At 37.8% G+C, this 57671-nt stretch carries 62 protein-coding genes, 1 tRNA gene and 1 other annotated feature (2 of these 64 cut by a window edge); of the genes, 54 read left to right on the forward strand and 9 right to left on the reverse strand.

Annotated elements, in window-relative coordinates:
• The 15 genes from IGJ32_RS03455 to recN all read left to right on the forward strand — a co-directional run.
• Window positions 1-915, forward strand: the 3' portion of a protein-coding gene (locus IGJ32_RS03455) for a mannose/fructose/sorbose PTS transporter subunit IIA (protein WP_010719802.1). It extends 75 nt beyond the left edge of the window; only the last 915 of its 990 coding nucleotides appear in the window; the start codon falls outside the window, past its left edge; the stop codon is at window positions 913-915.
• 32 nt (window positions 916-947) lie between these two features.
• On the forward strand, window positions 948-1751 hold the full coding sequence (locus IGJ32_RS03460) for a PTS mannose/fructose/sorbose transporter subunit IIC (RefSeq protein WP_010719801.1): 804 nt from the start codon (window positions 948-950) through the stop codon (window positions 1749-1751).
• A gap of 21 nt (window positions 1752-1772) precedes the next feature.
• Window positions 1773-2687: a PTS system mannose/fructose/sorbose family transporter subunit IID gene (locus IGJ32_RS03465; RefSeq protein ID WP_010738207.1), complete on the forward strand. Its 915-nt coding sequence runs from the start codon at window positions 1773-1775 to the stop codon at window positions 2685-2687.
• A 116-nt stretch (window positions 2688-2803) separates the two neighbouring features.
• The gene (locus IGJ32_RS03470) at window positions 2804-3178 is read left to right on the forward strand and encodes a DUF956 family protein (RefSeq protein ID WP_010719799.1); all 375 of its coding nucleotides are present in this window, start codon (window positions 2804-2806) and stop codon (window positions 3176-3178) included.
• A gap of 171 nt (window positions 3179-3349) precedes the next feature.
• On the forward strand, window positions 3350-3595 hold the full coding sequence (locus IGJ32_RS03475) for a GlsB/YeaQ/YmgE family stress response membrane protein (protein ID WP_010719798.1): 246 nt from the start codon (window positions 3350-3352) through the stop codon (window positions 3593-3595).
• 189 nt (window positions 3596-3784) lie between these two features.
• The gene (locus IGJ32_RS03480) at window positions 3785-4849 is read left to right on the forward strand and encodes a M24 family metallopeptidase (protein WP_010719797.1); all 1065 of its coding nucleotides are present in this window, start codon (window positions 3785-3787) and stop codon (window positions 4847-4849) included.
• A 235-nt stretch (window positions 4850-5084) separates the two neighbouring features.
• Window positions 5085-5510, forward strand: a complete 426-nt coding sequence (locus tag IGJ32_RS03485; RefSeq protein WP_010719796.1) for an Asp23/Gls24 family envelope stress response protein — start codon at window positions 5085-5087, stop codon at window positions 5508-5510.
• Entirely contained in the window at window positions 5503-5952 is a 450-nt protein-coding gene (gene nusB, locus IGJ32_RS03490) for a transcription antitermination factor NusB (protein WP_010719795.1), read from the forward strand. The genes IGJ32_RS03485 and nusB overlap by 8 nt, the downstream gene beginning before the upstream one ends.
• A gap of 94 nt (window positions 5953-6046) precedes the next feature.
• A complete protein-coding gene (locus IGJ32_RS03495) occupies window positions 6047-6892 on the forward strand; it encodes a bifunctional methylenetetrahydrofolate dehydrogenase/methenyltetrahydrofolate cyclohydrolase (protein WP_063626747.1) in 846 nt (281 codons plus the stop codon).
• Window positions 6893-8233: an exodeoxyribonuclease VII large subunit gene (gene xseA / locus IGJ32_RS03500; RefSeq protein ID WP_207427062.1), complete on the forward strand. Its 1341-nt coding sequence runs from the start codon at window positions 6893-6895 to the stop codon at window positions 8231-8233.
• A 5-nt stretch (window positions 8234-8238) separates the two neighbouring features.
• Window positions 8239-8463: an exodeoxyribonuclease VII small subunit gene (locus IGJ32_RS03505; protein WP_010719792.1), complete on the forward strand. Its 225-nt coding sequence runs from the start codon at window positions 8239-8241 to the stop codon at window positions 8461-8463.
• The gene (locus IGJ32_RS03510; RefSeq protein ID WP_342081567.1) at window positions 8463-9347 is read left to right on the forward strand and encodes a polyprenyl synthetase family protein; all 885 of its coding nucleotides are present in this window, start codon (window positions 8463-8465) and stop codon (window positions 9345-9347) included. Before IGJ32_RS03505 ends, IGJ32_RS03510 begins: the two co-directional genes overlap by 1 nt.
• 14 nt (window positions 9348-9361) lie before the next feature.
• Window positions 9362-10180, forward strand: a complete 819-nt coding sequence (locus IGJ32_RS03515; protein ID WP_342081566.1) for a TlyA family RNA methyltransferase — start codon at window positions 9362-9364, stop codon at window positions 10178-10180.
• 99 nt (window positions 10181-10279) lie between these two features.
• Window positions 10280-10729: an arginine repressor gene (gene argR / locus IGJ32_RS03520; protein ID WP_010719789.1), complete on the forward strand. Its 450-nt coding sequence runs from the start codon at window positions 10280-10282 to the stop codon at window positions 10727-10729.
• A 17-nt stretch (window positions 10730-10746) separates the two neighbouring features.
• Complete coding sequence (recN, locus tag IGJ32_RS03525) at window positions 10747-12426, forward strand: DNA repair protein RecN (RefSeq protein WP_010719788.1); 1680 nt, start codon at window positions 10747-10749, stop codon at window positions 12424-12426.
• Between the two features lie 222 nt (window positions 12427-12648).
• Here recN and IGJ32_RS03530 read toward each other — a convergent pair whose 3' ends face one another.
• A complete protein-coding gene (locus IGJ32_RS03530) occupies window positions 12649-12765 on the reverse strand; it encodes a DUF4044 domain-containing protein (RefSeq protein WP_010719787.1) in 117 nt (38 codons plus the stop codon).
• Window positions 12766-12834: 69 nt separating this feature from the next.
• On the reverse strand, window positions 12835-13791 hold the full coding sequence (locus IGJ32_RS03535; RefSeq protein WP_010719786.1) for a magnesium transporter CorA family protein: 957 nt from the start codon (window positions 13789-13791) through the stop codon (window positions 12835-12837).
• A gap of 255 nt (window positions 13792-14046) precedes the next feature.
• On the opposite strand from IGJ32_RS03535, the gene IGJ32_RS03540 reads away from it, so the two are divergent.
• The 17 genes from IGJ32_RS03540 (at window position 14047) to ileS (ending at window position 32266) form a co-directional block, all read left to right on the forward strand.
• Window positions 14047-14415, forward strand: a complete 369-nt coding sequence (locus IGJ32_RS03540) for a DUF3397 domain-containing protein (protein ID WP_342081565.1) — start codon at window positions 14047-14049, stop codon at window positions 14413-14415.
• A gap of 171 nt (window positions 14416-14586) precedes the next feature.
• A complete protein-coding gene (gene mraZ, locus IGJ32_RS03545) occupies window positions 14587-15018 on the forward strand; it encodes a division/cell wall cluster transcriptional repressor MraZ (protein ID WP_014834189.1) in 432 nt (143 codons plus the stop codon).
• Window positions 15019-15038: 20 nt separating this feature from the next.
• Window positions 15039-15998, forward strand: coding sequence for a 16S rRNA (cytosine(1402)-N(4))-methyltransferase RsmH (gene rsmH / locus IGJ32_RS03550; RefSeq protein WP_342081564.1), 960 nt, complete (start codon window positions 15039-15041; stop codon window positions 15996-15998).
• A gap of 4 nt (window positions 15999-16002) precedes the next feature.
• Window positions 16003-16398, forward strand: coding sequence for a cell division protein FtsL (gene ftsL / locus IGJ32_RS03555; RefSeq protein ID WP_010719782.1), 396 nt, complete (start codon window positions 16003-16005; stop codon window positions 16396-16398).
• Window positions 16399-18591: a penicillin-binding transpeptidase domain-containing protein gene (locus IGJ32_RS03560; RefSeq protein ID WP_010719781.1), complete on the forward strand. Its 2193-nt coding sequence runs from the start codon at window positions 16399-16401 to the stop codon at window positions 18589-18591.
• Between the two features lie 26 nt (window positions 18592-18617).
• Complete coding sequence (gene mraY, locus IGJ32_RS03565) at window positions 18618-19580, forward strand: phospho-N-acetylmuramoyl-pentapeptide-transferase (RefSeq protein ID WP_096709306.1); 963 nt, start codon at window positions 18618-18620, stop codon at window positions 19578-19580.
• 13 nt (window positions 19581-19593) lie between these two features.
• Entirely contained in the window at window positions 19594-20964 is a 1371-nt protein-coding gene (murD, locus tag IGJ32_RS03570) for a UDP-N-acetylmuramoyl-L-alanine--D-glutamate ligase (protein WP_096709305.1), read from the forward strand.
• 16 nt (window positions 20965-20980) lie between these two features.
• Window positions 20981-22063, forward strand: a complete 1083-nt coding sequence (murG, locus tag IGJ32_RS03575; RefSeq protein ID WP_010719778.1) for an undecaprenyldiphospho-muramoylpentapeptide beta-N-acetylglucosaminyltransferase — start codon at window positions 20981-20983, stop codon at window positions 22061-22063.
• Between the two features lie 16 nt (window positions 22064-22079).
• Entirely contained in the window at window positions 22080-23327 is a 1248-nt protein-coding gene (locus tag IGJ32_RS03580; RefSeq protein ID WP_010719777.1) for a cell division protein FtsQ/DivIB, read from the forward strand.
• 153 nt (window positions 23328-23480) lie between these two features.
• Entirely contained in the window at window positions 23481-24809 is a 1329-nt protein-coding gene (gene ftsA / locus IGJ32_RS03585) for a cell division protein FtsA (protein ID WP_010719776.1), read from the forward strand.
• A 22-nt stretch (window positions 24810-24831) separates the two neighbouring features.
• Window positions 24832-26076 carry a cell division protein FtsZ gene (gene ftsZ, locus IGJ32_RS03590; protein ID WP_010719775.1) on the forward strand — a complete coding sequence of 415 codons (1245 nt, stop codon included), beginning with the start codon at window positions 24832-24834 and terminating at the stop codon, window positions 26074-26076.
• A gap of 14 nt (window positions 26077-26090) precedes the next feature.
• Entirely contained in the window at window positions 26091-26777 is a 687-nt protein-coding gene (locus IGJ32_RS03595) for a YggS family pyridoxal phosphate-dependent enzyme (RefSeq protein WP_010719774.1), read from the forward strand.
• Complete coding sequence (locus tag IGJ32_RS03600) at window positions 26777-27373, forward strand: cell division protein SepF (RefSeq protein WP_010719773.1); 597 nt, start codon at window positions 26777-26779, stop codon at window positions 27371-27373. Before IGJ32_RS03595 ends, IGJ32_RS03600 begins: the two co-directional genes overlap by 1 nt.
• A gap of 29 nt (window positions 27374-27402) precedes the next feature.
• Complete coding sequence (locus tag IGJ32_RS03605) at window positions 27403-27672, forward strand: YggT family protein (RefSeq protein ID WP_034686156.1); 270 nt, start codon at window positions 27403-27405, stop codon at window positions 27670-27672.
• A 35-nt stretch (window positions 27673-27707) separates the two neighbouring features.
• On the forward strand, window positions 27708-28490 hold the full coding sequence (locus IGJ32_RS03610; RefSeq protein ID WP_010738197.1) for an RNA-binding protein: 783 nt from the start codon (window positions 27708-27710) through the stop codon (window positions 28488-28490).
• A gap of 20 nt (window positions 28491-28510) precedes the next feature.
• Complete coding sequence (locus IGJ32_RS03615) at window positions 28511-29215, forward strand: DivIVA domain-containing protein (protein WP_010719771.1); 705 nt, start codon at window positions 28511-28513, stop codon at window positions 29213-29215.
• Window positions 29199-29416 (forward strand) — a binding site (T-box leader). It overlaps the preceding gene by 17 nt.
• 57 nt (window positions 29417-29473) lie before the next feature.
• Window positions 29474-32266 carry an isoleucine--tRNA ligase gene (gene ileS, locus IGJ32_RS03620; RefSeq protein WP_010738196.1) on the forward strand — a complete coding sequence of 931 codons (2793 nt, stop codon included), beginning with the start codon at window positions 29474-29476 and terminating at the stop codon, window positions 32264-32266.
• A 219-nt stretch (window positions 32267-32485) separates the two neighbouring features.
• On the opposite strand, the gene zwf is transcribed toward ileS, so the two are convergent.
• From zwf to IGJ32_RS03635, 3 genes are all read right to left on the reverse strand, one after another.
• Window positions 32486-34015 (reverse strand): glucose-6-phosphate dehydrogenase, encoded by a 1530-nt coding sequence (gene zwf / locus IGJ32_RS03625; RefSeq protein WP_010719769.1) that lies wholly within the window; start codon window positions 34013-34015, stop codon window positions 32486-32488.
• A gap of 14 nt (window positions 34016-34029) precedes the next feature.
• Window positions 34030-34677, reverse strand: coding sequence for a metal-dependent transcriptional regulator (locus IGJ32_RS03630; protein ID WP_010719768.1), 648 nt, complete (start codon window positions 34675-34677; stop codon window positions 34030-34032).
• Window positions 34678-34924: 247 nt separating this feature from the next.
• Window positions 34925-35317, reverse strand: coding sequence for a DUF4828 domain-containing protein (locus IGJ32_RS03635; RefSeq protein WP_096709304.1), 393 nt, complete (start codon window positions 35315-35317; stop codon window positions 34925-34927).
• Window positions 35318-35478: 161 nt separating this feature from the next.
• Between IGJ32_RS03635 and sfsA the strand changes: the two genes are divergently transcribed.
• The 11 genes from sfsA (at window position 35479) to IGJ32_RS03690 (ending at window position 45930) form a co-directional block, all read left to right on the forward strand.
• Window positions 35479-36207 (forward strand): DNA/RNA nuclease SfsA, encoded by a 729-nt coding sequence (sfsA, locus tag IGJ32_RS03640; RefSeq protein WP_096709303.1) that lies wholly within the window; start codon window positions 35479-35481, stop codon window positions 36205-36207.
• A gap of 16 nt (window positions 36208-36223) precedes the next feature.
• The gene (locus IGJ32_RS03645; RefSeq protein WP_010738192.1) at window positions 36224-37237 is read left to right on the forward strand and encodes a Gfo/Idh/MocA family protein; all 1014 of its coding nucleotides are present in this window, start codon (window positions 36224-36226) and stop codon (window positions 37235-37237) included.
• 1 nt (window position 37238) lies between these two features.
• On the forward strand, window positions 37239-38528 hold the full coding sequence (locus tag IGJ32_RS03650; protein ID WP_010719765.1) for a DEAD/DEAH box helicase: 1290 nt from the start codon (window positions 37239-37241) through the stop codon (window positions 38526-38528).
• A gap of 64 nt (window positions 38529-38592) precedes the next feature.
• A complete protein-coding gene (locus tag IGJ32_RS03655) occupies window positions 38593-41295 on the forward strand; it encodes a sigma 54-interacting transcriptional regulator (RefSeq protein WP_034867831.1) in 2703 nt (900 codons plus the stop codon).
• Window positions 41296-41449: 154 nt separating this feature from the next.
• A complete protein-coding gene (locus IGJ32_RS03660; protein ID WP_010719763.1) occupies window positions 41450-41767 on the forward strand; it encodes a PTS sugar transporter subunit IIB in 318 nt (105 codons plus the stop codon).
• Window positions 41768-41792: 25 nt separating this feature from the next.
• Complete coding sequence (locus IGJ32_RS03665) at window positions 41793-42113, forward strand: PTS lactose/cellobiose transporter subunit IIA (RefSeq protein ID WP_010719762.1); 321 nt, start codon at window positions 41793-41795, stop codon at window positions 42111-42113.
• Between the two features lie 124 nt (window positions 42114-42237).
• On the forward strand, window positions 42238-43695 hold the full coding sequence (locus IGJ32_RS03670) for a PTS sugar transporter subunit IIC (protein WP_034698839.1): 1458 nt from the start codon (window positions 42238-42240) through the stop codon (window positions 43693-43695).
• 63 nt (window positions 43696-43758) lie between these two features.
• Entirely contained in the window at window positions 43759-43980 is a 222-nt protein-coding gene (locus IGJ32_RS03675) for a hypothetical protein (protein ID WP_010719760.1), read from the forward strand.
• A gap of 27 nt (window positions 43981-44007) precedes the next feature.
• On the forward strand, window positions 44008-44190 hold the full coding sequence (locus IGJ32_RS03680; protein ID WP_010719759.1) for a DUF3188 domain-containing protein: 183 nt from the start codon (window positions 44008-44010) through the stop codon (window positions 44188-44190).
• Window positions 44190-44603: a DUF3284 domain-containing protein gene (locus tag IGJ32_RS03685; RefSeq protein WP_010719758.1), complete on the forward strand. Its 414-nt coding sequence runs from the start codon at window positions 44190-44192 to the stop codon at window positions 44601-44603. Before IGJ32_RS03680 ends, IGJ32_RS03685 begins: the two co-directional genes overlap by 1 nt.
• A gap of 145 nt (window positions 44604-44748) precedes the next feature.
• A complete protein-coding gene (locus IGJ32_RS03690; RefSeq protein ID WP_342081562.1) occupies window positions 44749-45930 on the forward strand; it encodes a GNAT family N-acetyltransferase in 1182 nt (393 codons plus the stop codon).
• Window positions 45931-46088: 158 nt separating this feature from the next.
• Here the strand turns inward: IGJ32_RS03690 and IGJ32_RS03695 are convergent, their stop codons facing one another.
• Window positions 46089-46253, reverse strand: a complete 165-nt coding sequence (locus IGJ32_RS03695) for a hypothetical protein (RefSeq protein WP_010738186.1) — start codon at window positions 46251-46253, stop codon at window positions 46089-46091.
• Window positions 46254-46405: 152 nt separating this feature from the next.
• Between IGJ32_RS03695 and IGJ32_RS03700 the strand changes: the two genes are divergently transcribed.
• A tRNA-Arg gene (locus IGJ32_RS03700) sits at window positions 46406-46479 on the forward strand.
• A 61-nt stretch (window positions 46480-46540) separates the two neighbouring features.
• Here IGJ32_RS03700 and IGJ32_RS03705 read toward each other — a convergent pair.
• Together IGJ32_RS03705 and IGJ32_RS03710 are read right to left on the reverse strand one after the other, a co-directional pair.
• The gene (locus tag IGJ32_RS03705; RefSeq protein WP_342081561.1) at window positions 46541-46936 is read right to left on the reverse strand and encodes a hypothetical protein; all 396 of its coding nucleotides are present in this window, start codon (window positions 46934-46936) and stop codon (window positions 46541-46543) included.
• Between the two features lie 317 nt (window positions 46937-47253).
• Complete coding sequence (locus tag IGJ32_RS03710) at window positions 47254-48486, reverse strand: aminopeptidase (protein ID WP_010719754.1); 1233 nt, start codon at window positions 48484-48486, stop codon at window positions 47254-47256.
• 258 nt (window positions 48487-48744) lie between these two features.
• Here IGJ32_RS03710 and IGJ32_RS03715 point away from each other — a divergent pair, with 258 nt between their 5' ends.
• Window positions 48745-49314, forward strand: coding sequence for a TetR/AcrR family transcriptional regulator (locus IGJ32_RS03715; RefSeq protein WP_010738183.1), 570 nt, complete (start codon window positions 48745-48747; stop codon window positions 49312-49314).
• Between the two features lie 189 nt (window positions 49315-49503).
• On the opposite strand, the gene IGJ32_RS03720 is transcribed toward IGJ32_RS03715, so the two are convergent.
• On the reverse strand, window positions 49504-49944 hold the full coding sequence (locus tag IGJ32_RS03720; RefSeq protein ID WP_010719752.1) for a flavodoxin: 441 nt from the start codon (window positions 49942-49944) through the stop codon (window positions 49504-49506).
• A 158-nt stretch (window positions 49945-50102) separates the two neighbouring features.
• On the opposite strand from IGJ32_RS03720, the gene map reads away from it, so the two are divergent.
• From map to rfbB, 9 genes are all read left to right on the forward strand, one after another.
• The gene (gene map, locus IGJ32_RS03725) at window positions 50103-50867 is read left to right on the forward strand and encodes a type I methionyl aminopeptidase (RefSeq protein WP_010719751.1); all 765 of its coding nucleotides are present in this window, start codon (window positions 50103-50105) and stop codon (window positions 50865-50867) included.
• 26 nt (window positions 50868-50893) lie between these two features.
• Window positions 50894-51817: a YihY/virulence factor BrkB family protein gene (locus IGJ32_RS03730; RefSeq protein WP_010719750.1), complete on the forward strand. Its 924-nt coding sequence runs from the start codon at window positions 50894-50896 to the stop codon at window positions 51815-51817.
• 68 nt (window positions 51818-51885) lie between these two features.
• Entirely contained in the window at window positions 51886-53016 is a 1131-nt protein-coding gene (locus IGJ32_RS03735; RefSeq protein ID WP_342081560.1) for a glycosyltransferase family 4 protein, read from the forward strand.
• Window positions 53016-53816 carry a glycosyltransferase gene (locus IGJ32_RS03740; RefSeq protein ID WP_010719748.1) on the forward strand — a complete coding sequence of 267 codons (801 nt, stop codon included), beginning with the start codon at window positions 53016-53018 and terminating at the stop codon, window positions 53814-53816. Before IGJ32_RS03735 ends, IGJ32_RS03740 begins: the two co-directional genes overlap by 1 nt.
• The gene (locus IGJ32_RS03745; protein ID WP_178306105.1) at window positions 53813-54637 is read left to right on the forward strand and encodes a glycosyltransferase; all 825 of its coding nucleotides are present in this window, start codon (window positions 53813-53815) and stop codon (window positions 54635-54637) included. Before IGJ32_RS03740 ends, IGJ32_RS03745 begins: the two co-directional genes overlap by 4 nt.
• A 13-nt stretch (window positions 54638-54650) precedes the next feature.
• A complete protein-coding gene (locus IGJ32_RS03750) occupies window positions 54651-55367 on the forward strand; it encodes a glycosyltransferase family 2 protein (RefSeq protein WP_342081559.1) in 717 nt (238 codons plus the stop codon).
• A gap of 88 nt (window positions 55368-55455) precedes the next feature.
• Window positions 55456-56322 (forward strand): glucose-1-phosphate thymidylyltransferase RfbA, encoded by an 867-nt coding sequence (gene rfbA, locus IGJ32_RS03755; protein WP_053766099.1) that lies wholly within the window; start codon window positions 55456-55458, stop codon window positions 56320-56322.
• A gap of 14 nt (window positions 56323-56336) precedes the next feature.
• Entirely contained in the window at window positions 56337-56909 is a 573-nt protein-coding gene (gene rfbC / locus IGJ32_RS03760; RefSeq protein ID WP_010719744.1) for a dTDP-4-dehydrorhamnose 3,5-epimerase, read from the forward strand.
• Window positions 56910-56930: 21 nt separating this feature from the next.
• Window positions 56931-57671 carry the 5' portion of a dTDP-glucose 4,6-dehydratase gene (gene rfbB, locus IGJ32_RS03765; protein ID WP_010719743.1) on the forward strand. It continues 288 nt past the right edge of the window, so the window shows 741 of its 1029 coding nt (coding positions 1-741); its start codon is at window positions 56931-56933; the stop codon falls past the right edge of the window.

The following is a 57671-nucleotide window of genomic DNA, read 5'->3' on the forward strand; positions in this document are numbered from 1 at the left end:
GAACAAGAAAACGTCAAAGCAGTCATTTTAAAACCAAGCGAAGGTCCAGATGACTTGAGAGCCAAATTAGAAGAGGCTGTTGCTTCTTTTGATAATCAAGACGAAGTATTGTTCTTAGTTGATTTATGGGGCGGAACACCGTTCAATCAATCAAACACATTGTTTGAAGAACACAAAGACAAATGGGCAATTGTTAGTGGTTTGAACTTGCCTATGTTGATCGAAGCTTATGCGTCACGTTTTTCAATGGAATCTGCTCAAGAAATTGCAGCACATATCATTGAAACAGCAAAAGATGGTGTGAAAGTGAAGCCAGAAGAGCTTGAACCACAAGAAGCACCAAAAGCAGAAGTTTCTGATGGACAACCTAAAGGTGCATTACCTGAAGGAACAGTAGTTGGCGACGGTAAGATTAAATATGTTTTAGCACGTGTTGACTCACGTTTATTACATGGTCAAGTTGCTACTGCATGGACAAAAGCTGTTCAACCAAATCGGATCATCGTTGTTTCAGATGCTGTATCAAAAGATGATTTACGTAAGAAATTGATCGAACAAGCTGCTCCTCCAGGGGTTAAAGCAAACGTTATCCCAATTTCTAAAATGATCGAAGTTGCTAAAGATCCAAGATTTGGGAATACAAAAGCTTTGCTATTGTTTGAAAATCCTGAAGACGTGTTGACAGCTGTTGAAGGCGGCGTTGACATCCAAGAATTAAACGTAGGTTCAATGGCCCACTCAGTTGGGAAAGTTGTCGTAAGTAAAGTTTTATCAATGGGCCCTGAAGACGTAGAGGCATTTGAAAAACTAGAAAGCAAAGGAGTTAAATTTGATGTACGTAAAGTACCAAATGACTCTCGCGACAATATGGACGAAATTCTTAAAAAAGCTAAGTCTGAATTATCTAAAGCATAATTCAAAAAACTAATATTTATAGGAGGCTTATCATGTCTATTATTTCAATGATTTTAGTCGTATTCGTTGCCTTTCTAGCAGGGATGGAAGGGATTCTGGATGAATTCCAATTTCATCAACCTCTAGTGGCATGTACATTAATAGGTTTAGTAACAGGTAACCTTGAAGCAGGTATCGTATTAGGTGGTACTCTTCAAATGATCGCTCTTGGCTGGGCAAATATCGGAGCTGCTGTAGCACCAGATGCTGCATTGGCATCAGTTGCATCTGCAATTATTTTAGTATTAGGTGGTCAAGGTGTTCGAGGCGTTCCATCAGCTATTGCTATCGCAGTACCACTTGCTGTTGCTGGTTTGTTCTTAACAATGATCGTACGTACAATCGCTGTTCCTATCGTTCACTTGATGGATGCTGCTGCTGAAGAAGGTAACATCCGCAAAGTTGAAATGTGGCACATCATTGCAGTATGTTTACAAGGTATCCGTATTGCAATTCCTGCTGGAGCATTATTATTCATCCCAGCTCAAACTGTTCAATCTTTCTTAGAATCAATGCCTGCATGGTTAACAGACGGTATGGCTATTGGTGGGGGAATGGTTGTTGCTGTAGGTTACGCATTAGTAATCAACATGATGGCAACTAAAGAAGTATGGCCATTCTTCGTTATCGGTTTTGTTGTAGCTGCAATTACTCAATTAACATTGATTGCCCTAGGTGCTTTAGGTGTTGCTTTAGCTCTTATCTACTTGAACCTTTCTAAAATGGGAGGCTCTTCAAATGGTGGCGGAGGAAGCAACTCAGGTGACCCTCTAGGCGACATTTTGAATGACTATTAATCTTGAAGGAGGAAAATAAAAATGGCAGAAGAAAAAATTACTTTATCTAAAAGAGACCGTTTAGCTGTTGCATGGCGTTCTACCTTCATTCAAGGTTCATGGAACTATGAACGTATGCAAAATGGTGGTTGGGCTTTCTCAATGATCCCAGCAATCAAAAAATTATACAAAACGAAAGAAGAGCGCACAGCAGCTCTTAAACGTCACTTAGAATTTTTCAACACACATCCATATATTGCTTCACCTATCTTGGGTGTTACGCTAGCATTAGAAGAAGAACGCGCAAATGGCGCTCCTGTTGACGATGTAGCGATCCAAGGGGTTAAAGTTGGTATGATGGGACCTCTTGCTGGTGTTGGTGACCCAGTATTCTGGTTTACTGTTCGTCCGATGTTAGGAGCTCTTGGTGCTTCTCTAGCAATGGGTGGTAATATTCTTGGACCAATCATCTTCTTCTTAGGTTGGAACATTATTCGTTGGTCATTCATGTGGTATACACAAGAATTTGGTTACAAAGCTGGTTCTAAAATCACAGATGATTTATCTGGTGGATTATTGCAAGACGTAACAAAAGGTGCATCTATCTTAGGGATGTTCGTATTAGCCGCCTTAGTACAGCGGTGGGTATCGATTAAATTCTTGCCAGTTGTATCAACTGTTAAGTTAGATAAAGGTGCTTACATTGAGTGGGATAAATTACCTGCTGGTGGCGAAGGAATCAAGAGTGCTTTTGAACAAGTAAACAGTGGTCTAGCACTTAGTCCTGAAAAAGTAACAACTTTACAAGATAACTTAGATCAATTGATCCCAGGGTTAGCTGCTTTAGCATTGACATTACTATGCATGTGGTTATTGAAGAAAAAAGTTTCTCCAATTGTCATTATCTTAGGTCTATTCGTTGTCGGTGTAGTTGGCCATGTTGTTGGTCTTTTATAATAAGAATCTAGCTCGGGCGTAGCCCCGAGCTTTTTTTATCAAAAAGTGAATGCTGCTTGAGATTTCAACATTGAAACGATAGTATACTAGATAGATAAAATAATAGGAGTGATTAAATGGTTCAATCAATCAATACAAAAGTTGATTTGGTAATTGATGCCACTGCGTTTACTGGTTTGACTGATTATGGGAAAATCATGATTGGAGACCGAGGATTCGAATTTTATCATGCAAGAGACACTCGGAAATTTGTTCAAATCCCTTGGGAAGAGATTGATTACGTCATCGCATCCGTTATGTTCAAAGGAAAATGGATTCCGCGCTATGCCATTCAAACAAAGAAAAATGGTACATATACATTTTCTTCTAAAGAACCCAAAAAAGTACTTCGCGCTATCAGAAAATACGTAGATCCTAGTCGTATGGTTCAATCCTTGAGCTTTTTTGATGTAGTGAAACGTGGTGTCAAAAGTATCTTCAAACGCAAGTAGAAAAACACGAATGGATGCTCTTCGCAGCATGTCATTCGTGTTTTGTTTTGTGTTTCGCTTTTTCTTTTGTGTGCGTGTCATTATCTAGGTCAGCTTCAACGCTGGTTCAATCATTTGCTCCTAATAATTTTCCTATGCTAGAATGAAACTGTAAAGAAGGAGGTTATTAGTATGGGTTGGATATGGACTTTAATCGTTGGTGCAGTCATCGGAGCCATTGCTGGAGCAATTACCAGTAAAGGAAATTCTATGGGTTGTATCACAAATATCATTGCTGGATTGATTGGTTCAAGTATCGGTCAAGCAATTTTTGGTAACTGGGGACCACATGCAGCTGGTATGGCACTTATTCCATCAATTTTAGGCGCAGTTATTTTAGTGGCAGTTGTTTCATTCTTTTTTGGGAAACGATCATAATCAAATAGATTAACGCTTAGCCAATAGTTTTGCAGATAGAAGTAAATAGTTAAGGCAGATCTGAAACTGATTTGTCTTAACTATTTTTGTTTTACTAAGTTTATTAAGAAAATTTGTTTTATCTGCTGTGTCAGAAAGAAAATTTGCTATAATAGAAAAAAGAGAGCAAAGAAAGAAGGAATTTCATTTATGATGCTACGAGTAGAAAAATTGCGTAAAAAAATGCAAGAAGAAAATTTAGATTCATTTTTGATCACTAGTCCATACAATCTTCGTTATTTGACTAATTTTACTGGTACGACAGGCTTAGCGGTCATCACATTGGAAAAAGCCTTTTTTATTACTGACTTTCGTTATACCGAGCAAGCAGCAGCTCAAGCTCAAGGATTTGAGATCATCAAAAATGTAGGACCGATTTTTGAAGAAGTAGCTGACTTAGTTCAAAAAGAAGGACTACGTGAACTTGGTTTTGAAGAAACAACTGTTTCCTTCTTAGAATATTCGGTATTAGAAGAGATCATTGATGCGCAACTGATTCCTATTTCGGGCATGATTGAAGAACTTCGAGAAATCAAAGACGAAGAAGAAATTGCGATTATTGAAAAAGCTTGTAGTATTGCAGATTTGGCATATGACCATATTCTCAAGATGATTCAACCGGGAATGACAGAGATCGAAGTTGCCAACCAATTAGATTTTTATATGCGTTCACTAGGAGCGTCAGGTGTTTCTTTTGAAACAATCGTTGCTAGTGGTTTACGCTCAGCTATGCCGCATGGAGTTGCTAGCAAAAAAATCATTGAACAAGGCGATTTGATCACAATAGATTTTGGATGCTACTATGAAGGTTATGTTTCTGATATGACACGAACATTTGCGATTGGTGACCCAGGAGAACAATTAAAAGAAATTTATCAAATCGTTCTTGAAGCCCAGCTAGCAGTTCTGGAAGTAGCTAAACCAGGAGTTACCGGTAAGCAACTAGATGCTGTAGCTAGAGATTACATTACGAAACATGGTTATGGCGAAGCTTTTGGACACTCAACAGGACATGGAATTGGCTTAGAGATCCATGAAGGACCCAATGTTTCAGTTCGAGCTGAGAAACAATTTGTTCCAGGAAATATTATTACCGACGAACCAGGCATTTACTTACCAGGTATCGGTGGCGTTAGAATCGAAGATGATTTATTGATTACTTCTGATGGAAATCGCGTGTTGACGCATTCACCAAAAGAGTTGATTATTTTATGATGAGCGTAGCCTAAAGCATCATTCACTCAGACTTTGTTATAGAAAATCACTTGATTTAATGATACACTATAGAAGACAGCAAGCTTTGAAAACAAAGCGTAATTTGTTTGAGAAAAAGACTCTCAAATAGGCAAGTGAACAGTTTACCTTTATACGTTTCGAATGAAGAATAAGTGAAAGAACGGTTCATTCGTAGGCAACAATCTGTGTAGAGGCAAAAGGAGGAATAGATAAAATGGCAGAGGACAAAAATTTAGTTTTGAATGCGACTCAAGAGCTTGGTGAAATTGTCATTGCGCCAGAAGTCATTGAAGTGATTATTGGTATCGCTGCTTCAAAAGTAGAAGGCGTTTATGGGATGCGTGGAACATTTGCCAGCAACGTAACGGAATTATTAGGGCGTGCAGCGCATGGTAAAGGTGTCTATTTAGTAAATGATGAAGATGGGTTAAAAGTAGATCTTTATTGCTATTTAGAATATGGGGTTTCTGTTCCCAGAGTAGCGATGGAAATGCAAGAACGCGTGAATCAGCAAGTTCTTTTCATGACAGACATTGCTTTAGCAGAAGTCAATGTTCATGTGGTAGCAGTCGTACCGGAAAAACTAGAACAACCAGCAATTGAAGAACTTTTTGAAGACGAAGAGGAAGAAAATGAATAAAGAATTATCAAGACACGAAATTCGTGAAATGGCTTTACAAGCATTATTTCCATTAGATTTTAATGCTGATTTGACCAAAGAAGACGCAATTTTCCATGCAATTGAGTTGGATCACAAAGAAATGATCAATGAAGAGGAGTCAGAGTTTGTTCCTGTTTATTTAGATACATTGGTTGGCGGTGTGTGTGCGAAAAAAGGCGAATTAGACCAAACCATTGAGAAGCACCTCAAAGGAAACTGGCGCATCAATCGTATCTCTAAGATGGATTTGATCATCTTGCGTATCGCCATCTTTGAAATGAAGTACATTGAAGATGTACCATCCGCAGTCGCATTGAATGAAGCCATTGAATTAGCCAAAACTTTTAGTGATGATCAATCACGTAAGTTTGTCAACGGTGTATTATCTAATGTTTTAAAAGAGATTGAAGCTGGGGCATAGTCCCAGCTTTTTTCTATGAAAACAAGGAAACGGGTTCTAAAAGCTTGTTTATCTATGGTAGAATGAAAGCACAAAAAAATCTGGGAGTGATCGTATGGCAGAATTGATTAATGGAAAAGAACTAGCTGAAAAAATGCAAGCAGAGATTGCGATAAAAGTGAGCGAATTAAAAACAAAATCGATCTCCCCCGGATTGGTCGTTTTATTAGTAGGAGAAAATCCAGCCAGTCAGGTTTATGTACGTAATAAAGAGCGTTCCGCAAAATCAATCGGGATCCATTCAAAAGTTGAACGTTACCCAAGCACGATCTCTGAAGAAACGTTGTTAGCTGAAATCGAAAAATATAATCAAGACCCAAATTTTCACGGGATTCTTGTTCAGTTGCCATTGCCAAAACACATTGATGAAGAAAAAGTCTTATTAGCAATTGATCCTAAAAAAGATGTAGATGGTTTTCATCCAATGAATTTAGGACGATTATTAGCTGGTAACCCGGATAAGATTCCTTGTACGCCATATGGCATCATGAAAATGTTCGCAGCTTATGATATCGATTTGGCAGGGAAGCGGGCGCTGGTGATCGGACGTAGCAATATTGTAGGGAAACCAATGGCACAATTATTATTGATGGCAGATGCTACAGTAACGATTGCTCATTCAAAAACGGCTAACCTTGCTGAACTTGCAAAAGAAGCTGATATTTTAGTCGTAGCGATTGGGCGAGGCCATTTTGTTACTAAGGAATTTATCAAACCAGGCGCAGTGGTGATCGATGTTGGTATGAATCGTGATGAGCATGGGAAATTGATCGGTGATGTAAAATTTGATGAAGTAGAACCTTTAGCAAGCTATATCACTCCAGTGCCTAAAGGAGTAGGACCTATGACGATTACGATGCTGATGTATCAAACCGTGCTGGCTGCTGAAGCAGGTGAGTAGATGACACAAGAATATTTAACAGTAACCACATTAACCAAGTATTTAAAAAGGAAATTTGATGTAGACCCTTATCTTGAAAGGGTCTATTTAACAGGTGAAATCTCGAATTTTCGTTTGAGAGCAAATGCACATCAATATTTTAGTTTAAAAGATGACCATGCGAAAATCTCAGCAATCATGTTCAAAGGTGCATTTCAAAAATTACGTTTTCAACCTAAAGAAGGGATGAAAGTATTAGTTGTCGGACGGATTTCTCTTTATGAAGCTTCTGGTTCTTATCAGATTTACGTTGAACACATGGAACCTGATGGTGTAGGAGCGCTATATCAAGAATTAGAAGAACGAAAAGAAAAATTGCGAAAAGAAGGTCTTTTTAAGCCGGAACATAAGCAAGCTCTTCCACGTTTTCCAAAAAGAATTGCAGTTTTGACCAGTCCAAGCGGTGCAGTTATCCGAGATATCATCACAACTGTCAAAAGACGTTACCCCATCGCCCAACTCGTCCTATTCCCAACGGTGGTGCAAGGAAATCAAGCAGCTGACAATATCGTTGAAAATATCCGTCGTGTTGAAGAACTGGGAGATTTCGACACGATGATCATTGGACGTGGCGGCGGATCGATTGAAGACTTGTGGCCATTTAATGAAGAAAGAGTAGCACGTGCCATTTTTGAGGCACGAACACCTGTGATTTCTTCAGTTGGACATGAGACGGATACTACTATTGCTGATTTAGCAGCAGATGTACGAGCAGCCACACCGACGGCGGCAGCTGAATTAGCTGTTCCTGTTTTATCTGAAGTATTGTTGAAGCTGAAAGAACGGCAAGCAAGGCTTGAACAGGCCTTTTTGCGTCAAATTCAACGCAAACAAGAACGTTTTGAACGAGCAAAACAATCATATGTTTTCCGTCAACCGGAACGTCTGTATGAAGGACAAACAATTAAGCTTGATCAGTTCAAACAGCGCTTGTTCCAAGCGACACAACAAATTTATCATTTGAAAGAAAAACAAACGGTTCGTTTGAACCATCAGTTGGTACAAGTTGCACCGACTTATCGAGTGAAATCTGCCAAGCAAGAAACAGACTACTTAGAGAAGCGGTTAGCTGAAAAAATGGAACAATATATGCAGAGCCAGCAGCAACGTTTCCAACAAGCGATTCAATCATTAGATTTGCTTAGTCCGTTGAAAATCATGGGGCGAGGATACAATTACACAACAATCGAAGGTCGTGTCGTGAAAAGTGTGACAGAGATGAAGCCTGAGGATACGATCACGATCCATTACCAAGACGGACAAGTGAATGCTACGGTACAAGAAGTAGAAGAAGGAGAATGATCAATATGGAAAATCCGACATTTGAGGAATCATTACAAGAATTAGAAAAAATTGTCATGGAATTAGAACAAGGTGATGTACCTTTAGAATCTGCTTTAGATGCTTTTAAACGAGGAATGGAATTAAGTAAGCATTGCCAAGATACTTTAACTAAAGCTGAAAAAACCTTGACGAAAATGATGTCAGAGGCAAATGAAGAAGTTACTTTTGAAGGAAATGAGGAAGCATAATGAAGTTGGCTGATTTTTCAACGATCCATCTATCTTCTGTAGAAGAAGAAATTTTTTCTTTTCTAAATGACTACACTTCTGATGAACAGTTGAAAGAAAGTATGCTTTATTCCGTTCGCGCTGGAGGCAAACGGATTCGTCCTTTGCTTTTACTTAGTACAGTAGCTGCGTTTGGCGAATCGATCAATACAACAACTTATCAAGTAGCAGCTGCTTTGGAAATGATCCACACGTATTCGTTGATTCACGATGATCTTCCGGCAATGGACAATGATGATCTACGCCGCGGGAAACCAACAAACCATAAAGTCTACGGGGAAGCACTGGCTATTTTAGCAGGAGATGGGTTATTGACAGGTGCCTTTCAACTCATCAGTATGGCTCATTTAGCGCACTCACCAAAACTTTTACTGCTGCAACAATTAGCAATCAATGCGGGAACCCAAGGGATGGTTGCTGGTCAAGCAGCGGATATCGAGGGAGAAACAAAACAATTAACATTAGAGGAATTAATGTTTATCCACGAAAGAAAAACTGGTCGCTTGATGCACTACGCTTTATTAGCGGGAGGAGTTTTAGCAAATCAACCGGAGGAAGTTTTAGCTAGCCTACAAAAATTAGCCAGTCATCTAGGCCTTGCTTTTCAAATCCGTGATGATCTGCTCGATGTGGTTAGCACGACTGAAGTATTAGGTAAAACAGCTGGTAAAGATGCTAAAATGGAAAAAACGACTTATCCAGGTTTATTAGGTATCGAAGAAACAAAAAGCGCACTTGAAAATGAGATTGATGCGGCGAATCGAATGATTGATCAGTTAGAACAAACGGTGTGTTCATTTGATGGGCAACTTTTACGTCAATTAGTTCAGCAATTCAGTGTATAGAAATGGAGAAAAAAATGGAAAAAGAACGCGTAGACGTTTTAGCAGTCAAACAAGGCTTGTTTGAAACGAGAGAGCAAGCCAAACGTTCAGTTATGGCTGGTTTGATCTATAACGAAAAAAATGAACGTTTCGATAAGCCAGGGGAAAAAATCCCTGTAAGTAGTGAATTACAGATCAAAGGCAAAAAATTACCTTATGTTTCTCGTGGAGGATTGAAATTAGAAAAGGCACTAAAGGTCTTTGATTTATCTGTAGAAGGTAAAATATTATTGGATATTGGAGCATCAACGGGTGGTTTTACCGATGCGGCTTTACAAAATGGTGCAAAAATGAGTTATGCTCTGGATGTTGGGTATAATCAATTAGCTTGGAAAATCAGACAAGATGAACGAGTTGTAGTAATGGAAAGAGCGAATTTTCGTTATGCCAAACCAGAAGATTTTCAAGAAGGAACCCCAGAGATTGCCGTCATCGATGTATCATTCATTTCTTTACGTTTGATGTTAGTGCCATTACACGAAATTTTAGTTGACGGTGGCGAAGTGATTGCTTTGATCAAACCACAATTTGAAGCGGGGAAAGAAGCAGTTGGCAAGAATGGGATCGTTCGTGACCCTCAAACGCATGTACAAGTGATTGAGGATATTTTACACTTTGCTGCGATGCATGGGTATGAGGTATTAGATTTAAGTTATTCGCCAATAACCGGTGGAGAAGGGAACATTGAATTTTTAGCCCATTTGAAAAAAGTTTCTGATCAAGGAACGTTATCTCCAGATGTGGCGCCCGAAAAGATCGTCCAAGAAGCCCACAACCAGTTTAACCACAAATAATGACGGGCAATCAATAAAGAAGATAGCGGATTCTTCTTTATTAAGCGTTTGAAATAAGCTATCATAGTAAGGAAGAATACGTAAAGGAGCGAAGAACGTATGCGAAAAAAAGATCGGCATCGTTTGATTACCCGGCTACTAAATGAAAATGATATCAGAAAACAAGAAGAATTTGTGGAGATCCTGAAAAACAAAGGGATTTCAGTGACGCAGGCAACGATTTCCAGAGATATCAAAGAACTCAAACTCATCAAAGTTCCTGCAGCTGATGGAGGTTATCGCTATAGTCTTCCTGCAGAAACTACTGAAGACGTTAGTACGAAATTAGAAAAGTTATTGAAAGATGCATTTGTGGCTGTTGATCAAATGGAAAAATTTGTCATTTTAAAAACTTTACCAGGCAACGCTTCTGCTGCGGCTAATTTAATTGATAAACGATATAAAAAAGAATTGTTTTCCATCATTAATGATGACGATAATGTGTTGATGATCACACGAACAGAAGAAGATGCAGTTGCATTGAAAATGGATTTTTTACATTACCTTTGAGTTGAGGAGTGGTTGCCTTGTTACAAGAGATCAGTATTACTAATTTTGCGATTATTCCGGAATTGCATTTGTCTTTCCATAAAGGAATGACAGCTCTAACTGGCGAGACCGGGGCAGGTAAATCGATTATCATTGATGCCCTTGGATTACTGGCTGGTGGTAGAGGCTCCAGTGATTATATTCGACAAGGAGCCGATAAGTGTATCTTAGAAGGGTTGTTTGAATGGCCAAGTCAAGAAGGATTTACTGAATTGATGGAAGAACTTGGCATCGAATCAGATGGTGATAACTTGATTGTTCGTCGTGATATGGCATTAACGGGTAAAAATGTCTGCCGAGTCAATGGACATATTGTTACGCTGGCAAATCTTAGAAGGATCGGAAGTTATCTAGTTGATATTCAAGGACAAAATGAACACCAGGAGCTATTACAACCAGAAGCCCATTTAAATTTATTGGATCGTTTTGGTGATCGTACTTTTCAACAACAAAAGAAAAAATATCAAAAAGAGTATGCTATCTATCGTGAGCTCGAACGAAAAATGCGGAAAGTCCAACAAAATGAAAAATCATTTGTTCAACGGATCGACATGCTTCATTTTCAACAAGAAGAAATCGCAGCAGCGGATTTACAAGTTGGCGAAGAGGAACAGTTAAGCGAGGAAAGAGAAAAATTAAGCAATTATCAAAAGATCGTGGATAGTTTTGCTAGTGGTTATAGTGCATTGAGTGCGGGAGAACCCAGTAGTGTGGATAACGTTGGTTTAGCTGTTTCTGAACTACAAAGCATTGCTCATCTAGATAATGAATATGAAGCAATCGTTGAGAATGTTCAAAGTGCTTATTATTTACTTCAAGATGCCATTGGTGACATGAGTCGCCAAATCGATCTTTTGGAATTGGATGAAAACCGATTAGAAGAAGTCAATCAACGGCTTGAATTGATTCGTCAGTTGAAACGCAAATATGGGGAGTCAGTGGAAGCAATCCTTGATTATTACGAAGAAATCACTAAAGAACTGGATTCTTCTGATTTCTCAGAAGGTCAACTAGAAAAAATGCAACTGGAATTAACTAAAAAAGAAACGTTCTTGCAAGAACAAGCATTAGCACTGCATAAAACAAGAAAAAAAATCGCTAAAGAACTAGAAAAATCAATCTTAACGGAATTAAAAAGTCTATATATGGAAAACACTGAGTTTGAAGTCCGTTTTTCATCTGAAAAAAATGGACAATTAGATGCTAATGGATTGGACCAAGTGGAATTTTACATAACCACAAATCCTGGAGAACCATTGAAGCCATTAGTAAAAGTTGCCTCGGGTGGGGAACTATCACGTATGTTGTTGGCGTTAAAAACTATTTTTTCTTCAGAACAAGGTGTGACTAGTATCATTTTTGATGAAGTGGATACAGGAGTAAGCGGCCGAGTTGCCCAAGCGATTGCAGATAAGATCTCACAGATCTCATGTCACTCACAAGTTTTGTGTATCACCCATCTACCGCAAGTCGCTGCAGTTGCCGATTTTCAATACTATATTCAAAAAGAAGTCATTGATGGACGTACCCAAACATCGGTTACCGAACTACAACCCACACAACGAGAGACCGAAATTGCCCGAATGTTAGCAGGAAGTGAAATTACCCCACTAACAGTCGAGCATGCCAAAGAATTATTACGCTTAGCAAGTAAATAGAAAAATAGGTAGAAGCCTGAGCAGTCTAAGAGAAGAGGATATCTTAGAATGAACAGTTATTTGACTCAGAGATGCTACTTGTATGGCAGCAACTAAAACGACACTTGGCTTTCTTATAAAAAACGAACCACTAGCAAGCGAACATTCTTTCCTAGCAGGGTAAAAAACAAGTCCCGCACTTCTTTTTAGGAAGTGCGGGACTTATTGGTTTTTAAGCCATTCTTACATGACACTCATAACTGCAGTCAAGACAACTGAACCAATCGTTAAGATCAACATGGTCCAAACAACGAATTTAGTGATTTTTGAAAAAGTACTTGTTTGTTTATTCTCGCGCATAATTTTTACCTCGAAATTTTTTAGTTGTCTTTAGTTTAACTCCTTTTACTTTTCTTCACAAGGGGACGGTTACAAAAACTTTCCCTTTTTTAAATAATAAGCAGTAGCGATACTGATAAAAATCATCAGTAGAATAATCCATAAAAACGCATCGTCCCTTCCTGCAATAGGAAGCTTGATATTCATTCCATATAGACTACCAATGATGGTCGGGATCGTTAAGATGATCGTTAGAGAAGTTAAAATTTTCATAATATTGTTTAGATTATTAGAAACAATTGCTGAAAAGGTTTGATTCATTTGTTCAACTAGTTTTAATTGAATTCGAGCGGTAGTGCGTGATTGTTCTGTTTCAATAATCACATCATGGAGATGATTTTTTAAAGCGTGGTTTTCTTGAATCGTTTTGTTTTTTACTAAGGTTTTTAAAGTGGTCAAGTTAGCCGTTGTTGCTTCTTTGAAATAAACCAAGCTTTTTTGGATATCCATGATTTGATACAGTTGACTATTTTCTGTTGAGACACGCAATTGTTTTTCCAAGACATCGCATTGTGATTGTAAGGTGCTGAGATAAGTATTGTAGGAAAAAGTAATTTGCCACAATAATTGCATGAAGATATTTAAGTTGGCTGGTAAATCATTTTCAGTAAAAGCTTGACTAAATACTTTTTTCAAAAAGAGTGGTTCATGATTCGTAATTGTGATAAGCTTTTTTTTAGGTGTCACAATAATAGAAAAAGGGTAAGTATCTACTTGAAAATAGCCGCTTGGGCTTGTTTTTGGAAACGGGTATTGCAATAATAATAACGCTGGTTTTGTTAATTTAGTCTGATTAAATTCTTCTTCTCGTGAATTTTCAGCATCGTCTAAAATAGAAGTAATGTAATCAGACGGAATTTGAAATTGGTGTGTGATTTGTTGGATTTCATCTTCACTTGGACGTTCGACGCAATACCAAATCGTATCTGCTGTTTCTTTTTGAGTATTGACCAATTGTCGATCCTCGATAGAAAAATACTTGATCATTTTTGAACCTCCTAATACGCTCTTTCATCTATTATAACGAATATCAGAATAGAACACAGTGAAAGAGCTTGGAAAATGGGATTGGCTAGGAACAGGAAAAAGGTAGTATTAAAGGAGTGGACTCATACAATTTGGATTAGATTTTTATCTAAGAAGTAAAAATAGTAGAAAACTTTATAAATTTAAAATAAATGAAATAGTTGTGTAAAATACATCAGGTATACTTGAACCAACTATGAAAGGGAGTTTTGTTAGATGGGCACTTTTACGCCACTTGTTTTATTTTGGTATATCTTTCCAGCCATCGTGTTGTTTGGCTGTAATTTTTTAGTGAAATTTTTTTCATTAGATCGTCGTTTTAAAATCAAAGCGCCTGATCTTGCCGTTCCTTTTTTATGGGGAGGGATGCATGCATTGTCACGCAATTCTGCGACAGTTTCCTTCCTGCCTTTCTTTATGATTTCACTTTTGTTGATGGCGATTTGTATCGCTGTATTCCAGGCGTATTACTATGATGAAATTATCTATTCACGTTATCTTAAAATGACTTGGCGTTTAGCTTTCTTGTTAACAAGTGGTTTTTATGTCGTTTTAATCGTCTTAAATCTTCTCTCGTATCTTTGATAAAAAGCCAATCAAGCTGTAAAAAGACTTTTTAAAGACTTTTTACAGCTTGATTCTTAAAATTTTTTTTACTAATAAAAAAGTTATTCTCTGATTTCCCATAAAAGGTGGTAGAAAGTGGGGGATTGTGGTAGACTAATTTTAGTTAGTGGAGAGATGGGGGTAGTTTCAATGTTCATGGGCGAATTTCGGCATAATATTGATACAAAAGGTCGTATGATCGTACCTTCAAAACTTCGTGAAGAGTTAGGTGAACAATTCGTTCTCACGCGTGGATTAGATGGCTGTCTTTTTGGCTATCCAATGAAAGAGTGGGCGAATTTAGAAACAAAACTGAACGACATGCCTTTAGCGAAAAAAGATGCTCGAACTTTTGTGCGTTTTTTTTACTCGGCGGCCACTGAATGTGAATTAGATAAACAAGGACGGATCAACATTCCCAGTACATTAAGAAACTACGCTGCTTTAACGAAAGAATGTGTTGTCATTGGTGTATCCAATCGAATCGAGATTTGGGATGAGGCACGATGGCAAGAATTTTCTGAAGTGGCAGCAGAAAACTTTGATGAAATTGCTGAAAATATGATTGATTTTGGACTATAAGAATAGGAAGAGGCTGACTAATGACTGAGACATTTCAACACTATACAGTCATGTTGAAAGAAACGGTAGATGGCTTGAACATCAAACCAGATGGCATTTATGTAGACTGTACACTAGGCGGTGCCGGACATAGTGAATATCTTTTGAGCCAATTAAATACAAACGGGCACCTTTATGCATTCGATCAGGATCAAAAAGCCATTGATCATGCAAAAGTACGGTTAGCCCCATACATTGAAAAAGGTATGGTTACTTTTATCAAAGCGAATTTTCGTGAATTAGAAGCAAAGATAAAAGAGCATGTTCCTCTAGTCGATGGTATTTTGTATGATTTAGGCGTATCTTCTCCACAATTAGATGAAGCTGAAAGAGGTTTTAGTTATCATCAGGATGCTCCTTTGGATATGCGTATGGATCAATCAGCACCTCTGTCAGCGTATGACGTTGTTAATGAGTATTCCTATAATGAATTAGTAAAAATCTTCTTTCGTTATGGCGAAGAAAAATTTTCTAAACAAATTGCTCGAGAAATTGAGCGAGTAAGAAAAATCCATCCGATCCAAACAACTGGTGAATTAGTAGAAATCATTAAAGATGTGATTCCTGCACCAGCAAGAAGAAAAGGTGGACACCCAGCTAAACGAATTTTCCAAGCAATAAGAATTGCAGTAAATGATGAATTAGGTGCAGAAGAAGCTTCATTAGAACAGGCGATTCGGCTATTAAAAATCAATGGAAGAATCAGTGTGATCACCTTCCATTCATTAGAAGATCGAATTGTCAAAAGTATGTTCAAAGAATACAGTACCGTTCAAGATTTACCACCCGGATTACCGGTTGTTCCTGAAGAATTTCAGCCAGAGCTGAAGTTGATTAATCGAAAACCGATTCTTCCATCAGAAGAAGAACTAAGTGAAAATAATCGATCACGTAGTGCAAAATTACGGATTGCTGAAAAAATACGAGTGAAAGAGGAGTAGCGTAATGGCAGAATTAAAAAAAGTCCAAGAATATCCATATGATTTACCAGAAGTGGTTGATCAACCAGAACAACAATTGCCAGATTCAAATCAAGAAATCGTACGCCCTCAATCACCGGCTAAACGCCTAAAACATATTTCTGTTTTAGAAAAATTAGCAGTAGTAAGTATTATTTTTTCAGTGATCGCACTATGTGTCTTAACAGTCATGTTACGAACAAATATTAGTGGTGTCGAAAAAGCAATCACAACGATTCAAACAGAGATCACTCAAAAAAACCAAGAAAAAACTAGTTTAGTACAGGAAAAAAATGAATTATCACGTACTGAACGAATCAAAAAAATCGCAGAAGAAAAAGGGTTGTCAATCAATGACGACAATTTAAGGAAAGTGAAGTAAATGAGTCTTAAAAATAAATTCCGGCGGTTTATGGAAAAGAAAAATCTAAATCCGACGAACAATCGCAAAAAAGTAGGTATCATTTTATTTGCTACGAGTATTGGATTGTTCTTTTTATTTGCCGTTCGTTTTTCTTATATCGTGATCGGTGGTCACGTGGCAGGAACCTCTTTGGCAGAAAAGACCGAACAACTTTACAAAGGGAGCGAGGTCGTAAAAGCAAAACGTGGAACGATCTATGATCGGAATGGGGTCGCTTTGGCAGAAGATGCCACTTCTTACTCAATCAAAGCAATCCTTTCAAAAACTTATACTTCTGGTGACAAAAAATTGTATGCCGAAGAAAAGAACTTTGACAAAATCGCCGAGATACTAAATAAAAATCTCTCTATAGAAAAGAACGATGCCTTACAAATCTTAAAAGATGGCGCCAAAAATAATCTATATCAAGTTGAATTTGGTTCTTATGGAAAAAATATCAGTCAAGAGACCAAACAGAATATAGAAGACGATATGAAGAAAGCAGGAGTAGTCGGTCTGTATTTTGAAGATCATCCCGCACGGATGTATCCTAACGGCGAATTTGCTTCCCACTTTATCGGCTATGCTGTTCCAGATAAAAATGAAAATGGCTTAGTTGGAAAGCTCGGACTAGAAGCTGCTTATAATGATATTTTAAGTGGTAAAAATGGGAAGATCGTTTACCAAAAAGACAACTACCAAAATCCTCTACCAGGAACAGTGGCAGAAGAAGTGAAAGCAGTTGACGGACAAGATATCTATACGACGTTGGATAGTCGTTTACAAAGTTACCTTGAAACGCTTATGGATCAAGTGAATGAAGAATACCAACCAGAAGAATTAACAGCCATGTTGATGAAAGCGAAAACTGGAGAAATTCTAGCAATGGGTCAACGACCTACTTTTAATCCTGAAACGATGGAAGGCTTAACCGGCAAGGATGCTGTTTGGCGTAATTTCTTAGTGCAAGATAGCTATGAGCCTGGTTCAACTATGAAAGTCTTCACGACTGCAGCAGCGATCCAAGAAGGAAAATTCAATGAGAATGAAACGTACCAATCTGGGAAAATAAAAGTTGCTGACGCGACAATCAACGACCACGATTTTGGAGCAAAAGGAGTTCTTACGATGCGACAAGCGTTATCTTGGTCAAGTAATGTTGGGATGGTAATGCTGGAGCAACGAATGGGCGGTACTTGGTACAACTACCTACAAAAATTAGGTTTTGGTCAAAGTACTCATTCAGGTCTAGATGATGAAGTAAATGGTGCTTTGCCAACAGAAAATATCGTTGACCGCGCAATGAGTTCTTATGGGCAAGCGATTGGTGTTACAAATTTCCAAATGATGAAAGCTTTCACTTCCGTCGCAAATAATGGAACGATGATCCAACCACGCTACATCAGTAAAGTTGTAGATCCTGCAACGAATGAAGAGCGTACAACGCAAACGGAAGTATTGGGGCAACCATTTTCAAAAGAAACGACCGAAAAAGTACGAGAATATATGCGTGACGTAGTTGAAAGCGAAAATTATGGTAGTGCATATGGGGTATATAGTGTGCCGGGTTATAATGTTTCAGCTAAAACTGGTACGGCACAGATTGCTTCTGATAAAGGTGGGTACCAAACTGGCGATACAGCATACTTATATTCCATCGTCGAAATGGTTCCATCTGAAGATCCAGAGTATGTTTTATACATTACGATGAAACATCCTAAGACTTACGATCGAATGGCTTTAGCTAAAATCGCTAATCCATTGATGAAACGTGCGATGGACTTCCAAGAAAGTGAAGAAGAAAATTCACCAGAAGCAAAAACAGAAAAAATCACTGTAGCAGATTACCGTAATCTAAGTGCTGACGTTGCCGCAGCAGATGCACAGAAAAGTGGATTGCAACCTATCGTTGTAGGTGATGGGAAAAAAGTGAAGAAACAATCTACTGCAAATGGTGATCAATTGATTTCTGGCGAAAAACTGATCTTGTATACAGGCGGAGAAAAACTAATGCCTGATGTCACCGATTGGTCCAAAGCAGATATTATGAAGTTAGGGAAAATCTTAGGGGTTGAAGTCACCTTCCATGGCGATGGTTACTGTAAGGAGCAAAGTTTAGCACCCTATGAAAAAATCACTGATAAAAAATTAAGTTTTACATTAGAAGAATAAGAATAGAATTGGGAGAGAAAAAGAGTATGGAGTGGACACAAGCATTGATTCCTATCGTTAGTAGTTGTGCAATGACTATTGCAGCAATGCCACTATTTATTGGGTATTTTCAAATGAAAAAACAAGGGCAGGCGATTCGTGAAGAAGGACCAAAATGGCATAATGTAAAAGCCGGAACTCCAACGATGGGTGGATTGGTGTTTTTAGTTGCAGCAATATTAACCGGAATTTGGGTTGGCGCTTGGCAAAATCAATTGACGCCTACTCTTTTCATCCTACTATTTGTTTTAGCTTTATATGGTGTGATCGGATTTTTAGATGATTTCATTAAAATCTTTAAAAAACGAAACATGGGGCTAAACTCTAAACAAAAACTGCTAGGGCAGATCATTGGCGGGATCATTTTTTATCTTGTCTATCGTTCGGAAGGCTATCCTGGTACGTTAAATTTCTTTGGAGTAGAGTTGCCACTTGGACTATTCTATGGGGTATTTGCTATTTTCTGGCTTGTTGGTTTTTCAAACGCGGTTAATCTGACAGATGGGATTGACGGATTAGTTGCTGGACTAGGAACGATCTCTTTTGCAACCTACGGGATCATTGCTTGGCATCAGCAACAATATGATGTCTTAGTTATTTGTTTAAGTGTGCTTGGTGGGTTACTTGGCTTTTTTGCTTATAATCGTAAACCAGCCAAAATATTCATGGGCGATGTTGGTTCTCTGGCATTAGGTGGATTATTGGCAGCAATTTCTATTATGCTAAACCAAGAGTGGACATTGTTATTAGTTGGTTTGATTTATGTTATGGAGACAGCAAGTGTGATGCTTCAAGTTACTTCTTTCAAATTAACAGGAAAACGTATCTTCAAAATGTCTCCTATCCATCATCATTTTGAAATGTGTGGTTGGTCGGAATGGAAGATCGACATCATTTTTTGGTTAGTAAGTATTGTAACTTCTTTAATAACACTATGGTTCATTTGGTAGGAGATGACAGGAAATGAAAAAAATTTCAACATATGAAAACAAAAAAGTCCTTGTTCTTGGATTAGCGAAAAGTGGATTTAGTGCGGCCAAACTGTTACATGAGTTGGGCGCACTTGTCACTGTTAATGACGGAAAGCCGTTTGATGAAAATCCAGAAGCACAAGAGTTGCTATCACTGGGAGTCAAAGTGATTGCTGGAAGCCATCCGATTGAATTATTGGATGAAGAATTTTCTTTGATGGTGAAAAATCCGGGGATTCCGTATAGTCATCCATTTGTTCAAAAAGCACAAGAACTGGGTATTCCGGTAATTACGGAAGTGGAATTAGCTTACGAGGTAGCGGAATGTCCGATTATTGGGATTACAGGAACAAATGGTAAAACAACAACAACAACTATGACAGGCTTGTTATTGAACGCTGGTGATTTGCCAGGAACAGCTCGCCTAGCCGGGAATATCGGTTATCCAGCTAGTAGTGTGGCGCAAGAAGCAACAGCTGACGATAAAATCGTTATGGAACTATCTAGTTTCCAATTGATGGGAATCACTGATTTTCGTCCCCATGTAGCAGTAGTAACCAATATTTATGAGGCTCATATCGATTACCACAAAACGAGAAAAGAATATGTAAAAGCAAAATGGCATTTACAACAGAATATGACAGAGAAAGATTATTTGATCTTGAATTGGAATCAAGAAGAGCTAAGAGAACTCAGTAAAAAGACTAAAGCAACGGTGTTACCTTTTGCCACAGAACAAAAACTACCTAAAGGTGCCTATTCTTTAGATGGCAGTATCTACTATAACCAAGAAAAAATCATGGATATTACAGAATTGGGTGTTCCTGGTTCACACAATGTTGAGAATGCACTAGCTGCCATCTCAGTTGCTAAATTATATGGTATCTCAAATGAAGCGATCAAAAATGCTTTACACCATTTCCATGGAGTACCGCATCGTACACAGTATGTGGGGGAATTTCAAGGAAGGAAGTTTTATAACGATTCAAAAGCCACTAATATTTTAGCTACTAAAATGGCATTAAGTGGTTTTCAGTTAGATCAATTAGTATTAATCGCTGGAGGTCTGGATCGGGGAAATTCATTTGATGAGTTGATACCAGCTTTAAAAGGCATCAAAGCGTTGATCACTTTTGGGGAAACTCAAAATAGATTAGCAGAGGCGGGTAAGAAAGCAGGTATCCCTGTGATCAAGGCAGCTGAAAATGCAGAAGCCGCTGTACCGATCGCCCTTGAATTGAGTGAAGAGGGTGATTCGATCTTATTGTCACCAGCAAATGCAAGTTGGGATCAATACCCTAATTTTGAAATTAGAGGCGAACGGTTTATGGAAGCTGTCAATAAACTAACTATACAAAAGTAGAAACGAGCGAGAATGAATGAAAATTTTGGTTACTGGTGGCGGAACTGGCGGGCATATTTATCCAGCACTAGCCTTCGTCAATTATGTAAAAACAAAAGAGCCGAATACTGAGTTTATGTACGTTGGAGCGCAAAGAGGCTTAGAAAATAAGATTGTTCCTGAGACCGGAATGCCTTTTCGTACGCTAGAAATACAAGGATTTCAGCGAAAACTTTCGCTATATAATCTGAAGACTATCCAACTTTTTTTAAAAAGTATTCGAGAAGCAAAAAAAATTTTAAAAGAATTTAAACCAGATGTGGTGATTGGGACTGGAGGCTACGTGTCGGGTGCAGTAGTCTATGCGGCATCTAAGTTAGCGATTCCTACGATCATCCATGAACAAAATAGTGTGCCTGGCATCACCAATAAATTTTTAAGTCGCTATGTGGATCGAATCGCACTTTCTTTTGAAGATGCTGCTCCATTTTTTCCTGCAGAAAAATCGTCTTTGATCGGTAATCCTCGGGCGCAAGAAGTTGCGGATATGGATAAATCGAAAATTATAGCCACTTATGGTCTTGATCCAGAGAAAAAAACAGTCTTGATTTTTGGTGGTAGTCAAGGGGCTTTAAAAATCAATCAGGCAGTGACAGAATTTTTAATGTCGTTCGATCAGGAATACCAGGTTCTCTATGCCTCAGGCGAACGCTATTATAAAGATATCCAAACGAAAGTTCCTGCTTGTGCCAATGTCAGCATACAGCCTTATATCAATAAAATGGCAGAAGTAATGGCATCAAGCGATCTATTGGTTGGTAGAGCAGGTGCGACTTCGATTGCTGAATTAACAGCTTTAGGTTTGCCAGCTATTCTAATTCCAAGTCCTTATGTGACGAATGACCATCAGACAAAAAATGCAATGAGCTTAGTCAAAAACAATGCAGCGAAGATGATCAAAGATGACGAATTAGATGGACGTTCCCTAAAACAAGCGATTGAAGAGATCATGACTAATGATCAATTACAAAAACAAATGTCTTTAGCTTCTAAACAGCAAGGAATCCCAGACGCATCAGAAAGAATGTACGAGCTAGTAAAATCATTAATTCAAAAATAAAGGTGGTGTGGTCTTAGTGAGTAAGAAAAAAAAGCCAGACAAGCTGCCAAATGAATCTGAGGGTGAACAAAATCTAACTCCTTGGCAAAAGGCCAACCGGAAATATTTGGCAGAACACGAAAAAAAGGAAGAACAAAAAGAAGAGCAAAAAGAAGAAAAAAATGAAAATACAAATGAGCCGGCAGCATCCACTTCCGCTACTAAAGAAGCAGACTCAGCGGAAGGTGAGAAGCAAGAAGCAACCGCTTCTGATCCAATGAAAAAAGGAGACTCTGAGCCATTTGAAAAAATTGAACAACCAAAAATTGGTAGTCCTTATAATGGCTCTTTTTTAAATCGGCTACCGAATCTGAAAAATCAACGAAATAAAGTTCTTTATCGAAGACTGACTTTTATTATTTCAATCCTAACGATCCCACTGATTTTTTTGATTTATTATGTTTCCCCTTATAGTCGACTGCAAGGGATAACAGTTTCAGGGAACCAAATGATTACGAGTCAAACAGCCATTGCCGACTCTCATTTGGCAATTGATGGAAATGTTTGGAGTCAGTATTTCCATAAAAACCAATATCTTGATACATTGAAAAAAGAACAACCAAGAGTAGAGAGCGCACAATTACATTTTAAGTCAATCAATACTTTTGAGTTGGCTATCAAAGAATACAAAGAGATTGCTTTAGTGATGAAGGACGGCGAATATTTTCCTGTAATCGAAAATGGGAAAGTCTTAAAGGAAAAAGTAGCAAATCCGACTAAGAATTTACCAATTCTAGAGAATTTCACAGATAACGCCAAAATTAGTCAATTGGTTAAAGAATATAATCAATTAACTTCAGAATTACAAAAAGCAATTTCAGAAATCAAATATACACCAAAAGAGAGCAATAAAAATTTGATCCAACTAAATATGAATGATGGGAACCAAGTGATCGTCAATATTCAAAATCTAGCCAGTCAAATGAAATATTATCCACAAGTCGCTAAAGAGATGAAAGAAAAGGGCGTCATTGATATGGAGGTAGGGATTTTCTCTTATCCTTACAGTGAAAGCAAGAAGGAGAATGGCGGAGCAACAGATCCATCTGTGCAGACAAGTTCTACCGAAAATCTCACAGGACAATCGGGAGCATCAAGTGATCAGTCAGACCAATCTTCGGAATCAGTTGAGTCAAATCAAGCAGGTCAGTCAGAGAATACAAGTGAATCTAGCCAAATCGATGACAATTCAAGTTCATCGTCTTCAGATTTAACCGAAAATTAATAAAACAGCTTTAAAAAGTGATAATCTACTTTCTAAAAACCGGTAATTTATGGTAGAATTGAAGGCAGTGAATATATCTATTAAAGTATATTTAAAAACGGACGTTAGTTGTTCGCTTGTATATGGAATAGTAAGTAGGAGGGAATCCCGTTCATGGCAAAAACAGGAATGTATGTAGGCCTTGATATTGGAACGACATCTGTCAAAGTTGTCGTGGCTGAATATATCGACAGCCAAATGAATATTATTGGAGTAGGAAACGCAAAATCAGAAGGGATTAACCGCGGCATTATCGTTGATATCGATAAAACGGTCCAAGCGATACAACGAGCAGTAAGACAAGCAGAAGAAAAAGCAGGAATACAGATCAAAGGGGTTAGTGTTGGTCTACCAGCAAACTTGCTTGAAGTGGAAAATTGCCAAGGAATGATTGCAGTAAACGGGGATTCGAAAGAAATCACCGATGAAGATGTCAGAAACGTGGCTTCAGCTGCCCTTGTTCGTTCAATTCCTCCTGAACGTCAAATCGTATCAATTTTGCCACAAGACTTTACCGTTGATGGATTCGAAGGAATCAAAGATCCTCGTGGAATGATCGGTGTCAGATTAGAAATGTATGGCTTGTTATTTACTGGGCCAAAGACGATTGTTCATAATATCCGTAAATGTGTAGAAAATGCAGGATTGGTTGTCAATGAATTAGTCATTACACCATTAGCTTTAACAGAAACAATCCTTTCAGATGGAGAAAAAGATTTTGGAACGATCGTGATTGATATGGGCGGTGGACAAACAACAACAGCTGTTATGCATGACAAACAATTGAAGTTCACTAGTCTAGATCAAGAAGGTGGCGAGTTCGTCACAAAAGATATCTCGATTGTGTTGAATACGTCATTCAATAATGCTGAAGCGTTAAAAATCAATTATGGGGATGCTTATCCAGAACGTACTTCTGCAAATGAAGAGTTTCCAGTAGATGTGATCGGTCAATCTGAACCTGTCAAAGTGGATGAACGCTATTTATCAGAAGTGATTTCAGCCCGTATGGAACAGATTTTCAATAAAGCCAAAGAAGCGTTAGACCAAATCGAAGCACTAGAGTTACCTGGTGGTATCGTACTAACTGGTGGTGCTGCAAGCCTTCCAGGTGTTGTTGATCTGGCACAAGAGATTTTTGGTGTGAATGTTAAGCTATATGTACCTAACCAAATGGGACTTCGTAATCCAGTCTTTACTAATGTAATCAGCATCGTGGATTACTCAGCTAACTTGAGTGAAGTCTATCAATTGGCTAAAATTGCTGTGACAGGTGAAACAGTGGTCGCGCATCACACAACTGTAGAACAAGAAGTGACATCATATGATAATGATAGCTATGATGTTCCAGAAGAAACGGTCTACGACGAACCTGAACAAAAGAAATCAGACGAAGATGTAACAACTAAAATTAAAGGTTTCTTTTCAAAAATTTTTGATTAATTCATCCTGGGAGGAATAAAATATGGAATTCTCAATTGATAATAATATCAATGACGGCGCAGTAATCAAAGTCATCGGTGTCGGTGGCGGCGGTGGAAATGCTGTTAACCGTATGATTGAAGAAAATGTAAAAGGTGTTGAGTTCATCACTGCCAACACAGATGTCCAAGCATTGAAAAATTCAAAAGCTGAAACAGTTATCCAATTAGGACCTAAATATACACGCGGACTAGGTGCAGGCTCTCAACCAGAAGTTGGTCAAAAAGCTGCCGAAGAAAGTGAACAAGCTTTACGCGAAGCCTTAGATGGCGCTGACATGATTTTCATTACTGCAGGTATGGGAGGCGGAACTGGTACAGGTGCTGCTCCAATCGTAGCAGGAATTGCTAAAGAACTTGGTGCTTTAACTGTCGGTGTCGTAACTCGACCATTCACTTTTGAAGGACCAAAACGTGGCAGATTTGCTGCTGAAGGTATCGCACGTTTGAAAGAAAACGTCGATACATTATTGATTATCTCAAACAACCGTCTTCTTGAAGTAGTTGACAAGAAAACACCAATGTTAGAAGCTTTCCGTGAAGCTGATAATGTATTACGTCAAGGGGTTCAAGGGATCTCAGATTTGATTACAGCCCCAGGTTACGTTAACCTTGACTTTGCTGATGTGAAAACTGTTATGGAAAACCAAGGAACAGCGTTAATGGGTATCGGTGTAGCAAGCGGTGAAGAACGTGTGATCGAAGCAACGAAGAAAGCTATTTCTTCTCCACTTCTTGAAACATCAATCGATGGAGCTGAGCAAGTCTTGCTTAACATCACTGGTGGATTAGACATGACTTTATTTGAAGCTCAAGATGCTTCAGATATCGTAGCAAATGCTGCTACAGGCGATGTTAACATCATTCTAGGTACATCAATCAATGAAGAAATGGGCGATGAAATCCGTGTAACGGTTATTGCAACGGGTATCGACGAATCAAAAAAGGAACGCAAGTCTAGTCGTCCGGCTAGACAAACACAAATGCAATCATCTACTCAAAAAACAGTTTTAGATATGGATCAAGCAAAACCAATCTCTGCTGAAGAAGAAAATAGCAGTTTTGGTGATTGGGACATCAGACGTGAACAAAATGTCCGTCCTAGAGTTGAAGAAACGAATTTTGAACCTATCGAAAAAAAAGAATTTGATACATTCAATCGTGAAGAAACAAAAGCAAAAGGTGACGATGAATTAAGTACACCACCATTTTTCCGTCGTAAAAAATAAAGGAGGAAGAGCACATGATTGCTGACAACTTGCTAAAAATCGAGCAAGAGATTCAGGACTCGTGTGCTCTTGTTCATCGTGATCCGAAAGAAGTCACACTAGTCGCTGTCACCAAATCAGTGGATTCTGCTACGGCAGAAAAATTGATTGAACAGGGTGTAAAAAACTGCGCAGAAAACCGCGTAGATAAATTGTTACAAAAAAAACAAGATTTAGTTAATTATCCTGATGTAAAGTGGCATTTAATTGGTAATTTGCAGCGTAGAAAGGTAAAATTGATTATAAATGAAATTGATTGCTTTCACGCATTAGACAGTTTGAAATTAGCAGAAGAAATACAAAAAAGGGCAACAAAACCCCTCGATTGTTTTGTGGAAGTGAATGTATCTGGTGAAGCATCCAAACATGGTTTTTCGCCAGAAGAGCTGGTTCCTTTTATCGAATCTTTAGTTGCTTTGTCTAAAATAAAAGTCGTTGGTTTAATGACGATGGCACCTAAAGAGGCTTCTGCTAAACAAATTCGCAAAGTATTTGGAACGCTGAAAGAATTGCGTGATCTTGTTCATTCGAAAGGTTTTTCGCATGCACCATGTACGGAATTAAGCATGGGAATGAGTCAGGACTTTCAACTGGCAATCGAAGAAGGTGCCACATTCATCCGTGTAGGAACAGCGCTATTCAAAGACGAGGAGGAACAATAATGCCACTTTTAAATAGAGGTGCGATTGCTAATTTTTTCGGATTAGCTGATGAGGAAGAGTACGAGGAGTATCCTGAAACATCTAAGCCGGCTGTAGCACAGCCTACAACAAAAAAGAAACCAATACAGCCAACACAATCTCAAATGAGCCAGCCAAGAGCTGTCTCAAAGCCACGTGCGCAACAAACAACACGTCCTGTTGCTCGTGAAAGTGTAGCGGCAAATGAAACAAAAAAAGTGATTGAATTACATCAAACACCAGCTAAAAAAACACGTAAAGAAGAAACAGCAAAAACTTCTTTTACACCTAAAACAAATTTAGCTGGAAAAATTACGGTCATGGAACCACGAGCTTATTCTGAAGCAATGGCTATTGCCAAACGAATCATTGCTGGTGAAGCAACATTAGTAAATTTCCATTTAGTAGAAGAAAAACAAGCGAGAAGAATCGTTGATTTTTTAACTGGCACTGTCTATGCATTAGATGGTGACATTAAGCGAGTAGGTGACGAGATTTTTCTATGCACGCCAACTGGAATGGAAATCGATAGTTCAACAGCACAATCTTTTGCAGACGTGAACCTATTTGACCTATAAGAGGAGGAACGACAATTTATATTATCTTTATATTACTTAATCTGCTGGGACGAGCAGCCTACTTTTACAGTCTTTTGTTAATGGTTTATGCACTTTTATCCTGGTTTCCAGGAGGATATCAATCAGGGATTGGTCGCTTTTTAGCAAAAATCTGTGAACCGTATATCCAGTTATTTGATCGGCTTCCACTTCGATTTGGTGGAATTGATTTTACGATTCTAGCTGCGATCTTGATTTTAAACTTAGCAGTACAAGGTCTTCAACATATCGTTTTATGGATAGTCATGGCAATTTATTAAAACAATCAAAGGAGTAGCTGATAGGAGGGGAAAATATGGATGCTAATGTTTATCAGCATTTCCGTGCAGATGAACGTTCTTTCATCGATTCAGTAGGTGATTGGATCGAACAGGTACAAGGGCAATATGCACCTTATCTTACTGACTTTCTTGATCCAAGACAATCCTATATACTAGAGACGCTGATCCGTCAAGATAGTGAATTACACTTTTCATTTTATGGCGGTTATGAGCAAGCAGAACGGAAGCGATGTTTGATTTTTCCTGACTATTATGAGCCTACTGACGAAGATTTTGAGGTGTCACTTTATGAAATCCATTATCCGAGTAAGTTTGCTAGTTTGACTCATGGAAAAGTATTAGGTACATTGGTTGGTACAGGTATCAAACGAGCTTACTTTGGTGATATCATTTCTGATGGTGATCGCTGGCAAGTGTTCATTGCAAGAGAAGTTGAACAGTTTGTAGCAACGCAAGTAACAAAAATCGGCAAAGTCTCTGTTCGAATGGAGCCAATCAAGTATACGGAATTACTTGTGCCAAAAGATGGTTGGACACAAGAAAGAGGTACAGTGACTTCATTGAGACTAGACAGCGTGATCTCGGAGATTTATAATATTTCCAGACAGCGTTCGAAGCAGCTGATTGAGTCTGGAAAAGTAAAAGTAAATTGGACAGAAAATACACGCCCTGATTTTTTACTTGAGTTATTAGATATCGTTTCGATCAGAGGATTTGGTCGAATCCAAATTCAAGAACTTGAAGGAAAAACTAAAAAAGAAAAATACAGGGTATTATTTGGTGTATTACGTAAATAAAACAAAAAGGTGGTTTACACATGGCTTTAACTCCATTAGATATCCAAAACAAAACATTCCCCACAAAAATGCGGGGATACAATCAAGACGAAGTAGATGATTTCTTAGATTTAGTTGTTCGTGACTATGAAGAAATCACGCAACGAAACCGTGAACTTGAAAAAGCAGTGAAACATTCAGAAGAAAAATTAGAATATTTCAATGAACTAAAAGATGCATTGAATCAGTCAATCATCGTGGCACAAGACACAGCGGATAAAGTTAAAACAAGTGCAAGTAAAGAGTCCGAAGTAATCGTGACATCTGCTCAAAACAAAGCGGATGAATTAGTGGCTACGGCTGAAAAACGTGCGCACCAATTAACGACAGATGCGGAAGAAAAAGCAAGACAAATCCTAACAGATGCAACTGAAAAAGCAAAACAGCTAGCAGTTGAAACAGAAGACTTAAAGAAAAAAACACGAGTTTTCCACCAACGAATCAGCTTGATGTTAGAATCTCAATTAGAACAAGTAAAAAGTCCAGAATGGGATGAAATTTTACAACCTTTCTCAAGCTATGTGTCAGATAGTCATGAAGTGATCAAAGAAGTTTTAGCAAAACAACTTGACAATGAAAATCAAACTGATGTAAACTCAGACACAGGAATCATGGAAGCACCAATGACTGCATTTGATACACAGGCGATCGATATTTCGATCATTCCTGGTGATGACGAAGAGTAGAACAGAAAAGCATTTTGTCATTCTTTTCAGCGAGCCGATGATAGTGGAAGTTCGGCAAGACCCTGCAAAGTGAAAGATCCTCTACGAAAATTGTTTCTGAAATAGGAGTAAGAAACAACGGTTGACCTCGTTATTGGTTTTTAAGAGTTACATGATCATGTAACTGAATTTGGGTGGTACCACGGCATGTTCGTCCCTTTGGATGAACATGCTTTTTTGTGTTCTTTAAAATGATGAAAGAAGGAGCGTAACTGGTTTATGAAAATGAAAGAAACCTTACAACTAGGTAAAACAAAATTCCCAATGCGTGGTAATTTGCCTAATCGTGAAGCGGATTGGCAAAAAGAATGGGAAGAAAATAAAATTTATCAAAAAAGACAAGAATTAAATGAAGGAAAGCCAAGTTTCATCTTACATGATGGACCTCCTTATGCAAATGGAAATATCCATTTAGGACATTCATTAAATAAAATCAGTAAAGATATCATTATCCGTTCAAAATCAATGTCAGGATTTCGTGCACCTTATGTTCCAGGTTGGGATACTCACGGTTTACCGATTGAACAAGTATTAGCCAATAAAGGGATCAAACGAAAAGAAATGACAATGTCAGAGTACTTAGAAAAATGTCGTGAATATGCCCTTTCACAAGTCGACAAACAACGAGAAGATTTCAAACGACTAGGAGTGGCAGGCGATTGGGAGCATCCATATGTCACGTTGGATCCTTCTTACGAAGCGGCACAAATCCGTGTTTTCGGTAAAATGGCTGAAAAAGGCTATATCTATAAAGGATTGAAACCAATCTATTGGTCTCCGTCAAGTGAATCTTCACTTGCTGAAGCAGAAATCGAATATAAAGATGTGAAGTCTCCTTCTATCTTTGTGGCTTTCAATGTGAAAGATGGCAAAGGGTTGTTAGATGAAGATACAGCTTTCGTTATTTGGACAACTACGCCATGGACATTACCAGCAAACCAAGGGATTGCAGTAAATCCAACTTATACGTACGTTTTAATCGAAGCAGATGGACGTAAATTTGTCGTTGCAAAAGATTTATTAGAAAAAGTTCAAACTGAAATCGGTTGGTCTGATGTTCAGGTGTTGAAAGAGATTGCTGGTCAGGAAATGGAATACATGACTGCTTGGCATCCGTTTTATGAGCGGGAATCATTAGTTATCTTAGGTGACCATGTAACTTTAGACGCTGGTACTGGATTAGTCCATACAGCACCAGGTCACGGGGAAGATGACTATATTGCAGGAAACAGATATAAATTGCCAGTAGTTTCTCCAGTAGATTCAAAAGGGGTTTATACAGAAGAAGCACCAGGATTTGAAGGGGTCTTTTACGACAAAGCGAATCCAATGATTACTGATTTGTTACAAGAAAAAGGTGCTTTATTAAAACTTGACTTCTTTACGCATAGTTATCCTCATGACTGGCGTACGAAAAAACCTGTGATTTATCGTGCTACACCACAATGGTTTGCATCAATCGACGATTTCCGACAAAATATTTTAGAGGAAGTAGAGAAAGTAGATTGGATCATTCCTTGGGGGAAAACACGTCTTTATAATATGATCCGTGATCGTGGCGACTGGGTTATTTCACGTCAACGTGCATGGGGTGTGCCATTGCCAATCTTTTACGCTGAAAATGGGGAAGCAATCATTACGCCGGAAACGATTGAACACGTAGCGCAATTATTTGCTGAACATGGTTCAATCATTTGGTTTGAAAAAGAAGCGAAAGATCTTCTTCCAGAAGGCTTTACGCATCCAGGATCACCGAATGGACAGTTTACGAAAGAGACAGATATCATGGATGTTTGGTTTGATTCAGGTTCTTCTCACGAAGCAGTCTTGCGTCAACGTCCAGAACTATCATTCCCAGCTGATATGTATCTAGAAGGTTCTGATCAATACCGCGGCTGGTTCAATTCAAGTATTACTACAAGTGTGGCAATCAATGGGGTTGCACCGTATAAATCTGTCCTTTCTCAAGGGTTCACTCTGGATGGCGAAGGGCGTAAGATGAGTAAGTCGTTAGGTAACACGATCTTGCCAGATAAAGTGATCAAACAATTTGGTGCGGATATCTTACGTTTGTGGGTAGCTAGTGTGGATTATGAAGCAGATGTACGTGTATCCATGGATATTTTAAGTCAAGTAGCAGAAGTTTACCGCAAAATCAGAAATACGATGCGCTTCTTGATTGCAAATACTGAAGACTTCGATCCACAAAAAGATACGATTTCATTTGAAGAATTACGCTCTGTAGATAAATATATGACTATCCGATTGAACGAAGTGATTAAAGAAATTCGTGAAGAAGGATATGAGAAATATAACTTCATGCACATCTATCGTACCGTAATGAACTTTTTAACAGTAGATCTATCTGCGTTTTATCTGGATTTTGCTAAAGATGTTGTTTATATCGAATCAGAAAATGATTACCAACGCCGTTGCATGCAAACTGTGTTTTATCAAACAGCAGTAGCTTTAACAAAATTATTAACACCGATTATTCCACATACTGCAGAAGAAATTTGGTCTTTCTTAAAAGAAGAAGAAGAGTTTGTTCAATTAAGTGAACTTCCAGGTTACCAAGAGTATCCAAATCAAGAAGAATTGATGGATACTTGGGCAGCATTTATGGACTTCCGTGATAAAGTGTTAAAAGCTTTAGAAGAAGCACGAAACAATAAATTGATCGGTAAATCTTTGGAAGCGAAGTTGACGATCTATCCAAATGAACAAGTTCGTGGATTGCTGACAGCTGTGGATGCGGATATTCCACAATTGTTGATCGTGTCACCAGATTACTATGAAGTGATGTCAGCTAACGCAGAAGTACCAGAAGCTGCGGTGAAATTTGATGACGTAGCCATTTTAGTAGAAAAAGCTGACGGACAAACATGCGATCGTTGTCGTCAAATCCGCAAAGACGTAGGCGTTGATGAAAAATTACCACACTTATGTGGACGCTGTGCGCACATCGTTGAAGAAAACTATCCAGAAGCAGTGGCAGAAGGATTTGAATAAAAATTTGGTCATGTTTGGTGACTAAAGGAAAGTTATCTAAAAAACATCAAAGTTAGTAAGAATTACTAGCTTTGATGTTTTTCGTTTTAATAGAGTGATTTCATTATCCATATAGAGCCGAGAGGAGCCAAAAAGTCTGGGATATTAATCAGAACATAACTGATTAATATCCCAGACTCTTAATGTTAGTAAATTTTTACTTTTAAACGTTACACACAGCTAGTCTTCTAGCTTTCCACGATCACGGTACCAGCCATCTGGTTGCCAGATCCATTCAAACCCATCTTTTTCCAGCAATTCAAATGCAGCTTCTGGTCCCATTGTTCCAGCTTTATAATTAGGGAAGTCAGGTTCCACTTGATCCCAAGCTTTACGAATGACATCGACGATATGCCAAGATTGAGCAACTTCTTCCCAATGTGAAAAGTTTGTACCATCACCTTTTAAAGCATCTAAAAGCAGCTTCTCATAAGCTTCAGGACTGTTTTCAACCATTTCAGCGCTATTGCGGTACTCTAATCTTCTAAATTCAGTGTTAAACCCTTGTCCAACCTCTTTTCCATTTAATGTTAAAGAGAAACCTTCCGTTGGTTGGATATAAATCGTTAAAACATTTGGTGGTAATGTCCTATCTTCACAAGGTTCATCTTCGACCGAAGTTTTAAAAACATTGACTGGGACTTGTTTAAAGACGATATTGATCCGAGTTCCTTTTTCTGTCAAACGTTTCCCAGTGCGCACATAAAAGGGAACACCTGACCAGCGGAAATTGTCAATGACAAACTTCCCAGCTACAAAAGTTTCGGTAGTAGATTCAGGATCTACTTTATCTTCTTCACGATAGCCTTTAAATGTATTACCATCTAACTCACCAGGTGCATATTGCCCACGGATAAAGTTTTTTAATGCTTCAGATTTTTCATAGATTCGCACAGCTTTCAGTGCCTTGATTTTTTCTGCACGAATTTCTTTTTCAGAAAAGGCGACAGGAGGTTCCATCGCTAAAAGTGCTAGTACTTGTAGAATGTGGTTTTGGACCATATCTTTTAAAGCACCACTGTGATCATAGTAGCCACCACGATCTTCAACACCTAAAGCTTCACCGAATGTAATCTGAATATTATCGATATAGCGATTGTTCCATTGTGATTCAAAAATGTTATTAGCAAAACGAATTGCTGAGATATTTTGGATCATTTCTTTACCTAAATAATGATCAATCCTAAAAATATCTTGTTCAGGGAAGACTTGACGGATCTTTTCATTCAGCTCGAATGCAGATTGATAATCTGAACCAAATGGTTTTTCGATGATCAAGCGATTATAACCATTTTCAGTAACGATATGTTGCGATTTAAGATGAGAAACGATCGTACCGAAAAATTCTGGAGACATGGCTAAATAATAGATGCGATTGCCAGCTAATTGGTAGGTTTCATCTAAGCGGTCAGCTAGGTCTTTTAAAGTATTGTAGTGGGTAGAATCATTTACATCATGTGATTGATAGTAGAAATGACTAGCAAATTCTTTTGCTTCTTCTTCAGTCGGATTCAAGGACTGGATCGTCGAAGCGACCACTTCACGATAATGTTCATCGCTCCAAGGTCTACGAGCAGTACCGATTACTGCAAAATGTTTTCCTAGATTTCCTTTTTTATAAAGGCGGAACAAGGAAGGATACAATTTGCGTTGTGCTAAATCACCTGTACCACCAAAGATTGTAAATAAGACATTTTTTTCATTAGCCATATGGGTGTACTCCTTTATAATTTGTCGACAAAAATCGTACTGGCTGCTTTAAAGCTGACAGGGATTTTCTTTTGTTGATTTTGGATTGTGATCGGTCCTTCATAAGCGGCAACATCTACAATCTCATATTCTTCATCAATGTTTAAGTCAATCGTCACAAGATAGTCCAATAGTTCTTTTTCATCCAACACTCGAGCGATGCGAACTTTAGAACCAACTGGATAAGACTCTAATGTTTGTCTACGTTCTTCATGAACCACTTGTTCTTTTTTAGGAATAATTCCACCATGTGGACAGTGCATAGGATGATTCAAATAGTCTTCTAAATGGTCAGCAAGTTGTTCTGAAGTCACATGTTCCAACACCTCAGCATCATCATGGACTTCGTTCCAGCTATAATCTAAATGTTCGACTAAAAAAACTTCCCATAAACGATGTTTGCGAATCAAACTACTTGCCTTTTGTAAGCCAGTCTCCGTAAGTTGAACTCCTTGATAAGGAGAATGCTCAACGAGTTGTTCTTTCACAAGTTTGGAAATCATTTCGCTAACAGAAGCTGGGGACACAGCAAGACTGGAAACGATTTGTTTATTATTTACTTTTGTCGTGTCTCCGCCTAATTCCAAAATGATTTTCAAGTAATCTTCTCGATTTGGTGTCATGTTTAATCATCCTTTCATGGTATGAAACCATCATTAGTAAGTTTATCAAAAAAAACATCAAATGACTATTTTTCTAGACAAAAAACGTAAAATAAACGAAGAAATACAGAAAGGTAAATCAATGATGAAGGGAATGAAAAGAGTTTGGGATATAGGACTTGCTCTAAAAGTCGTTCAAGAAGTGGCTCTATCAAAAATAAGCCGAAGAATTCCAAAAACAGGAGGAGATTTTTGGAAATTCTTCGACTTATTTCTCAGAGTTAGCCGCTCTTGTCACACCCTCTTTTGAGGAACTATTTTGTTTTGTCAACGTATAAGAAGTATCGGATGATTCATCATAAAAGGTCGTATCACTGTATGATAGGATCAAATAAAAACCATATTGATCTCGCAAGACGAGTTGCTGTGGAGTTAGTTCGACCAATTCAGTTACTAAGGAGTGACCGTTGATAGATAAATCAAACGTTTCTGTGACCAGTAGTTGTTGTTTTTGTTGATTTTTATCTATAAAGATCCAGGTTCCATGATATTGCGTTGGATCAAAGTCTTTGGTGGTTGGCTGTTTCTTTTTCAGAAAGAATTTTCCAAATAAAATAGCAAAAAATGCAAGGATTCCATAAAGTGTTTTTTTACGTATCATACGATTGTCACTCCTAACCTCTTTTAATTCCAACGATCATTTTCTGTCAGTTTCATTGTACCTAAAAAAAATAAAGATTTCTCTAGGACTTTCGACTGGTTTTTCAAGAGTTTTTTGTGAAATTATGGTAGGATACATAGTAGGAAGAAAGGTGACCGTTTTTGAAGTACCAGCAAGTAGAAATCGCTTTTTTTATTGAACGACCGAATCGTTTCATCGCTCATTGCTTGAACCAACAAGGAGAAGTGATCGTAGTCCATGTGAAAAACACTGGAAGAGGTAAAGAAGTCCTGCTCCCAGGAGCGAAAGTAGCGGTTGCATATACACCTAGTTTAAAACGGAAAACAGATTATGATTTAATTGCTGTGAAAAAAGGGGATAACTGGTTCAATATCGATAGTCAACTTCCCAACCGTTTGGCATTAGAAGGAATTTTATCTGGAACAATCCAGTTGCCATCGTTGATCGGAAAAATCGTTAAGTTCAAGCGTGAAGTCCGCTATCGACAGTCCATATTTGATATTTATTTAGAAACAGATTCAGGACAAAAAGTGTTCGTCGAAGTAAAGGGAATGACTTTAGAAAATAAAGGAATTGGGGCGTTTCCTGATGCGCCAACGTTACGAGGTTTAAAACATGTGAAAGAATTAGTGGAAGCGCGACAGGAAGGCTATGAAACTTACGTGTTGTTTATCGCACAGTTTGAACACCTTCATCTGGCAACAATCAACGAAGCAATGCAACCGGAGTTAGCCAATATCATACGCTACGGACAGTTAAACGGCGTGAATGTTTTAGCCTATAATTGTCAGGTAACAGCGGATTGTGTCAATTTGAAACAAGCCATACCATTTGATGTAGAGGCATCGTTTGAAGACCCGAATAAATAGAAAGAAGGTAAATGAAATGATCAATTTAGGAATTATTGGTACCAACTGGATCACCCATCAATTTGTGCAAGCAGCATTAAGCACGAAACAATATGAATTAACAGCAGTTTATTCGAGACATTTAGAAAAAGCACAAGAATTTGGCGCCAAGTATGAGGGAGATATTGCCTATGCGACAGATTTAGAAACTTTTTTTGGTCTGGAACATCTTGATACGGTATACATTGCTTCACCTAACAGCCTGCATTTTCAACAAGCAAAACAAGGCATTTTAGCAGGGAAAAATGTCATTGTTGAAAAACCGGCATTTAGTACGCCTAAAGAAATGGATGAGATCATTCATCTAGCGAATGAGAAAAATGTTTATTTTTTTGAAGCTGCACGAAACATCCATGAAGCAGGATTCAAAAAAATTGCTGACTATCTTCCATTGAAAGATGAGATCCTCGGTGCCAACTTTAGTTATATGAAATATTCTTCTCGTTACGATCAAGTACTAGCAGGAGAAGTACCAAATATTTTCTCTACCCGTTTTTCTGGTGGTGCGCTGATGGATCTGGGCGTTTATCTCGTTTATGCTACGATAGGATGGTTTGGGATGCCTTCAGAAGTTCACTATTTCCCACGGAAAATCTCAACTGGTGTTGATGGATTAGGTTGGGGGATCTTGCGTTATGAGACCTTTGATGTCACGATTCAACCTGGTAAAATCGGGGATTCTTACTTACCTTCAGAAATCTACTTTAATTCAGGAACATTAGTCATGAATGGGGTCAATGCGATTGAAAAAGCAGAGTTCCATGATCGAGAACATCAGGAAATTGATGCATTAGCAATTACCGCAGCTGAAAATCCCATGGCAGAAGAGGCAGCTGATTTTGCCAATGTGATCAATCATCCAAACGATCCAGCTTGGGGATTACGATATGAAGAATGGATCGAACTTGCTCGCAATGTGAACCAAGTAGTTTACGATCTTAGAATAAATGGTGGCATCAAATTTGATGCCGATAATGAGGACGATTTTTAAAATGAATGAATTTGTAAAAAACTTTCCACAAGCTTGGCAAGAAAAATGGCAGGAAAAGGGATTTCAAACACCCTCTCTGATCCAACAGGCTGCTTTTCAACCGCTTAAAGAAAAAGAATCAATTATTGGTATTTCACCAACCGGCTCAGGCAAAACATTAGCTTATCTTTTACCTTTGCTGCTGAATGTCCCTAAAGAGGGGGGAAGTACTTTACTAATCCTTGTTTCTTCGCAAGAATTAGCAATTCAAGTCGCAGAAGTGGCTCGTGAGTGGTCAAAAGGATTGGCATTAAAAGTCCAATCACTTGTGGGCGGAGCTAACGTCAAAAGGCAGATCGAAGGTTTGAAAAAACGACCAGAAGTCTTAGTAGGGACTCCTGGACGGGTGCTGGAATTGATGAAGACCAAAAAATTAAAAGCTCATCAGTTGCAAACGATTGTTTTTGATGAAGCAGATCAATTGTTTGATGAGGGGAATCGTTCATTAGTGGAACAAATTTTGCGACAAGCCCCTGTGGACTATCAATTAGTATTCTTCTCAGCAACAGCTGATCGCTCAATCAGTAAAATTGAAGAAATCACAAAGGCTTCCATCCCAGTTGTTGATGTCACAAAAGACGATGATTCTAGAAAAGGTCAGCAACATTACTATTTAAGGATACCACCTCGTAAAAAAGAAGAGTATTTGAGACGGCTTGCTTATGTCACAGATTTTCATGGACTAGTCTTTTTCAACCAACTCAATGAATTAGGGACAATGGAAGAAAAATTACAATTTCGTGGTGTTTCAGTTGGCAGCTTAGCTTCCGATCAAAATAAATTGTTACGTAAAGCAGCACTTGATCAATTCAAGAATAAAAAAATCACGATGTTGTTCACGACTGACGTAGCAGCCAGAGGATTAGATATCGAACAATTACCTTATGTTGTGAATGCCGAAATTCCCTTAACGGAAGAAGCTTACTTGCATCGTTCAGGGCGAACCGGACGGATGGGGAAAGACGGAACCGTGATCACGTTCGTGCAAGATCATACAGTTAAAGAGTTGAAAAAATTAACACGTCATATGGCGATTGATATGGAAGAGATTTTTCTTCATGGTGGACAATTAGTCAAAGAATTGCCACAAAAAGAACTCTCACAAAAAGAAGAAGTCAATGACAAAAACACAAAAAAAACTGCTCCATTTGGTCCTTCGAAAAAAGAACAAGTTGAAAAAAATAGTACGCCAAAGAAAAAGCTTAAAAACAAACAAAAAAAGCAGAAAAATAAAGGAGCAAGGCGCAAATAAGCGCCTTTTTGTGTTATTATATTGAAAACGCAATCAGCGTTATTTGAGGATAGTGGGGGATTGTATGAACGAAAGACAAGAAGAAATATTGGATCTATTGCATGAGAAACAGCAAGGATTGACGGCAAGTGATGTGGCAAAACATCTAAAAATCGATCGAAGTAATGCAAGTCGATATCTCAGCGATCTCTATAAAGACCGCTATATTATCAAAAGTTCCGGCAGACCAGTCGTCTATTCATTGCCTCCGCAAAAAACAGCCTCTGACAAAGTTCACGTTGATGCATCGACCCAAGTGACGTTTGATACACTAGTTGGTGAAAATGATTCTTTGAAAGTAAGCATCCAGCAAGCTAAGGCAGCCATATTATATCCTCCTCGAGGATTGCATACAATCATTTTTGGTGAGACAGGAACGGGTAAATCGATGTTTGCAGAATGTATGTATCATTTTGCGATTGATTCTGAAATGCTCTCAGAAGATGCACCTTTTGTTTCATTTAACTGTGCGGATTATGCGCAGAATCCACAGTTACTGTTTGGACATATTTTTGGAATCAAAAAAGGAGCTTATACTGGGGCATCGCAAGATAGTCAAGGGTTGATTGCGAAAGCGAATGGTGGGATCTTGTTTCTTGATGAAATTCATCGTTTACCACCAGAAGGACAAGAAATGTTGTTTACTTTTATTGATAAAGGGGTCTATCGTCCGTTGGGAGAAAGCGCCCACGTCCATGAAGCATCTGTTCAGATCATTGGAGCAACCACCGAGTCATCCGAAAGTTTTTTGACAACCTTTAATCGCCGAATTCCTATGGCAATCACATTACCAAATCTGGCTTCTCGTTCATTAGATGAACGTTATGAAATCATTTCTTTATTTATCAAACAAGAGGCCAATCGTTTGAATCAACGTATTGATATCGAAAAAGAAGCCATTTTGGCATTTATGCTTTATGATGCAGAAGGAAATATCGGACAAGTCAAGCGTGATTTGAAATTAGTGTGTGCGAAGTCATTTTTACATTATCGGACACATAATGAAGAAAAACTGATTATTCGTAAAGAAGAACTGTCTCTCCAAGTACAAAAAGGGTTATTGAAAATCAAAGAAGTACCTGAACGTTTGGATCGCTTTATGGATAGTAAGAGTCAATACCTGACTTTTGAGCCTGGTTTTGCTGATGTTGTTTGGTCACAAGATCCAGAACGAAACATGCAGGTCTATAATGATATCGAAGAAAAAATGCTTTCTTTATCAGAAACGGGTGTCGAAAGTATTGATTTAGAAACTTTGATCTCGAAAGATGTGGATGCTTATTTCCAAACTTATGTCAAAGAGTTGACAAAGAGTACGATTCCAAAAGATCTGTTGCCAGATGACATTTGGCGGTTAACCAACGAGTTATACGATGTTGCAGAAGCTAGGTTGGATCGAATCTACAATGAAAAAGCTCGATTTGCCTTTGCCCTTCATTTGCAAAGTACATTGGATCGGGTCAAAGAAGGACACATGATTGTTCATCCTGATCTCAACAACGTACGCAAAAATTTTAAAAAGGAATTTCAAGTAGCCATTGATTTATCTACGATCATTGAAGAAGAACAACAAATTGAAATTCCGTTTGACGAAATTGGTTTTATCAGTATGTTTCTTTCCATTAATCTTGGCGAAAGTGAACCAGTAAAAGAAAATAAAGTTGAGGTCTTAGTTTTGATGCACGGCAGACAAACCGCCTCAAGTATGTTGGAAATGGCGCAAGAATTATTAGGAACGAAATTAGGTACAGCATTTAATATGCCGTTAGCCATGGAAGTCCAAACGATGTATGAAGAAGTGCTGGCTTATGTTCAAAATCGTCAGGCAAGTCTGACGAATGGATTGATCTTACTGACGGATATGGGTTCTTTAAATACCTTTGGTGACTTGATTTTTGAAGAGACTGGAATCAAAACGAAAGCAATTACAATGAGTAGTACGATGATCGTGATTGAGGCATTACGGATGGCGAATGTTGGTCGGAGCTTGGAAGATATCTATCAAAGTATCCAGATATCCTTTGAAACGATCGTCAAGGACCAATTCAAAGAAGAACAAACTGAGACCTATGAACGTAAAAAAGCGGTGATCGTTACTTGTTTTACTGGGGAAGGTGTAGCAGCTAAATTATACCAGCGGATTGTTCCTGTAATCGACCAGAAAAAGGTCGAAGTGATCCAAATGCAGTTTTTAGAACGAGAATCATTTAAGCGACACATTGATGCATTATTAGAAGAATATGAGATCAAAGCCATTGCGGGCACGGTAGATGTGGATTACCAAAATATTCCGTTTTTCTCAGCGTATGATGTCTTCAACGATGAGAAATTGAATATGCTCAAGCGGATCGCTGATGATGAAGTTCCAACTGCCAAAATCGTTGATTCATTAAAAGATTCTTTAAATTCGATTTCTTCGGTAGAGCTTTTGATCCATTCTTTACAAAAAAACATCCAGCAAATCCAAACGGATCTCTCAATTATAGTAGAGCCAGGAGTAGATATTGGGATCGTGATTCATTTAGCCTTTTTACTAGATGGACTGATCAAGCATGAGAAGACCCGAGAATTTGAGAATCTGTCTACTTTCTCAAAAATTTATCGTTTAGAAATGGACATCGTTCGAACGAATCTTATTGGATTGGAACGGAAATATCAGGTGAATATCCCAGAAAATGAGATTGCCTTCTTAACGCAAATGTTTATTGAAAATAAAATTAAAAAATAAAACACACTAATCTATTTTTTTACACAGATATCACCAGTGTGCGCACAGAAAAGAAGGACCAAAGGCTATGAAAACGCTATTTTGGTTCTTTTTTTGTTTGGCATGCTTCTTGCATTATAAAAATGTGTAAAACAAATTAAAAGGAGTGGAGAAAATGGCGAAAAAAACGATTATGTTAGTATGCTCTGCGGGGATGAGTACAAGTTTGCTAGTTACGAAAATGCAAAAAGCTGCAGAAGAAAAAGGAATGGAGGCAGATATTTTTGCTGTTTCAGCTTCAGATGCTGATAATAATCTTGAAGCAAAAAATGTCGATGTCTTACTTTTAGGACCTCAAGTCCGGTTTATGAAAGCTCAATTTGAGCAAAAATTAGCACCGAAAGGGATTCCGCTAGATGTAATCAATATGCAAGATTACGGCATGATGAATGGTGCAAAAGTACTAGAACAAGCCGAAAATTTGATGCAATAAATCTATAGGAAATGGAGGAAAAAATGTGGAAGATCAACAAAATCTCGAAGCCATCATGGGACTCATCATGTTTGGTGGTAATGCCAAGAGCGATGCAATGGAAGCGATTTCTGCGGCTAAAAAAGGTAATTTCGAGTTAGCGGATCAAAAAATAATGGATGCAAAGGAATCATTAGTCCAAGCCCATCATTCACAGACGCAAATGTTGACACAAGAAGCACAAGGAAACCATGTTCAGGTCACGTTATTGACCGTACACAGTCAAGACCATTTAATGACGTCGATTGCTTTTACTGATTTAGCAGAAGAACTTATTGAACTTTACCGAAGAATCAATGTCGAATAAAGACAGATGAACGAAAATAGAACCTTCTTTTTTGAACGGAAGAAGAAAAAATTTTGAACGGATTTTTTTAATTTGGTATGAGGAAGCAATTCTTTATATAAACAACTTATAGGAGGATATAAAAATGAACGGATTAACAAGTTGGATGGAGAAATACATCCTTCCGGTTGCCGCAAAAATTGGCGCGCAGAAACATTTAGTTGCTTTGCGTGACGCTTTTATCGGTACTTTACCTGCAACAATGGCGGGATCAGTCGCTGTAATGATCAATGCAATTATTCGAGATTTACCACAGCAATTTAATAGTACGTATGCAGATAGTTTAGCAGCGGACAAAGGAATTTTTGCAGTATTAAATGTTATTATTGGAATTAATGGATTTGTATGGAATGGAACTTTAGCAATTGCCGGCTTGATTTTTGCCTTTTCTTGGGGATACAATCTTGCGAGAGCTTATGGGGTCAATGACCTAGCCGGAGGGATCGTTGGTCTGGCAACTTTGATCCAAGGAATTTCTTTTGGTCCTTCATTGTCAGCCGCTTTGAACGTGAATGTTCCTCAAAATATCGTTGATGCCATCAATGGAACAGAATTAGGGGCAACGATCGCGGATGGAAATTTATCTGTTGGTCTTTGGGGTTGGCTAAAACTTGATCATTTAAATGGAAACTCTTATTTCACAGTCATGATCATGGGTGCTATTTCTGTCATTATTTTCTGTAAATTAATGTTAGCCAACATTACGATCAAAATGCCAGATTCTGTACCACCAGCAGTATCGAAGGCTTTTGCCGCAATTCTGCCAGCAACGATCGCTTTATATGTCATTGCTATTATTAATTATATCGTTGGCCGTATCGCTGACGGACAATTGATCATTGATTTAGTTCAAAAATATATCGCTGAACCTTTCTTGGGATTATCTCAAGGGATCGGTGCTGTTTTGATCGTTACGGTCTTTGTTCAGATCTTCTGGTTCTTTGGTATTCATGGACCAAACGTGTTAGCTCCAGTTTTAGAAGGAATTTGGGGTCAAGCACAATTGATCAATATCGATATTTTCCAAAAAGGTTACAATGGCAAAACAGGAACACCTGCAGTCTTAGATGCAATTGAAGATGGTAAGGCTTATATGTGGGTTCGTGGATCCTTTGATGCCTTCGCTTGGTTCGGGGGTTCTGGTGGTACGATCGTTCTATTGATTGCTATTTTACTCCTTTCTAAACGTGCCGATTATTTGACAGTTGCTAAATTGTCGATCGGACCTGGTATTTTCAATATCAATGAACCAGTTATGTTTGGTTTACCGATTGTATTGAACGCTATCATGTTCATCCCATTCTTATTAGCACCTGTTGTTGCAACAGCTATAGGTTGGGGAGCAACTTACTTTGGTTTGGTCGCCCCAGTATCGCAGTCAGTCGTGTGGGTTGTTCCACCATTCTTACTCTCGTTCCTAGCTACCGGAGCAGACTGGCGTGCGCCAATCGTGACATTAGTATGTATGATCGTTACTTTCTTGATCTGGGCACCGTTCGTTATCTCAGCGAATAAGATGGATCCAGCAGCAGGCGAACAATAAAAATCAATGAGCAGAAGCATTTTTTGCTTCTGCTCTCTAAACAATAATCTAGGAGGAACTAAAATGATTTCAATCGCAAGTGCCATGCAACAAGATGCTATCAAAGAGTTATTAGAAGGTTACAATGAAGATGGCTTTTCATATACATTTAAAGAAAAACAAGGGATCAAATTGTTTTTTGAGACGAGCGCACAAGATAAAGAAGCAGCAGCACAAAAAGCAAAAGCATTAATCAAAGCACAACCATGGGGCACTGTTTTATATTTTCAAGCAACAGCAGTTTAACTGGTTGTAAGATAGGAAGGGTTCAAAATGATGAAAAACGGCTTATTTTTATGTAGTATTGGTTCACTGATCGTATTGTATTGTTTAAATCCTAGTTCGCAAAACTATGATTTGTATAGTATGGCTACAGGACTATTTCTGGCAGGTTTAGGTATACATTTCTTTTTAAAAGGGAAAAAAAGAGAAGAAGCAAAGGGGAAAAATAGCTAATGGAAATCGTTAAAACTTTAAATATTCCAGCATCCTTTTTCTATGATAAAGTGATGGACTCTGTCCTTTTTGATGTACGTAAAGCGACTGGAAAATCGGTTACTCGTAAACAACTTAAAAACCTTGAATACGTCAAACAATTCTCACAAAATAGCCGCGCTCGCATCAAGATCGAGGAAGTTATTGAAAATCAGTCGTATAAATTTCGAACATCTACCACAAAAAATGATTATGTCGTCCATTATCAAATCAAAGCGTTAGATGATAAAACCTGCGAAGTACGTTATACGGAACAAATGCAATCATATGGGATGCTACAAAAATTGAATGATATGATTTTAGGAACGATGTTGATGTATTTTAAAAAACGTCGCTTCAAAAAAATGTTAGTAATGATCGAAGAAACATACTAGTAAAAAACTAATTGTGGCAAGAAGCAGTTGATTCAGCTAAATAGTGATTTATTGAAATAACATTTTTATTTTGATAAAGTGACTATGGTTGGATCACTGAACTTGACACAATTTTTTATTGTTTTTGATGGAAGGGGTAACAAAAATGGCAAATGAAGTAAAAGAACTTGGTGTTGCTTATCAAGAAGCGATGTTTGAACTAGCAACCTATGCATTTAATGCGCAGGATACACCTGCAAGACGTGAACGATTCAAACTGATCGTTGAAAATTCATGGAATTATGGTTTTTTTGACGAGGAAGAGCAACTCACTAGCCAAGTAATGGCGACGCCTTTTTCTGTTGAATTTTATGGGCAACAGTATTTAATGGCAGGAATCGGTTATGTAGCATCTTATCCTGAAGCTAGGGGACAAGGCGGGATCAATCAAATCATGGAAAAAATCTTAAAAGATTGCCGTGAAAGAAAAGTAAGTCTTTCTTATCTTGCTCCATTTTCTTACCCATTTTATCGTCGCTACGGTTATGAGCAATTGTTTGATAAAATCAATTATCAATTGGATAGTCGAGATGTACCGAATGTGAAAAAGACGGCTGGCAAAATGAAACGAGTGACTTTTGAACAAGCAAGAGAAGTCATAGAAATGATTTATAAACAAATGCCAGCAAATCAACGTGGTGGATTAAGTAGAGAAGACTGGTGGTATACTTATAAGTTTAAGCAAAAGACAGATAATCATTATGCGCTGTATTACGATGAATCTGGTCAAGCAGTGGGATATGTGGTTTACAAGTTAACGGCACCAACATTTGTAGTAGTGGAATGGGGCTATTTGAGTCATGAAGCCTTTCAAGGATTAGTGAGGTTTGTTAGTTCCCATAGTGGGGCGTTTGCTTCTTTTGACTATGCTTGTGGTTATTCAGGTAGTGATCAAAATTATTTGCTTAAAAATCCTTTTGCACAAATGACGATCACGCCATATATGATGGGCAGAATTGTTGATCTTGAGTTGTTTTTGAAAGACTATCCTTTCAAAAAACAAGCGCTCACTTTTGCTTTAGAGGTAACAGAAGATCCTTACGCACAGTGGAATGAAGGGATCTTTGAGATCACTGTATCAAATGCAGGGGTGAAAATTGAAAAAGTAACAGAAACAAAATTACCAACCATCAGTGGAACCATTCAACGCATGACTCAATTATTAATGGGGTATCGTCAGATGGAAGAACTTGTTTTTTACAATCACATCCAATTGTCAACTGAAGCTCTATTAGAAATGGCGCCATGCTTTCCAAGTCAGCAACCTATTCTAAATGATTATTTTTAAAATGGACGTAAAATGTTTGTTGCTCAACGCATATAACGCCCTCCAAGGTTTTCGACGAATTCTTGGAGGGCGTTATCGTATAAAAAGCTATTTTGAAATTTTTTCGATATCATTCTGAAAATCAGATTGCTTTTTTGCCACTGATTTATCTCATTTCTCTACAGCAAATCTTCTTTTTTAGTAAACTTGAATTTGCGACTTTCTTTTTTCTGAGGTTTTTCATCTTCATGCTGTTTTATGGCTTCTTTTGACAGTTGTTCTCGTTCTTTTTTAGAAGCATCAAAGCGTTCAGCGTATATTTCTTCTTTTGGTTTGTCATTCATAAATAAAACCTCCCTCATCACTTGTTGGATAATTCTATTTTATCACTCGTCAAAAGCTAGTGGAAACGTTTTGCTTAGGAAGAAAAATGATTTTTCTAAGAGAAGCTTGCATGTGCTTCTTAAACAAGCTAAAATAATACTATTGAGAACTTGTTCCTGTAGCTCAGTAGGATAGAGCAATCGCCTCCTAAGCGATAGGTCGCTGGTTCAATTCCAGTCAGGAACGTTAAAAACCTGTAACCGTTGTGGTTCAGGTTTTTTTGTTTATGTGGGACCAAGATAGTTTTCTACGCTACATTCGATTTTTCTGGTGAGTGAAAGACAGCTTTTCTAAATTTTTTTGATAAAGGAAAGTTAAACATACAAATAAGCAATAATAACTGGCTCAAAGTGATGATAGTTAAGCAAACTGTTTGGTATTTGACCAGTAAATAAAAATGGATGCCTAATTCGATAATATTAATCAAGATAAGGTACAAGTAGTATTGTTTCTTTATTTTACATTGATAAATACAGTAGAAACTGAACCGATAATCTAAACAAACCAAAAATAGCAAAATGAATTTGTGGATTGTTGTGAGCAGGTCATGTTGATTAGCTAAACGATGAAAAAACAATAACGCAGTTGGCAGAGGGATATAAAGCGTTAATAGTAAGACAAAAAAATAAACAATAAAAGGCATACTATCTCTCCATCATTTTTTCTAATTTTTAATAATAAATGTTGTTTTTGTCAATCTTATCAAAAAACAGAAAATGTATTAATAGAATTTCGTGATAAATAGTATAAATAATTTTTATAAAAAACTTGAACAACAGGATCAAAAAATCGCTTATTCGACCATCTTTCAGTGAGTAGCAGGGAAAAGTGTTGTCTGTAATAGAAATAATCATCACAAAAAAGAGAAGAAGTCTGTAGTACCCCCAAAAGTTAGACCAAAAATCTAACTTTTGGAGGTCGTTTAAGATTTCTCCTCTTTTTTTATATCGTTTTATCAGACTAAGCCCAGTCACCATTTCTAAATACTGGAACAGTAGATCCGTCTTCACGGATACCGTCAATATTCATTTGGTCAGAACCAACCATAAAATCAACATGGGTTTGGCTGCGGTTAAGACCAGCTTGCGCAAGTTCTTCATCGGTCATTTCAGTACCACCTTCGACACTAAAGGCATACGCAGATCCTAGAGCTAAGTGATTCGACGCGTTTTCGTCAAATAGAGTATTGTAAAAGATAATACCCGATTGAGAAATTGGCGAAGGATCGGGAACGAGTGCTACTTCTCCTAATGAGCGTGCGCCTTCATCAGTGTTGAGCAAGGTTTCCAATACTTCTTGACCTTGTTCAGCAGAAAAATCAATGACTTTTCCAGCTTCAAAAGTAAACTTCATCCCTGAGATGATCGTACCTGCATAGCTCAATGGTTTTGTACTAGAGATATAACCATCGATCCGTCGGTAATCAGGTGCAGTAAACACTTCTTCAGTAGGCATATTTGCCATGAATTTTTCTCCACGGGAGTTGTAACTTCCTGCGCCTTCCCAAAGATGATTTTTTGGTAGGCCAATGACGATATCTGTGCCAGGGGCAGTATAGTGCAGGGCAGTAAACTGTTCTTGATTTAATTCATCGGCTTTTTTTGCTAATTTTTCATCATGTTCTTTCCAAGCCTGTACAGGATCTTCTTCGTAAATACGAGTTGTTTTAAAAATTTGATCCCATAACGCATCCAGTTGTTCTTCTTCTGGTAAATCTGGGAAAACTTTAGCTGCCCATTGTTTACCAGCCGCAGCGACTACAGTCCAGCTTACTTTATTTGCTTGAGTCGCTTTTCTTAGATTCATCATTGCTTTGCCAGCGGCAGTTTGATACGTAGCGATTCGTTTTCCATCTACGCCACCAAAAGCATCTGGATCGGCAGATACAACACTGATTCGGCTAGCACCTTTAGCGATCCAATCATCAGTCTGATCAATTTTATATTGTGGAACAGTTTCAAGACGGTCTTGTGCAGCGTAAGAAAGAAATTCTTTTTGGATCACGTCGTCCGTCCATTGTACGATCACTTCAGCTGCACCTAAACGATAGGCTTCTTTGGTGATCAAGCGAGCTAATGGGGCTTGATCGACGTTGATTTGTAAAACAACTGTATGGTCTTTTTCGACGTTTACGCCGGTTTCAACAATTAATCGTGCATATTTTTCGAGGTTCTCATTAAAATTTTCTAACATAATCCATTTCCTCCTAATGTTTCATCCAATAGCTATTTGTATGATAACATTTAATTCTTTTAGAGACAATCTGCCAGAATCGTAAAATAAAAAAATGGATGTTCTTCTAAATGATGTCTTGAATTTATAAAATTGATTGTTTTTAAAGTAATTTTTTAAAAATAAAAAAACAAGTTGTGCATAACAAAATAATCATATTACAATTAAATTAATCAATGGTGGAAGCGTTATAAATAATTTCAAGGAGATTAAAAAATTATGGCAAGAAAAAAGACGATCACAAAAGATCAGATTTTGGCAGCCGCTTTTGAAGTGGCTACCACAGAAGGATTTTCAAAATTTACGGCAAGGAATATTGCAAATAAAATGAATTGTTCGACTCAACCGATTTATCTTGAGTTCAAAAACATGGATGATCTGAAGCAAGCCTTATTTGCTCAGATTTACGAGTACTTGAAGCATGAAGTGTTCCCAGTTGTACATACAGGAAATACCATTATCGATTTAGCTGTAAACTATATTGATTTTGCCAATCGAGAGAAAAAATTATACAGTTCTCTGTACTTAGAAGAATATGGTGGGGGAAGGGAGATGCAAAACTTCTCTTATAATTATTTTGTCGAGACGGTCAAGAAAGATCCAGAGTATGCTGATCTATCTGCGGAACAAATTGAGTCTTTGCATAACACAATTTGGATCATCGCTACAGGATTAGCAGCACTGATGTCTTCAAGTATCATTCATCCGACCAAGGAACAAATTGAAAAAATGATCCAAGATAGCATCAATGCGACGCTAAATACGAAAGAAACGATCCAAGTGAATTAAACAAACTACTTGAAGTATTTCTCGAAAGTCTTTCTCAAACATACACATTGATTTTTTGAAATTAAAAAAGCTTCTAAAAACATGATAAAAAGAACGTGTGACGCTAACTCTCTCCAGCATCACACGTTCTTTTTATCAAATAATTGAAGTTTTGCCAAAAGTTCTCAGCTGTGAGCTGACTGCTTTGGCCTATAATTTTGAAACAAGCGCCTTAGCAAATGCTTCGAGTTTTTCGATGTCTTCTTCTTCAGCGTTTAAATCAACTTTAACATTTTCTGTTCCTTTGACTGCTCCTGTTTTCGCAAAGGCAGCATCGAAGTCATCTACGGACTTACAAAATTCATCATAAAAAGTGTCTCCAGAACCACAAACGCCATAGATTTTTCCAGACAAGTCAAGTTCTTGTAAATCTTCATATAAGTCTACGATCTCATCTGGTAAGTCACCATCATCGTATGTATAAGTTGCGACGACACAAATATCTGCATCCTCAAATTCATCTGCATCCACTTGAGTACACTCATTGATTTCAACATCAATATCTAAATTTTCAAAAGCTTCTGCTACGATATCAGCAATTTCTTCTGTATTGCCAGTCATACTTGCGTAAACGATTTTTGCTAAAGCCATGGGTTGCCTCCTACTTATTGATATATGATCCTCTAACATTTACAGATTATACCAAAACCTTTACTAAAAGAAAACAAGTCATGTGAAGAGAATCTGATTTGGCGAACGACCGGACACTATGGTAAAATGAGGAAGATTTGTAAAAAGGAGACGAAAATATGATTACATTGAAATCAGCACGAGAAATTGAAACAATGGCTGAGTCTGGCGCGTTGTTAGCGGATGTACATAAAAATCTGCGAGATTTTATCAAACCAGGCGTGACGAGTTGGGATATTGAAGTTTTTGTTCGTAACTATATTGAAAGCCATGGTGGGATTGCGGCTCAAATTGGATTTGAAGGCTATGAGTATGCGACTTGTATTAGCATCAATGACGAAATTTGTCATGGATTTCCACGTAAAAAACCGCTGAAAAATGGCGATTTAGTGAAAGTGGATATGTGTATCGATTTAAAAGGCGGCATTTCTGATTCTTGTTGGGCTTATGTAGTGGGAGAGTCAACGCCGGAAATTGACCGCTTGATGGAAGTGACAAAAAAAGCTTTGTATCTAGGAATCGAACAAGCGCAAGTTGGGAACCGAATTGGCGACATTGGTCATGCTATCCAAACTTATGTTGAAAGTGAAAACTTAGCGGTTGTCCGTGACTTTATTGGTCATGGTGTGGGTCCAACGATCCATGAAGAACCTGCTGTCCCTCATTATGGTGAAGCAGGAAAAGGTCTACGGTTAAAAGAAGGGATGGTTATTACCATTGAGCCAATGGTTAATACTGGAACTTGGAAAATGAAAATGGATCCAAATGGCTGGACTGCTTATACAAGAGATGGTGGCTTGTCTTGCCAATATGAACATACACTGGCAATTACGAAAGATGGACCAAGAATCTTAACTTCTCAAGGTGAAGAAGGTACGTATTGAGAAGCTAGATCAATAAGGAGAATTTGATGAAATTATTAGGGAAAATAAAGCAAAACGAAAATTTAATGCGTTTTATTGCAACAACAAAAAAACGGATCACTGATTCAGAAATGGGTACCACGTCAGTTGTTGTGGCGTATTATTTATTATTGTCTTTATTTCCCCTAATTATTGCGTTTGGTAATATTTTGCCATTTCTAAAAATCGATCAAGAGACAGTATTGACTTATGTGCGGCAAATCATCCCTGAGACGGTCTATCAGTTTATCGGTCCTGCAATTCGAAATTTGTTAACGCAAAGTTCCGGTGGCTTGTTGTCGTTATCTGCTTTAGCTGCTTTGTGGTCTGCCAGTCAAAGTATCAACGCTTTACAAATTGCCATGAATAAGGCTTATGGTGTAGAAAATAGAAAGAATTTTTTGATCGTCCGTTTCTTTTCATTAGTAGTGATTTTGCTTTTTATGATTGCGATTAGTGGAGTAACGATTTTTTTAGGACTGGGTCAAATGATACTTGAAGCGCTCCAACCGATTTTTAATTTTTCTGGCAATGTGATCATCCAGTTCCAAACTTTGAAATGGCCGATTACCTTAGTTGTCTTATTTATCATTATGTTTTTGATTTATGTGATAGTACCGAATGCGCAATTAAAACTAAAAGCAGTGATTCCGGGAACGATTTTTGCTACTGTCGGCTGGATGTTGCTATCTCAGGTGTTTGGAATCTACGCAAAATACTTTGCAACAAGAGTCAGTGGATACCAAATCATCGGGAGTTTCATCGTCTTGATGCTATGGCTCAATTTTGCTGCTACAATCATTATATTTGGCGGAATCATCAATGCTGTTGTGCAAGAATACATAACAGGTAACGAAATCAAGAAAAGACGAGTTTCTACAAATAAATGGTGGATTCGTTTCAAAAATAAATTTTCTCATAAAAAAAAATAGAACTGCGAGTTTTTATTGCTTGAGTGTTTTATAATAATTCTAGACTCTTAATTAAAGTAGGTGCCAATATGCTTGTTTCATTTAGTATGGTTGTCAAATTTTTTTTAACAATCTTGTTATCTTTAGTACTAACGCCCATATTTAAAATTATTTCTGTCCAAACCGGAATGGTGGATAAACCGAATGCGCGACGTATTAATGAAATACCTATGCCTTCAGCTGGGGGACTACCCATTTTTGTTTCATTTGTCGTATCCACCTTATTGTTTTTTCGTGACATCATTCCCAAATTTTATATCATTCCTATTTTACTAGCTTCCTTAGTGATCATTCTAACGGGAGTACTGGATGATAAATACGAGTTGACGCCTAAACAAAAGTCCGTCGGGATCTTATTAGCAGCGTTGATCGTCTATTTTGTGGCAGATATTCACATTGATTCAGTAACATTGCCCTTTTTTGGTTATATCGAATTGGGTTGGCTGAGTTTTCCTGTGACCATTTTTTGGATTTTCGGTATCACTAATGCAATTAATTTGATTGATGGATTAGACGGCTTGGCAACCGGAATCTCGTTGATCGGGTTGATTACAATAGGTATTATCGGATATTTTTTCCTACATGCTTCTACAGTATACATACCAATCGTCATATTCTGTTTAGTGGCAAGCATTATTGGCTTTTTTCCTTATAATTTTTATCCTGCCAAAATTTACTTAGGAGACACTGGGGCATTGTTCTTAGGATTTATGATGGCTGTTCTTTCTCTACAAGGTCTGAAGAATGTAACATTTGTTTCTTCTATCTCATTATTGATTGTGATGGGCGTTCCAGTAACAGATACATTTTTTGCGATTATTCGCAGAAAAGCGAACCGTGTCTCTTTTTCTACAGCAGATAAAAAACACCTACATCATCGATTATTGAGTCTAGGTTTTACGCATAAAGGAGCAGTTTTGACCATTTATGCTATGGCATTGATGTTTTCATTTACTGCCATGATCATGAACTATACTGGGCGTCTCGGTTCGATTGTTTTGATCGTTTCGATGCTATTTGCGGCTATTTTATTGTTTGAGTTGATTGGATTGATCAACGAGAAGCATCAGTACATTCTTAAAACTTTACGTTTTTTAGGCAATAAAGAATATCGAACACAAGTCATACAGAAATATAAAAGGAAATGGACTAGACACTAATGAAAATAAATCAAAAACAACCGATTTTAATTAGCATCGTAACGGCTAATAGTCAAAAGATTTTTCAAACGTTAGATACGCTTCTAGCCAGCATAAATGACCAAGCCATGGTTGAGATCTTGATTTTCGATAATGCTTCGTCGATTGACTACCAAGAACGATTGAAAGAATATCTAAAGTATCCGTTTGTCAAAATCTATTTTAATCAGGAAAATAAAGGATTTGGTTATGGACATAACCATAATTTATTAACGAGTGACTTTTCTTATGCTGTGATCTTTAACCCAGATATTCTGGTGGATCAGCAGACAGTCGTTGATTTGGTCAAACTTTTGCAGGAACATCCAGAATGTGCCATGTTAGCACCTAAAATATTGAATGAAGATGGTACGACACAACATTTGATTCGCCAAAAATTAGATGTATTCGATTATGTATTGCGGTTTATTCCGGCTCGTTTTGTCAAGCAGTTGTTTGCTCAACGTTTAGCAAAATTCGAATGCCATGATTTGTCAGAAACAACCAATAGCTACGTGCGTATGATCTCTGGTAGTTTTATGGTCGTTGATGTCAATAAATTTAAAAAAGTCAACGGGTTTGATAATCGCTATTTTATGTATTTTGAAGATAATGATCTTTGCTTAACTTTTGAAAAAGCAGGAGAAAAACTCCTTTATACGCCGTTATATACGATTGTTCATTTATATGGAAAAGGCGCTCATCGCAATTTTAAACTTTTTCGTATCTTTTTACAGTCAATGGTGAAATTTTTCAATAAGTGGGGGTGGACTTTCTTTTGACCATACCCAAAATAGTAGTCGTTATCGTATTATACCAGCAGCGTTTTAGTCAATCGCCTTCTTTTGATCTGCTCATGAAAGCTGTCAAAGAGAAGAAGATTCAACTGGTTGTTTACGATAATAGTCCCGTTATGCAATTGGAGCCATTATTAGAACAAAACGAAGATATAAGCTACTATCATGATCCATCAAATCCTGGTCTGGCTACGGCTTATAATTATGCGTTGAATCATGCACAGCAGAATATTCGCTATTTCGTTACACTCGATCATGATAGTCAATTGACTGCAACGTATTTTGATACGCTATTAACGATTGATTGGACAGATGAATTGGTTGCAGCAGTTCCGTTGGTTTATGCTGGAAGCAACCAAATATCGCCTGTTTTTGCGGATCGCTATATCAATCGTCAAGTTGAAAAGGTTGAGCGATCACAGCTCAGTCAAAGACGAATCATGGCGATTAATTCGGGCGCTGTTTTTTCTATCAAATTTTTAAAGGAAATTGGCGGTTTTAATTTAGATTTTCCCCTTGATTTCTTGGATCATTGGCTTTTTTGGACGATCTATCAGTTCAAAAAGACGGTTTTTATCTTACCTGAAAAAATGGAACATGATCTTTCAGTTCTTGATTATCAGAAAGTTTCTGTTACAAGGTATCAGTCGATACTGAAAGCTGAAAAAACTTTTTATCAAAATTATGATAAAGAAATGTTACCGCGTCATCGAAAACAATTATTGTTACGTACAGTAAAACAATTTTTAACAGTCAGAAATCGTAAAATATGGCGTTTGACATTACAATCATTTACTGAAAACTGAAGGGTGTGAATTTGTGCGATCAGTTTGTATGGCTACCTTTAATGGTGGCAGATATTTAAGAGAACAATTGGATAGTATTTTAAACCAACTGACACTTGAGGATGAATTGATTATTTCAGATGATGGATCGACAGATGAAACTTGTCAAATTATAAAGGAATACACGCAACTAGACAATCGAATCAAATTTGTTGAAGGACCAAGGAAAGGTGTCATTGCCAACTTCAACCATACCATTCAACAATCTAAAGGTGACATCATTTTTTTAGCAGACCAAGATGATGTTTGGCTACCTAATAAGGTGGCTAAGATCACCGCATATTTTGAAGAAAATCCGCAACAATTAGTAGTAGTGAGTGATCTAGTGATTGTGGATGGTCAACTCAATGAGATACACGCGTCGTATTTTTCCTATCGGCATTCCCGAACAGGCTGGCTCAATAATTTGATTCGGAGTAATTATATCGGTGCCGGCATGGCTTTTCGATCTTCATTAAAGAAAAAAATAGTACCGATTCCTTCTGAAGTACCAATGCATGATATGTGGATTGGAATGTTAGGTGGAACTCGTGTTGGGTTTATTAGAGAAACATTGACACTTTATCGTAGACATGATTTTAATGTGAGTGAAATCAAAACAAACACTAAACTAACCCAAAAAATTACCTGGCGGTTGAATCTGATCAAGGCGCTTGTGAAGAGAAAATGGTTTGGAATTAATAAAAGATAGTTAAATCGTTAATAATTCCATGACAAATAACAAGTTTGATGAGATAATAACAAGGTGAATTTTAAATTGAAAAGGAGAATTTATACTCATGAAGGGAATCATTCTTGCTGGGGGAAGTGGTACACGCTTATACCCTCTAACTAAGGCAACTTCAAAACAGTTGATGCCAGTCTACGATAAACCAATGATCTACTATCCAATGTCTACACTAATGCTAGCGGGTATCAAAGAAATCCTGATTATCTCTACTCCTCAAGATACACCAAGATTTAAAGAACTGTTTGGTAATGGGGCAGAGTTAGGATTACAAATTGAGTATGCAGTGCAAGAAAGTCCAGATGGGCTAGCACAGGCTTTTATTATCGGTGAAGAATTTATCGGTGATGATAGTGTGTGCTTAGTTTTAGGAGATAACATCTATTACGGTGGTGGCTTATCTAAAATGCTTCAACGCGCTGCTTCTAAAGATACTGGAGCAACAGTGTTTGGTTACCACGTTAATGATCCAGAACGTTTTGGTGTTGTAGAATTTGATGAAAAGATGCGGGCTCTGTCAATCGAAGAAAAACCTGCGCTACCAAAATCAAATTATGCAGTAACAGGGTTATATTTTTATGATAATGATGTTATTTCGATTGCGAAAAACATCAAACCTTCTGAACGTGGTGAATTAGAGATCACTGATGTAAACAAAGTCTATCTAGAAAAAGGAAAACTATCTGTTGAATTGATGGGTAGAGGTTTTGCTTGGTTAGACACTGGCACGCATGAATCTCTTCTAGAGGCATCCACATTTATTGAAACGATTGAAAAACGTCAAAATCTCAAGGTAGCTTGCTTAGAAGAAATCGCCTACCGAATGGGATATATCACTAAAGAGCAATTACTTGCATTAGCTCAACCGTTGAAAAAAAATCAATATGGTCAATATCTCTTACAGTTGGCCAACAATTAAGGGAGTCTGAAGTAATGAAAGTAACTGATACTAATTTAACAGATGTGAAGATCATTGAAATGGATGTTTTTGGTGATCATCGTGGCTTTTTTACCGAAAGTTATTCCAAAGCAAAATTTGTTGAACATGGTTTAGATTTTGATTTTGTTCAAGATAATCATTCATTATCGGCAGAAGCTGGTGTTATCCGCGGACTGCATTTCCAAAAAGGAGAAGCAGCACAAACGAAATTGATTCGGGTAACTTCTGGTGCTGTTTTAGATGTAATTGTCGATATTCGTAAAGGAAGTCCAACCTATGGTAAATGGGAAGGCTTTATCTTATCTGAACACAACCATCGACAACTTTTGGTGCCTAAAGGTTATGCTCATGGATTTGTGACATTGACACCAAATGTCAATTTTCTTTACAAATGTGATAATTACTACAATGCACAAGCTGATGGTGGGATTGCCTTTGATGATCCAGACTTAGCGATTGATTGGCCTATCGATCTTTCCAAAGCGATTATGTCTGAAAAGGATCAGCATCATCCAACTTTAAAAGAGTTTGAAGCAGAAAATCCATTTGTTTATGGTGAAATTTAGGATTGCAAGGAGAATTTTTATATGAAAAATATCATTGTTACTGGTGGTGCCGGATTTATCGGCTCAAATTTCGTCCACTATGTGGTCAATCATCATCCAGAGGTTCATGTTACGGTGTTAGATAAATTGACTTATGCTGGGAATAAAGAGAACTTAGCAGGGCTACCTAGTGACCGTGTAGAATTGGTCGTTGGTGATGTTGCGGATGCAGAATTAGTGGATCGTTTAGTCAAAGAAGCAGACGCCGTAGTCCACTATGCAGCAGAATCGCATAACGATAATTCGCTAAAAGATCCATTTCCTTTTGTCCAAACCAATATTATTGGTACGTACACCCTGTTAGAAGCTTGTCGTAAATACAATGTTCGGTACCATCATGTATCCACCGATGAAGTGTATGGGGATTTACCTTTACGTGAAGATTTACCAGGTCATGGAGAAGGCGAAGGGGAAAAATTTACAGCTGAAACACCTTATAATCCATCAAGTCCATATTCTTCAACTAAAGCGGGCTCTGATCTATTAGTGAAAGCTTGGGTTCGTTCATTTGGGTTGCAAGCAACGATCTCAAATTGTTCAAACAACTATGGACCATATCAACATATTGAAAAATTTATTCCTCGTCAAGTTACTAATATCTTAAGTGGTATACGTCCAAAACTATATGGTGAAGGAAAAAACGTTCGCGATTGGATCCATACGAATGATCATTCATCTGCGGTTTGGTTGATTTTGACTAAAGGAAAAATCGGTGAAACTTAT

Origin of the sequence: Enterococcus sp. DIV1639a, from assembly GCF_050530445.1 — a bacterium.
Taxonomy (GTDB): domain Bacteria; phylum Bacillota; class Bacilli; order Lactobacillales; family Enterococcaceae; genus Enterococcus_B; species Enterococcus_B hirae.

Bases quoted from the DNA above. Each gene is read 5' to 3' on its own strand.
- IGJ32_RS03460 (WP_010719801.1), top strand. From the start codon at position 948: ATGTCTATTATTTCAATGATTTTAGTCGTATTCGTTGCCTTTCTAGCA.
- IGJ32_RS03465 (WP_010738207.1), top strand. From the start codon at position 1,773: ATGGCAGAAGAAAAAATTACTTTATCTAAAAGAGACCGTTTAGCTGTT.
- IGJ32_RS03470 (WP_010719799.1), top strand. From the start codon at position 2,804: ATGGTTCAATCAATCAATACAAAAGTTGATTTGGTAATTGATGCCACT.
- IGJ32_RS03475 (WP_010719798.1), top strand. From the start codon at position 3,350: ATGGGTTGGATATGGACTTTAATCGTTGGTGCAGTCATCGGAGCCATT.
- IGJ32_RS03480 (WP_010719797.1), top strand. From the start codon at position 3,785: ATGATGCTACGAGTAGAAAAATTGCGTAAAAAAATGCAAGAAGAAAAT.
- IGJ32_RS03485 (WP_010719796.1), top strand. From the start codon at position 5,085: ATGGCAGAGGACAAAAATTTAGTTTTGAATGCGACTCAAGAGCTTGGT.
- nusB (WP_010719795.1), top strand. From the start codon at position 5,503: ATGAATAAAGAATTATCAAGACACGAAATTCGTGAAATGGCTTTACAA.
- IGJ32_RS03495 (WP_063626747.1), top strand. From the start codon at position 6,047: ATGGCAGAATTGATTAATGGAAAAGAACTAGCTGAAAAAATGCAAGCA.
- xseA (WP_207427062.1), top strand. From the start codon at position 6,893: ATGACACAAGAATATTTAACAGTAACCACATTAACCAAGTATTTAAAA.
- IGJ32_RS03505 (WP_010719792.1), top strand. From the start codon at position 8,239: ATGGAAAATCCGACATTTGAGGAATCATTACAAGAATTAGAAAAAATT.
- IGJ32_RS03510 (WP_342081567.1), top strand. From the start codon at position 8,463: ATGAAGTTGGCTGATTTTTCAACGATCCATCTATCTTCTGTAGAAGAA.
- IGJ32_RS03515 (WP_342081566.1), top strand. From the start codon at position 9,362: ATGGAAAAAGAACGCGTAGACGTTTTAGCAGTCAAACAAGGCTTGTTT.
- argR (WP_010719789.1), top strand. From the start codon at position 10,280: ATGCGAAAAAAAGATCGGCATCGTTTGATTACCCGGCTACTAAATGAA.
- IGJ32_RS03530 (WP_010719787.1), bottom strand. From the start codon at position 12,765: ATGCGCGAGAATAAACAAACAAGTACTTTTTCAAAAATCACTAAATTC.
- IGJ32_RS03535 (WP_010719786.1), bottom strand. From the start codon at position 13,791: ATGATCAAGTATTTTTCTATCGAGGATCGACAATTGGTCAATACTCAA.
- IGJ32_RS03540 (WP_342081565.1), top strand. From the start codon at position 14,047: ATGGGCACTTTTACGCCACTTGTTTTATTTTGGTATATCTTTCCAGCC.
- mraZ (WP_014834189.1), top strand. From the start codon at position 14,587: ATGTTCATGGGCGAATTTCGGCATAATATTGATACAAAAGGTCGTATG.
- rsmH (WP_342081564.1), top strand. From the start codon at position 15,039: ATGACTGAGACATTTCAACACTATACAGTCATGTTGAAAGAAACGGTA.
- ftsL (WP_010719782.1), top strand. From the start codon at position 16,003: ATGGCAGAATTAAAAAAAGTCCAAGAATATCCATATGATTTACCAGAA.
- IGJ32_RS03560 (WP_010719781.1), top strand. From the start codon at position 16,399: ATGAGTCTTAAAAATAAATTCCGGCGGTTTATGGAAAAGAAAAATCTA.
- mraY (WP_096709306.1), top strand. From the start codon at position 18,618: ATGGAGTGGACACAAGCATTGATTCCTATCGTTAGTAGTTGTGCAATG.
- murD (WP_096709305.1), top strand. From the start codon at position 19,594: ATGAAAAAAATTTCAACATATGAAAACAAAAAAGTCCTTGTTCTTGGA.
- murG (WP_010719778.1), top strand. From the start codon at position 20,981: ATGAAAATTTTGGTTACTGGTGGCGGAACTGGCGGGCATATTTATCCA.
- ftsA (WP_010719776.1), top strand. From the start codon at position 23,481: ATGGCAAAAACAGGAATGTATGTAGGCCTTGATATTGGAACGACATCT.
- ftsZ (WP_010719775.1), top strand. From the start codon at position 24,832: ATGGAATTCTCAATTGATAATAATATCAATGACGGCGCAGTAATCAAA.
- IGJ32_RS03595 (WP_010719774.1), top strand. From the start codon at position 26,091: ATGATTGCTGACAACTTGCTAAAAATCGAGCAAGAGATTCAGGACTCG.
- IGJ32_RS03600 (WP_010719773.1), top strand. From the start codon at position 26,777: ATGCCACTTTTAAATAGAGGTGCGATTGCTAATTTTTTCGGATTAGCT.
- IGJ32_RS03610 (WP_010738197.1), top strand. From the start codon at position 27,708: ATGGATGCTAATGTTTATCAGCATTTCCGTGCAGATGAACGTTCTTTC.
- IGJ32_RS03615 (WP_010719771.1), top strand. From the start codon at position 28,511: ATGGCTTTAACTCCATTAGATATCCAAAACAAAACATTCCCCACAAAA.
- ileS (WP_010738196.1), top strand. From the start codon at position 29,474: ATGAAAATGAAAGAAACCTTACAACTAGGTAAAACAAAATTCCCAATG.
- zwf (WP_010719769.1), bottom strand. From the start codon at position 34,015: ATGGCTAATGAAAAAAATGTCTTATTTACAATCTTTGGTGGTACAGGT.
- IGJ32_RS03630 (WP_010719768.1), bottom strand. From the start codon at position 34,677: ATGACACCAAATCGAGAAGATTACTTGAAAATCATTTTGGAATTAGGC.
- IGJ32_RS03635 (WP_096709304.1), bottom strand. From the start codon at position 35,317: ATGATACGTAAAAAAACACTTTATGGAATCCTTGCATTTTTTGCTATT.
- IGJ32_RS03645 (WP_010738192.1), top strand. From the start codon at position 36,224: ATGATCAATTTAGGAATTATTGGTACCAACTGGATCACCCATCAATTT.
- IGJ32_RS03650 (WP_010719765.1), top strand. From the start codon at position 37,239: ATGAATGAATTTGTAAAAAACTTTCCACAAGCTTGGCAAGAAAAATGG.
- IGJ32_RS03655 (WP_034867831.1), top strand. From the start codon at position 38,593: ATGAACGAAAGACAAGAAGAAATATTGGATCTATTGCATGAGAAACAG.
- IGJ32_RS03660 (WP_010719763.1), top strand. From the start codon at position 41,450: ATGGCGAAAAAAACGATTATGTTAGTATGCTCTGCGGGGATGAGTACA.
- IGJ32_RS03670 (WP_034698839.1), top strand. From the start codon at position 42,238: ATGAACGGATTAACAAGTTGGATGGAGAAATACATCCTTCCGGTTGCC.
- IGJ32_RS03675 (WP_010719760.1), top strand. From the start codon at position 43,759: ATGATTTCAATCGCAAGTGCCATGCAACAAGATGCTATCAAAGAGTTA.
- IGJ32_RS03680 (WP_010719759.1), top strand. From the start codon at position 44,008: ATGATGAAAAACGGCTTATTTTTATGTAGTATTGGTTCACTGATCGTA.
- IGJ32_RS03685 (WP_010719758.1), top strand. From the start codon at position 44,190: ATGGAAATCGTTAAAACTTTAAATATTCCAGCATCCTTTTTCTATGAT.
- IGJ32_RS03690 (WP_342081562.1), top strand. From the start codon at position 44,749: ATGGCAAATGAAGTAAAAGAACTTGGTGTTGCTTATCAAGAAGCGATG.
- IGJ32_RS03695 (WP_010738186.1), bottom strand. From the start codon at position 46,253: ATGAATGACAAACCAAAAGAAGAAATATACGCTGAACGCTTTGATGCT.
- IGJ32_RS03705 (WP_342081561.1), bottom strand. From the start codon at position 46,936: ATGCCTTTTATTGTTTATTTTTTTGTCTTACTATTAACGCTTTATATC.
- IGJ32_RS03710 (WP_010719754.1), bottom strand. From the start codon at position 48,486: ATGTTAGAAAATTTTAATGAGAACCTCGAAAAATATGCACGATTAATT.
- IGJ32_RS03715 (WP_010738183.1), top strand. From the start codon at position 48,745: ATGGCAAGAAAAAAGACGATCACAAAAGATCAGATTTTGGCAGCCGCT.
- IGJ32_RS03720 (WP_010719752.1), bottom strand. From the start codon at position 49,944: ATGGCTTTAGCAAAAATCGTTTACGCAAGTATGACTGGCAATACAGAA.
- map (WP_010719751.1), top strand. From the start codon at position 50,103: ATGATTACATTGAAATCAGCACGAGAAATTGAAACAATGGCTGAGTCT.
- IGJ32_RS03730 (WP_010719750.1), top strand. From the start codon at position 50,894: ATGAAATTATTAGGGAAAATAAAGCAAAACGAAAATTTAATGCGTTTT.
- IGJ32_RS03735 (WP_342081560.1), top strand. From the start codon at position 51,886: ATGCTTGTTTCATTTAGTATGGTTGTCAAATTTTTTTTAACAATCTTG.
- IGJ32_RS03740 (WP_010719748.1), top strand. From the start codon at position 53,016: ATGAAAATAAATCAAAAACAACCGATTTTAATTAGCATCGTAACGGCT.
- rfbA (WP_053766099.1), top strand. From the start codon at position 55,456: ATGAAGGGAATCATTCTTGCTGGGGGAAGTGGTACACGCTTATACCCT.
- rfbC (WP_010719744.1), top strand. From the start codon at position 56,337: ATGAAAGTAACTGATACTAATTTAACAGATGTGAAGATCATTGAAATG.